29 protein-coding genes and 1 pseudogene (2 of these 30 cut by a window edge) are annotated in these 57,671 nt (G+C 72.3%); 20 read left to right on the top strand and 10 right to left on the bottom strand.

The window, feature by feature from the left end:
- Positions 1–404, bottom strand: the 5' end (the start) of a protein-coding gene (locus K4G22_RS30690; RefSeq protein ID WP_228083741.1) for an APC family permease. 868 nt of this gene lie to the left of the window's left edge; only the first 404 of its 1,272 coding nucleotides appear in the window; it begins with the start codon at positions 402–404; the stop codon falls past the left edge of the window.
- Between the two features lie 333 nt (positions 405–737).
- Here K4G22_RS30690 and K4G22_RS30685 point away from each other — a divergent pair, with 333 nt between their 5' ends.
- The 4 genes from K4G22_RS30685 to rhaS are packed head-to-tail and all read left to right on the top strand — an operon-like array spanning position 738 to position 5,499.
- A complete protein-coding gene (locus K4G22_RS30685) occupies positions 738–2,261 on the top strand; it encodes a sugar ABC transporter ATP-binding protein (protein ID WP_425336824.1) in 1,524 nt (507 codons plus the stop codon).
- 43 nt (positions 2,262–2,304) lie between these two features.
- The gene (locus tag K4G22_RS30680; RefSeq protein ID WP_228083739.1) at positions 2,305–3,336 is read left to right on the top strand and encodes an ABC transporter permease; all 1,032 of its coding nucleotides are present in this window, start codon (positions 2,305–2,307) and stop codon (positions 3,334–3,336) included.
- The gene (locus K4G22_RS30675) at positions 3,326–4,408 is read left to right on the top strand and encodes an ABC transporter permease (protein WP_228083738.1); all 1,083 of its coding nucleotides are present in this window, start codon (positions 3,326–3,328) and stop codon (positions 4,406–4,408) included. The genes K4G22_RS30680 and K4G22_RS30675 overlap by 11 nt, the downstream gene beginning before the upstream one ends.
- Complete coding sequence (gene rhaS, locus K4G22_RS30670; protein WP_425336768.1) at positions 4,405–5,499, top strand: rhamnose ABC transporter substrate-binding protein; 1,095 nt, start codon at positions 4,405–4,407, stop codon at positions 5,497–5,499. Before K4G22_RS30675 ends, rhaS begins: the two co-directional genes overlap by 4 nt.
- Before the next feature lie 72 nt (positions 5,500–5,571).
- Here the strand turns inward: rhaS and K4G22_RS30665 are convergent, their stop codons facing one another.
- Positions 5,572–6,807: an MFS transporter gene (locus K4G22_RS30665; protein ID WP_228083737.1), complete on the bottom strand. Its 1,236-nt coding sequence runs from the start codon at positions 6,805–6,807 to the stop codon at positions 5,572–5,574.
- A gap of 202 nt (positions 6,808–7,009) precedes the next feature.
- On the opposite strand from K4G22_RS30665, the gene K4G22_RS30660 reads away from it, so the two are divergent.
- From K4G22_RS30660 to K4G22_RS30585, 16 genes are all read left to right on the top strand, one after another.
- Positions 7,010–9,766: an ATP-binding protein gene (locus tag K4G22_RS30660; RefSeq protein ID WP_228083736.1), complete on the top strand. Its 2,757-nt coding sequence runs from the start codon at positions 7,010–7,012 to the stop codon at positions 9,764–9,766.
- A 289-nt stretch (positions 9,767–10,055) separates the two neighbouring features.
- Positions 10,056–11,024, top strand: coding sequence for a phytanoyl-CoA dioxygenase family protein (locus K4G22_RS30655; RefSeq protein WP_228083735.1), 969 nt, complete (start codon positions 10,056–10,058; stop codon positions 11,022–11,024).
- Positions 11,021–12,232, top strand: a complete 1,212-nt coding sequence (locus tag K4G22_RS30650; RefSeq protein ID WP_228083734.1) for an NTP transferase domain-containing protein — start codon at positions 11,021–11,023, stop codon at positions 12,230–12,232. Before K4G22_RS30655 ends, K4G22_RS30650 begins: the two co-directional genes overlap by 4 nt.
- A 5-nt stretch (positions 12,233–12,237) precedes the next feature.
- Positions 12,238–14,184 (top strand): asparagine synthase (glutamine-hydrolyzing), encoded by a 1,947-nt coding sequence (asnB, locus tag K4G22_RS30645; RefSeq protein WP_228083733.1) that lies wholly within the window; start codon positions 12,238–12,240, stop codon positions 14,182–14,184.
- On the top strand, positions 14,181–15,359 hold the full coding sequence (locus K4G22_RS30640; protein WP_228083732.1) for a pyridoxal-phosphate-dependent aminotransferase family protein: 1,179 nt from the start codon (positions 14,181–14,183) through the stop codon (positions 15,357–15,359). The genes asnB and K4G22_RS30640 overlap by 4 nt, the downstream gene beginning before the upstream one ends.
- Positions 15,356–16,543, top strand: coding sequence for a pyridoxal phosphate-dependent aminotransferase (locus K4G22_RS30635; RefSeq protein ID WP_228083731.1), 1,188 nt, complete (start codon positions 15,356–15,358; stop codon positions 16,541–16,543). The genes K4G22_RS30640 and K4G22_RS30635 overlap by 4 nt, the downstream gene beginning before the upstream one ends.
- Before the next feature lie 9 nt (positions 16,544–16,552).
- On the top strand, positions 16,553–17,491 hold the full coding sequence (locus tag K4G22_RS30630; RefSeq protein ID WP_228083730.1) for an isocitrate lyase/phosphoenolpyruvate mutase family protein: 939 nt from the start codon (positions 16,553–16,555) through the stop codon (positions 17,489–17,491).
- A 42-nt stretch (positions 17,492–17,533) separates the two neighbouring features.
- Positions 17,534–19,408 (top strand): transketolase-like TK C-terminal-containing protein, encoded by a 1,875-nt coding sequence (locus K4G22_RS30625; RefSeq protein WP_228083729.1) that lies wholly within the window; start codon positions 17,534–17,536, stop codon positions 19,406–19,408.
- Positions 19,401–20,417 carry an aldo/keto reductase gene (locus K4G22_RS30620; protein WP_228083728.1) on the top strand — a complete coding sequence of 339 codons (1,017 nt, stop codon included), beginning with the start codon at positions 19,401–19,403 and terminating at the stop codon, positions 20,415–20,417. The genes K4G22_RS30625 and K4G22_RS30620 overlap by 8 nt, the downstream gene beginning before the upstream one ends.
- A gap of 88 nt (positions 20,418–20,505) precedes the next feature.
- Positions 20,506–22,323, top strand: coding sequence for a non-ribosomal peptide synthetase (locus K4G22_RS30615; RefSeq protein ID WP_228083727.1), 1,818 nt, complete (start codon positions 20,506–20,508; stop codon positions 22,321–22,323).
- Positions 22,320–23,663 carry a condensation domain-containing protein gene (locus tag K4G22_RS30610; protein ID WP_228083726.1) on the top strand — a complete coding sequence of 448 codons (1,344 nt, stop codon included), beginning with the start codon at positions 22,320–22,322 and terminating at the stop codon, positions 23,661–23,663. The genes K4G22_RS30615 and K4G22_RS30610 overlap by 4 nt, the downstream gene beginning before the upstream one ends.
- Before the next feature lie 74 nt (positions 23,664–23,737).
- Entirely contained in the window at positions 23,738–24,943 is a 1,206-nt protein-coding gene (locus K4G22_RS30605; protein WP_228083725.1) for an ATP-grasp domain-containing protein, read from the top strand.
- A 106-nt stretch (positions 24,944–25,049) separates the two neighbouring features.
- Entirely contained in the window at positions 25,050–26,315 is a 1,266-nt protein-coding gene (locus K4G22_RS30600) for an FAD-dependent oxidoreductase (RefSeq protein WP_228083724.1), read from the top strand.
- Between the two features lie 68 nt (positions 26,316–26,383).
- Positions 26,384–27,502: a cupin domain-containing protein gene (locus K4G22_RS30595; protein WP_228083723.1), complete on the top strand. Its 1,119-nt coding sequence runs from the start codon at positions 26,384–26,386 to the stop codon at positions 27,500–27,502.
- Between the two features lie 96 nt (positions 27,503–27,598).
- Positions 27,599–28,483, top strand: coding sequence for a fumarylacetoacetate hydrolase family protein (locus K4G22_RS30590; RefSeq protein WP_228083722.1), 885 nt, complete (start codon positions 27,599–27,601; stop codon positions 28,481–28,483).
- Between the two features lie 81 nt (positions 28,484–28,564).
- Complete coding sequence (locus K4G22_RS30585) at positions 28,565–29,383, top strand: IclR family transcriptional regulator (protein WP_228083721.1); 819 nt, start codon at positions 28,565–28,567, stop codon at positions 29,381–29,383.
- Positions 29,384–29,426: 43 nt separating this feature from the next.
- Here the strand turns inward: K4G22_RS30585 and K4G22_RS30580 are convergent, their stop codons facing one another.
- The 8 genes and pseudogenes from K4G22_RS30580 to K4G22_RS30545 all read right to left on the bottom strand — a co-directional run.
- Complete coding sequence (locus K4G22_RS30580; protein ID WP_228083720.1) at positions 29,427–30,419, bottom strand: ABC transporter substrate-binding protein; 993 nt, start codon at positions 30,417–30,419, stop codon at positions 29,427–29,429.
- Positions 30,416–31,183, bottom strand: coding sequence for an ABC transporter ATP-binding protein (locus tag K4G22_RS30575; protein WP_228083719.1), 768 nt, complete (start codon positions 31,181–31,183; stop codon positions 30,416–30,418). Before K4G22_RS30575 ends, K4G22_RS30580 begins: the two co-directional genes overlap by 4 nt.
- Positions 31,183–32,028, bottom strand: coding sequence for an ABC transporter permease (locus tag K4G22_RS30570; protein ID WP_228083718.1), 846 nt, complete (start codon positions 32,026–32,028; stop codon positions 31,183–31,185). The genes K4G22_RS30575 and K4G22_RS30570 overlap by 1 nt, the downstream gene beginning before the upstream one ends.
- The gene (locus K4G22_RS30565) at positions 32,025–32,846 is read right to left on the bottom strand and encodes an ABC transporter permease (protein WP_228083717.1); all 822 of its coding nucleotides are present in this window, start codon (positions 32,844–32,846) and stop codon (positions 32,025–32,027) included. Before K4G22_RS30565 ends, K4G22_RS30570 begins: the two co-directional genes overlap by 4 nt.
- Before the next feature lie 199 nt (positions 32,847–33,045).
- Entirely contained in the window at positions 33,046–34,131 is a 1,086-nt protein-coding gene (locus K4G22_RS30560) for an arylcarboxylate reductase (RefSeq protein WP_425336823.1), read from the bottom strand.
- Positions 34,128–35,090, bottom strand: coding sequence for an ACP S-malonyltransferase (locus tag K4G22_RS30555; RefSeq protein ID WP_228083715.1), 963 nt, complete (start codon positions 35,088–35,090; stop codon positions 34,128–34,130). Before K4G22_RS30555 ends, K4G22_RS30560 begins: the two co-directional genes overlap by 4 nt.
- Before the next feature lie 157 nt (positions 35,091–35,247).
- Positions 35,248–41,196: pseudogene (locus tag K4G22_RS30550) on the bottom strand (type I polyketide synthase); the annotation flags it as partial.
- A gap of 27 nt (positions 41,197–41,223) precedes the next feature.
- On the bottom strand, positions 41,224–57,671 hold the 3' portion of the coding sequence (locus K4G22_RS30545; protein WP_228083713.1) for a type I polyketide synthase. 4,135 nt of this gene lie beyond the right edge of the window; the window shows 16,448 of its 20,583 coding nt (coding positions 4,136–20,583); the start codon falls outside the window, past its right edge; the stop codon is at positions 41,224–41,226.

The raw sequence follows: 57,671 nt of genomic DNA, 5'->3' as shown, positions 1-57,671 counted from the left end.
GCGACCACGGCGGCCACCGCCACCGCATGGGCCTGGGCGGGCCAGGCGTAGGACCCGACGGTGAGCGCCATCGCGGCGCAGGAGGCGGTCTTGCCGACCACGAAGGCCCAACCGGCGAGGTAGCCCCAGAGATCGCCCAGGCGCAGCCGGCCGTAGACATAGGTGCCGCCCGACCGCGGATAGAGGGCGGCCAGTCGGGCAGAGGATGTCGCGTTGCAGTAGGCCACGACGGCAGCGAGGGCCAGGGCGAGCAGCAGCCCGGAACCGGCGGCCCCGGCAGCGGGCCCGAGCGCGACGAAGATCCCCGCCCCGATCATGGAGCCGAGGCCGATCACCACGGCATCCGGCACACCGAGGCGCCGCCGCAACGCGCCCGACCCCGCCGAGGCTCCCACCATGTCCATCCCTCATTCCCTCGCACCGGTCCCCGTCACCGGCGCACGGTAGCCGAGCAAGGTGTCCGGCCGGGGCCCCGCTGCGGCCGACGCCATGGGGCCCGTGGGCCCCGTCGGCGAGAGGATCCGCCCGCCGGATCCACTCGCGGTGTCGCGCTTCCCCTGCCCGCTGATGCCGGCACCCTGACCTGGGGAGTGAATGGACTTCCGCGGGCGGGGGAAGCATGGGTACCAGCCGCTCCCGTCCCCCACGACCAACGCCACCTCCCCGGGACCTCCCACACCACCGATCACGCCATGTGGCGGCCCCGCCGTCGCGTGAAACGATTCACGAACGGAGGAATCATGGCCCCCGTCCCCACCGTCCCCACCGTCCTCGCCCTCCGTGACGTCTGGAAGAGCTTCGGCGCGGTCCCCGCGCTGCGCGGAGCGCACCTCGACCTGCGCGCCGGGGAGGTGCACGCCCTGGTCGGCGAGAACGGCGCCGGCAAGTCGACGCTCATCAAGGTGCTGGCCGGCGTGCACCGCGCCGACCGGGGGGTGCTCGAACTCGACGGGGAGCCCGTGGAGTTCAGGGGGCCCCAGGACGCCAGGGCGGCCGGCATCGCGGTGATCCACCAGGAGCCGGCGCTCTTCCCCGACCTGAGCGTGGCGGAGAACGTCTTCGTCGGCCGCCAGCCGCTCGGTCGGTTCGGCCGGATCGACGAGCGGACGATGCACGCCGAGACGCGGACCCTGCTGACCCGCCTGGGCGTCCCCCTCGCGCCCGACCGCCCGGCGCGCGGCCTGTCCATCGCGGACCAGCAGATCGTCGAGATCGCCAAGGCCGTCTCGTTGGACACCCGCGCGCTGGTGATGGACGAGCCCACGGCCGCGCTGTCAGGACCGGAGGTGGCACGGCTCTTCTCGGTGGTGAACGCGCTGCGCGCCGAGGGCACCGCCGTGCTCTTCGTCTCCCACCGCTTCGCCGAGATCACCGCCCTGTGCCAGCGGGTCACCGTGCTGCGCGACGGCGCACATGTCTCCACCGAGTTGCTCGCCGACACATCCGTGGACCGACTGGTGGCGCGGATGGTGGGTCGCGAGCCGGACGCGCTCTTCGTGCGCCAGGAGGAACAACACCCGGTCGGTGACGTGGTGTTGGAGGTCGAGGGGCTGCGCCGGGCGGGCGTCTACCGGGACGTCGGCTTCACCGTCCGCGCCGGGGAGATCGTCGCCCTGGCCGGCCTGGTGGGCGCCGGGCGCTCCGAAGTGGCGCGCGGCGTCTTCGGCGTGGACCGACGCGACGGCGGAACGGTCCGGGTCGCCGGCCGCGCCCTGCCGCCCGGCCGGCCACGGGCCGCGATGGCCGCCGGCCTGGCGCTGGTCCCCGAGGACCGCCGTCAGCAGGGGCTGGTGCTGGCGCTCTCCGTCCAGCGCAACGCGACGCTGCCGCGCGCCCGCGAGCTCTCCCGCTTCGGTTTCCTCGTCGGCGGCGCCGAGCGGCGCGCCGCCCGCGCGTGGGCGGCCCGGCTGCGCACCCGGTACGGCGATCTCGACGACCCGGTCGGCACCCTCTCCGGCGGCAACCAGCAGAAGGTGGTCCTCGCCAAGTGGCTGGCCACCGCGCCCCGGGTGCTGATCGTGGACGAGCCGACCCGGGGCATCGACATCGGCACCAAGGCCGAGGTGCACCGGCTGATCGCCCGGCTGGCGGCCGACGGGGTGGCGATCCTGCTGATCTCCTCCGAGCTGCCCGAGGTGCTCGGCATGGCCGACCGGGTGCTGGTGATGCGCGAGGGCCGGCTGGTCGCCGAGCTGCCGCGCGCCGAGGCGGACGAGGAACGGGTGATCCGTGCGGCGACCGGTCAGGAGGCCCCGCTATGACGGGCCGTCCGGCCAGGGGCCCGGCCGGTCGGGGGGCGCGGGCATGACCGCCGCCGAGGGCTCATCCGGGAACAGGCGCGGCGGCGCGGTACTGCTGGACGCCGTGCTCCACTTCCGCGCGCTGGGGCTGGTGGTCGTGCTGGTGGCGCTGGTCGGCTCCACCTGGCTGGCCAACTCCCGTTTCCTGTCGGCCCAGTCGATCCGCGACATCCTGCTGGCGACCGCGCTGACGCTGCTGCTGGCCTGCGGGATGACCATGGTGGTGGTCGGCCGGGGCATCGATCTGTCGGTGGCGTCCGTGCTGGGCCTGTCCGCGTTCGGCACGGCCACCGTGCTGAGGGACCACCCCGGGCTGCCCGTTCCCCTCGCCGCCCTGGTCGGTGTCGCCATCGGCGCGGCGTGCGGCGCGGTCAACGGGGTGGTCATCGCCTACGGCCGGGTTCCCGCGCTGGTGGCGACGCTCGGCACGCTCTATGTCTTCCGTGGCCTGGTCTACTTCCTGGCCGGCGGCTCCCGCGTCAACGCCGGCGAACTGCCGCGTTCGTTCCTGGACTTCGGCACCGCCAGGGTGCTGGGCGTGCCCTGGCTCTTCCTGATCGCGGTGCTGGTGCTGCTGGTCGTCGGCGAGTTCCTGCGCCGCCACCGCGCCGGCCGCGACCTCTACGCGATCGGCTCCCACGAGGAGGCCGCCCGGCTCGCCGGGCTGCCCATCCCGTCCCGGCTGCTGCTGGCCTATGTGGTCTCCGGCACTCTCGCCGGGCTCGGTGGGGTCCTCTACGCGGCCCGCTACGGAACGGTCGACGCGTCCGCCGGCTACGGGATGGAGTTGGACATCGTCGCGGCCGTGGTGGTCGGCGGGGTCGCGATCTTCGGCGGCAGCGGCAGCGTCTACGGCGCGGCGCTGGGCGCGCTGCTGCTGACCGTGATCAACAACGCGCTGCCGGTGCTGGGCGTCGATCCGTTCTGGCAGCGGGCCGTCGTCGGTGCCCTGATCATCGCGGCCATCGCCCTCGACCGGTTGGTCGCGCGGCGCGTCGCCACCTCGCTCCGATGGGGGGACGCCCATGTCCGCTGAAGCCGACCGCCGCCCGCTCCGCCTCCCCCGTCGACTCGCCGGCTGGGACGCGGCCGTGGTCCTGCTCACCGTGCTGACGCTGGCCGTGGCCTCGGGCGCGGTGGACGAGTTCGGCACCACCCGCAACGCGACCTTCCTCATCCTCGATCTGGCTCCCGTGCTGCTGCTGGCGCTGCCGATGACCCTGATCGTGGTCAGCGGCGAGATCGACCTCTCGGTGGCCAGCACGGTCGGCCTGACCAGCGCCCTGATGGGTGAACTGTGGGCGGGGGGCTGGCCGTTGGAGACCATCGTCCCGCTGGCCGTGCTGGCCGGCGCGGTGCTCGGGGCGTTCAACGGGCTGTTGGTCACCTTCCTCGGCCTGCCCTCGCTGGCCGTCACCATCGGCACGCTGGCCCTCTACCGCGGCCTGGCCTATGTGCTCCTCGGGGACACGGCGGTCGCCGACTTCGCGCGGGACTACACCCGTTGGACCATCGGCTCGTTGGGCGGCGGCTGGGTGCCCAACGTCGTCCCGCCCATCCTGCTGCTGGTCGTGCTCTTCGCCCTCGTCCTGCACGCGACGCCGGTGGGCCGCTCGATCTTCGCCATGGGCGCCAACGACACGGCCGCCGCCTTCGCCGGCGTGCCGGTGGAGCGGACCAAGTTCTGGCTCTATGTGGTCTCCGGCGCCGTCGCGGGGCTGGTCGGCGTCTACTGGACCCTGCGCTACTCCACCGCCCGCGCCGACAACGCCGAGGGGCTCGAACTGACGGTGGTGGCCGCCGTGTTGCTCGGCGGCGTCTCCATCTACGGCGGCCGGGGAACGCTGTTGGGCGTGGTCGCCGGCGTGGTGCTGCTGACCTCGCTCCAGAACGCGCTGCGGCTGGCGAAGGTCTCGGCCGACGCCCTCACCGTGGTCACCGGCACCCTGCTGATCCTCTCGGTGCTGCTGCCCAACCTCGCCGCCGCCCTGCGCGCCCGCCCGCGCCGCCGCGCGCTGCCGCCCGCCGCGCCGGGCGGCCCCGCCCCACCACCGGCCGCACCTCCCCCCGCCCCCGAGCCGACACGAAGGGATGGCAGCACGCCATGAGCCCCATGATTCGCAGGAGAACACCCCGCCGCACGGCCGGGGCCACGGCTCTCGCCCTCGGCGTGGCCCTGACCCTGGCCGCTTGCGGCGGCACCACCCGGGACGGCGAGGAGGAACGCGACGACGTCCCCGCCGGCGGCGCGAGCGCCGATCCCGACGCCGAGTTCGCGTCCGACCTGAGCTTCGCGATGCTGCCCAAGTCCGTCAACAACCCCTATTTCGAGGCCTCAAGCGAGGGCGCGGCGCGGATCGTGGAGGAGCTGGACGGCTCCTACGAGTACACCGGCCCGTCCGACGCCTCCGCCTCCTCGCAGCTCTCCTACGTCAACGCGCTCAGCCAACAGGCCACGGACGTCGTGCTGTTGTCCGCCAATGATCCCAACGCGCTGTGTTCCGCGCTGGAACAGGCCCGCGACCTGGAGACGACGGTGGTGACGTTCGACTCCGATGTGGCGCCCGAGTGCCGGGACGTCTTCGTCAGCCAGGTCGACGGCGCCGAGGTGAGCGGCACGCTGCTGGAGCTGACGGCCGAACAGATCGGCGGCGAAGGGGAGATCGCCGTGCTGTCGGCGACCGCCAACGCGACCAACCAGAACGCCTGGATCGACGCCATGGAGGCGGAGTTGGCGGAGAACCCGGACTACGCCGACATCGAACTGGTCGCCGTCGCCTACGGGGACGACGCGGACGAGAAGTCCTTCCGTGAGACGCAGGGCCTGCTCCAGGCCCACCCCGACCTCAAGGCGATCGTCTCCCCCACCACGGTCGGCATCGCCGCCGCCGCGCGCTACCTCCAGGGCTCGGAGTACGGGGGCGAGGTGGCCCTCACGGGCCTGGGAACCCCGAACCAGATGCGGGAGTTCGTCACCGACGGCACCGTCACGGAGTTCGCGCTCTGGGACCCGACCCGGCTCGGCGAACTCGCCGCCTACGCCGGCGCCGCCGTCGCCTCCGGCATCATCACCGGCGCCGAGGGCGAGACGTTCACGGCCGGCGAGTTGGGCGAGTACACGGTGGGCTCGGACGGGGTGATCACCCTGGGGCCGCCGGCCCGCTTCAACGCGGACAACATCGACGCGTTCGACTTCTGATCGACACGTTCGACGTCTGACCGCGCGGCTGGTCCAGCGGCCCCCTCCCCCGCTGGGCCGGCCCACGGCCGGTCAGGTGGTCGACAGCTTCGCCACGGGCTCGACCGGCGTCGGCTGAACGGGCCGGTGGCGTTGGGCCCACCGGACGGCGTGCGGTGCCGCCAGGCCGGTGAGGGCGAACATGGCCCCCACGACGTACCAGCCGGGGCGGCCCCAGGAGAGGCAGAGAGCGATCAGCAGACCGGGTCCGAGGGCCTCGGCCAGTCCGGCGCCCAGTCCGAAGACGCCCAGGTACTGGCCGGTGGCGTGGGGTGGGGCGAGAGCGAAGGACACCTCGAAGCTCGCGGCGGTGTGCCAGAGCTCGCCGACCGTGTGGATCACCACGGCGGTGAGGAGCACCGTCGCGGCCACCCACGCCGGTGTGCCCGCGGCCAGCGAGATCAGCGAGCAGGCGACGAGGAAGGCCGCGCCCGCTCGACGGTAGGCGTGGCCGCCGGCGACGGGCGAGTCGACATTGCGGCTGGCCCGCACCTGGAACAGGACGACGATGACGGTGCTGGTGAGCATCGTGCCCGCGATGAGCCAGTGCGGGGCGGTGGTGGCGTTGACCAGCCAGAGCGGAATGGCCACGGTCAGCACCTTGAACTGGATGGCCATGATGCCGTCGAGGGCGGTCAGCAGCAGGTAGGGGCGGTCGCGAAGAGCGATCGAGCGCGGGCCGTCGGCGACGGCGACGGGCCTGACCGGCGGGAGGAGGGCCAGGAGCGTCGCGGAGACGGCGAAGGCGATCGCGTTGCCGACGACCATGAGGTGGTAGGCGGTGAGGGTGCCGACCTGGACGACCCAGGCCGCTCCCACGGCGCCGAAGGAGATGCCGACGTTGGTCACCGCGCGGAGGTAGGCCCGGAACTCCTGCGGCCGGTCCCCCCCGTAGTGCTTGATGAGCGGGGAGCGGGCCGCCACACCGGCCGCCTTCGCCGCCGTGGCCGCGCTGACGACGAGGACGAACGGCCAGAAGCTGTCCGCCAGGACGAAGCCCGCCGTTGCCAGCCCCTGCACCGCGAGGGTGGCCATGTAGACGCCGCGTGCCCCGAGCCGGTCCGCCAGGTGGCCGACCGTCACGCCCAGAGCCAGCGCGAGCGCCCCGGCGATCCCGAGCCCGAGCCCGACCTGGCTCGCCGGAAGCCGCGCCGCCTCGGTGAAGTACAGCACTCCGCCGGTGAGATAGAGGCCGGAGCCGACGGTGTAGACGAAGTTCGAGCCCGCGAGGACGCGTTGGGGCCTGGTGCGCGGTAACAAAGGGGACATGACAGGACCCTACGTCGTCGGCGGGTGGCAAGGATCGGTAAGACTGTTGTGTGTTACTCGTAAGGGCAGGGCGGCCCGGCGGCGGCGCCCGGCCGGCATGCCGGGCCGATCGCGTCCGGCGCGCCGGGGGTCGCGCGGGGAGGGCCTTGCCAGGGTCAGTTGGGCCCAGGTAATCGATGACATGTGCGTTTAGCGTTGCGACATGAACAGCGGCAACCCGCTGGGTGACTTCCCCCGCGCCCGGCATACGAGTACCCCCACGCTCCCGGCTCATCTGCTCATCGGCAGGCGCGAGTTGCGGCAACGTATCGAAGAGCTGACGAGATCCGCGTTCACGGGCCAGGGCGGCGCGCTGGTGCTGGAGGGCGAGGCGGGCATCGGCAAGAGCGCCCTGCTGGCGTGCGCCCAGGACGCGGCGCCCGGGTTTCGGACGGTCCGCACGTCCGGGTCGGAGTTCGAGCAGGAACTGCCGTACTCCGCGCTGCACCAGATGTGTGTGCCGATGCTGAAGTACTTGGCCGAGCTGCCGGAGCGGCATCGCGACGCCCTGCGGGTCGCCTTCGGGCTGGCCGAGGGCACACCCGACCCGTTCCGTATCGGGCTGGCGGTCCTGGGGCTGGTGACGGCGGCGGCCCGGGAGCGGCCACTGCTGTGCTTGATCGATGACGCGCAGTGGGTCGACAGCGCGTCCGCCAGGGCCATGGTCTTCCTCGCCCGCCGGGTCGCGGCGGACCCGGTGGCGATGATCTTCGCGGTGCGCTCGACGCGTGCGGCCGACGGGCTCGGCGAGCTGCCACGGCTGCCGGTCCGGGGGCTGAGCGACGCGGACGCCAAGGTCCTGCTCGCGACCCGCTGCCCGTTCCCGCTCGATGACCAGGTCCGGGATCGGCTCGTCGCCGAGGCCCACGGGAACCCGTTGGCGCTGCTGGAGCTGCCGCGTGCCGGTGGTTTCGTGCCGCCCGACACCTCGTCGGTGCCGACCAGGATCGAGCACGGTTTCCAGGCCAGGCTGGCCGGCCTGTCCGCCGAGGCCCGGCTGCTGCTGCTCGTGGCGAGCGCCGACCTGACCGGCGACCCCGGCCTGCTCTGGACAGCCGCGCGTCATCTGGGCCTCGACGTGGCGCCGGCCAGCGCGGAGGCGGACGCGACGGGGCTGGTCGAGTTCGGCACCCGTATCCGTTTCAGCCACCCGTTGGCCCGTTCGGCGGTCTACCGCGCCGTCGAAGCCGGCGAACGCCGCGCGGCGCACGCGGCGTTGGCGGCGGTGACCGACCCGGTCACGGCGCCGGACCGCCGGGCCTGGCACCGCGCCCAGGCGAGCCCCGGCCCCGATGACGACATCGCCGACGAGTTGGAGAGGTGCGCGACGCGTGCCCAGGCGCGCGGGGGTGTGGCGGCCGAGGCCGCCTTCCTCGAACGCTCGGTGGCGCTGTCGCTGGCGCCCACCCGCCGGATCGAACGAACGCTGCGTGCCGCCCAGGCCAGCTTCGACGCCGGGGCTACCGGCAAGGCCGCTGACCTGCTCTCGCTCCTCGGCACCGCCACGCTGGGGGAGTTCGAGCATGCTGAGGTCGACGTGTTACGGGGCCGGATCGCCTTCATCCGGCACTGCGACGGCTCCGGACCGATGCTGATGGTGCGGGCCGCCCAACGACTGGCGAGCCTGGCCCCGGACCGGGCCCGTGACTGCTTCCTCGACGCCGTGGAGATGAGCCTGTCCGTCGGCCGGGGCGGCGCCGTCATCAACCAGGTCCTCACCGCGGCCCGGTGCATGGCGCCGTCACCGAGTTCGCCGGACGCCCTGGACGCCTTGATCAGGCTGGGCGCCGACGGGCACGAGGCCGCGGTTCCGCTGCTTCGCCAGGCTCTGTACACCATGGGCGACTCGTTCTGGACCCGGCGTCCCGCGCTGGCCATGATGATCGCCGTCGAGCTGTGGGACCTGGACACCCAGGGCGCCATCGGCGCGTGGCTGGTGAAGGCGGGCCGCGCGTCGGGATCGCCGCTGCTGCTGAGGCTCGGCCTGGCCCAGAAGGCGGTCGAGGCGAGCCTGGCCGGCGACATCGGGCAGGCGATCGCCATCACGGCGGAGGAGGCGGCGATCGCCGACGCGACCAACGCTCCCCCGCTGCTGTACCACCGGCTGCATCTCGCCGCGCTGCGCGGCGACCGCGACGAGGCGCTCAAACTGGGCGAGGCAGCCGCCGCGGCGCCGACCACCGCTGGCCCGGGACACGTCACCAACCTGCACTGGACCACGGCGATCCTCAACAACGGGCTGGCCGACTACCCGGCCGCACTGGCCGCGGCCCGCAGGGCCACCGAGCACGGTGCCCTGTTTCTCACCGGAGCGGCCCTGCCGGAACTGATCGAGGCCGCGGTCCGCTGTGGCGACCACACCGCCGCGGCGGGGGCCCTGGACTCCCTCACCGAACACACCCGGTCCAGCGGATCCGCCGCCGGCCGGGGGATCGCGGCCTACGCACGAGGGCTCGTGACCGGCGTCGAGGACCACTACCGGGAAGCCGTCGACCTGCTCACCGAGAGCCCGCTCCGCACCTATCTGGCCCGGGCGCACCTCTTATACGGCGAGTGGCTGCGGCGCCAACACCGCCGGCGGGAGAGCCGTGAGCACCTGCACACCGCCCATGAGCTGCTGTCCAGGGCCGGCGCTGAGGCGTTCGCCCGACGGGCCGCCGCCGAACTGGGCGCCATCGGCGAGAAGGTCCAGGCCCGGTCCGAGCAGACATACGAGAAGCTGACCATGCAGGAGCTTGCGGTCGCCCGCCTCGTCGCCCCGGGTGCCACCTCCAACGAAGTCGCCGCCCAGCTCTACATCAGCAAACGCACCGTCGACGCCCACCTGCGCAACATCTTCCGCAAACTCGGCATCAGCTCGCGCAGACAGCTCAAGGACCACCCCGACCTCGTCCTCAAGAACGCGCCCGACAACCGGTGAGAGGGCGCGTCACCGGCGCCCCCCGCCGGCCGTGCGGGGATTGACCGGTGGTTGACTGAGCCCCCACGTTCTCCCACGACCCGGCTCGTACCGAAAAACTATCGGGCCGGCTCCGTTCTTTGCCGGTGGGATATGCCTAGGCGCCGGCGCCGCCGAATAGGCAACTCATGCTGATGCGGCGGGATACCTCGCCGGCCCATAGTCGGACCAGGACCTCGAAGGACAAGCCGTCGGCGCCCATCTCACCGTTCTTGTCCGGCTTTCGGGTTCGTGCTTCCCCATGGCGCGCATGCGCGACGACGCACTCATGGCAACTCGTGGTGATCAACGATCGGCGGGAGAGAACATGCAGCAGCAGGCGGGCGGAACGGAAGGCCAGATCCGGAGCGCGTCCGAGCGGGACTGGACGCCCCTGTCCGATGCCGACCTGCGCGCCTACCAGACGGATGGCTACCTGCACTTACGCGGACTGTTCGACCCCGCGGAGGTGGCCCGCGGTCAGCAGCTGGTGAAGGACGCCCGGGAAAGCGGTACACCCACCATCGCCGAGCACGAGAGTTTCACCGATCGCCGGCACACGGTCCGGGTGCGCGACGCGATCGCCCATCACCCGGGCTTGGCGGAGTTTCTCGACCACCCCGGCCTGATCGGGCCCTTGGCATCGGTTCTCGGCCCGAGCGTGCAGGTCCTCGGCACCGAGATCTTCATTCGGGGACTGCATGACTCCCCACTGGAGTCGTGGCACACCGACGGGGGCGAGTACCTCCAGCGCATACGGCTTGAGGAGGCCAGCGTCAGCCTCCAGGTGAAGGCGCAGGTGTTTCTGAGCGACACCTCGGAGGACGACTGCGGCAATTTCCTGCTGATACCGGGAAGTCACCGCCGGATTCCCCGAAAGACCGTACCGAACTGCTACATCGAGGAACTCAACGACCCCTTCGAACGGGGGGAGATGCCGTCCGACGCGGTGACCGTGCACGCGGCACCGGGGGATGTCCTGCTGTTCCCGTACTCCCTCTGGCACGCCGTGGCGAAGAACACCAGGCGCCCCCGGGAGACCTTCATCTTCCGGTTCGGCCACCTGTGGCACCGTCCGCACGACTACCTCCAACAGCCACCGGAGGTACTGGACACGATGTCGGCGCGGCTGCGCCGGATGTTCGGCGACTTCGGTGACGACCCCCATCCCACCGACTTCTACAAGCCGCCTCAGCAGCGACAGGCCATGACCCTCGGAGCGGCGGCAGGCAGCCGGTGAGGCCGATCGCCCAGGCGGCCGGCGGCGTCGTGGCCGGGCCTGACGGCCGCGTTGTGGTCGTCTCCCAGCAGGGCCGTTCCTGGTCCCTGCCCAAGGGGCACCTGGAGGACGGCGAAGGGGGGCGCGAGGCGGCCGAGCGGGAGATCACCGAGGAGAGCGGGCTGGTGGACCTGCGACATGTCACCGAGCTCGGCTCCTATGTGCGGTCCGGCATCAGCGGTGACGGCACGATCCTGCCCGACCGGCTGAAGAACATCGAGATGCACCTCTACACCTCGGCCGGCGGCCCGCTGATCCCCACCGATCCCGACAACCCGTCCGCCGTCTGGGCCGACCCGGCGTCGGCGGCACGGCTGCTGACGCACCCAGCCGACGCGGCGTTCCTCGGCGCGTACGCCGCACGGATCCCGGCGGGCGACGGACCGCGAGCCGGCGCCACCCGGCCGGCGCACACGGCGGTGATTCTCGCCGCCGGTCTCGGCAGCCGGCTCATGCCCAGTACCGGAACCCTGCCGAAGGCATGCGTCCCGGTCGGCGGCGTACCGATCGTGGTGCGGGCGCTGGACGCCCTGAACGCCGCCGGGATCCACCGCGCCGTCATCGTGACCGGCCATCTGGCGCCCACCGTCACCGAGACCGTCCGCGGTCTGCGGCCCCGGTACGACGTGCGGTTCGTCACCAACGACCGGTACGCGACCACCGGCACGGCCGTCTCGCTGGCCACCGGGCTGGCCGCGCTCGACCCCCTGGAGATACCGGTGGTCGTCGAAGGGGACGTGGTCCTCGAAAGCGCGTCCTTCGAGCGGCTGTTGGCGCGGCCGGGCAGCAGCACCGGCGTCGAGGCGTACCGGCCAGGGCTGTCCGGGTCGTTCATGACCCTGGACGGCCGGGGACACGCCACCGGTGTCAGCCGCGCCGACTGGCGAGCGCCGGACACCGACGTGACCGACGGGTACAAGACCGTCAACGTCCATGTGTTCACCCACGCCGACCTGACCGGGACGGTGGCGCCGGCCCTGGCGGAGCTGACCGGTCGGGATCCCCGTGCCCACCTGGAGCATCTGCTGGCACGCTGCCTCGGCGCCGGGCTGTCCCTGGAGGCCGTGGACATGGCCGGGCTGCGCTGGTACGAGGTGGACGACGGCGCCGACCTGGCGGTCGCCGAGCGTCTCTTCGAGCCGGCGACCACCCCGTTCGATCGGCGGTAGCGGCGATGTGCGGAATCTGGGGCGCCGTCGGCACCGAGCGGACCGGACACGGCCTCAGCCGTGCGACGGCGCGGGACTGCGTCCGCCTGCTGCGGCACCGCGGGCCCGACGGCGACGGACTGTGGTGGACACCGGACGCCGTGCTCGGCCACACCCGGCTGGCCGTCTTCGACACCGGATCCCGGGCCGCCCAGCCGATGGCCTCCCAGGACGGCCGGCTGCGCATGGTGTTCAACGGGGAGATCTTCAACCACGCCGAGATCCGGGCCGACCTGGAGCGTCTTGGCCACCGCTTCGCCGGCACGGGCGACACCGAGGTGCTGCTCGCCGCCTACCAGCGATGGGGCCTCGACTGCCTGGACCGGCTCAACGGCATGTTCGCGCTGGCGGTCCTGGACCGCGCGGACGGCAGCCTCACCCTGGTCCGTGACCGGTTCGGCATCAAACCGCTCTACCACCTCCAGCGGGAGGGCCAGTTGGCCTTCTGCTCCGAGCCCAAGGGGCTGCTTCCCCTGCTGCCCGGACCGCCCACCCCGGATCTGACGGCGATGTCGGCCTTCCTGACGTTGCGTCACGTCCCCGCTCCCCGCACGCTCTTCGCGGAACTGCTCCAGCTGCCCGCCGGCTCCTGGCTGCGGTGGCGGGACGGAACCGTCCGCACCGGACAGTGGTGGGACCTGGCCGCACGACGCACCCGGCCGCCGCGTCCCTGGCGTCGAGCGGCCGTGTTGCGGCGCACCGTCGAAGAGGCCGTGGAGACCTGGAGCCGGTCCGACGTCCCGGTCTCCGCCTACCTCTCCGGCGGCCTGGACTCCGGCATCCTGACCGGCGAACTCGGGCGACTCGGCCGCTGCGTGGGCGCCTACACCGCGGAGTACGACGTGCCGGGCTACTCGGAGGCCGAAGGTGCCGCCGAGGTCGCCACCGCGCTGTCACTGCCGCTGACCGTGGTGGGCACCGAGGTGGCCGTCTCGCCCGAACAGCTCGCCGCCATGGTGCGCGTCCGCGACCATCCGCTCGGCATGCACAACGAGGTCGCGCTGATCCACCTGGCCGAGCGGGTGAGCTCGAAGGCCCGCGTGGTGCTCTGCGGTGAGGGCGCTGACGAGCTGTTCGCCGGCTACGGGCGGCTCTACCGGCTGCCCTTCGAGGCAGGCAAACGCCGTCTCCGCGACCTCCCCCACCTCCGCCGCCCTCCGGCCACCGGCTGGCGTCGGCAGGTGCGCTCCCGCGTGTTCGCCCAGCTCGTGGAGAGCTACTCCTACCTGCCGATGGATGTCAAACACGGCCTGCTGCGCGACGATGTCGCCACCCGGCTGGACGGCGACTCGGAGTTGCTGCGCACCCTGGAGCGCGAGTGGGACCGGCCGCGCCGCGTCGGCAGGCACCGCAGGCTCACCCACTTCATGGTCAAGGTGCATCTGCCAGGACTGCTGCACGTCCTGGACGGCACCGCGATGGCGGCCGGGGTCGAGAGCCGGGTGCCCTTCCTGGACCACCGCCTGGTGGAGTGGGCCTACCGGTTGCCGCAGCGCGACAAACTCCGCTGGCACGGACCGCTCGCCGCAGCGCGTGCCCTCACCGAGTCGCCCGGCCACTACAGCGAGCGGCGCGACACCACCAAGTGGCTGCTGCGCCGCGCCTTCGGCGACCGCGTCCCCGCCGCGGTCCTCACCCGCGCCAAGCGTCCCTTTCCCGCCCCGCTGGACGAGTGGCTCGCCAGGCCGGAGGCCGACGAGGTCGCCCGCCTGGTCCTGGACGACGGTGCTCGCCTGCACGACGTTCTCGACGCGGAGCGGCTGCGCCGGTGGTGGGCCGCGCGGGGGGACGGCCATCCGTCCTTCGGACGCCAGGCGTGGCTGCTGATCAACCTGGAGGTCTGGCTGCGGGTCTACTGCCCCCAGCCGGAATCCGTACCCGACGGCACTACCGAAACCGAAGAGGTCGTATGAGCCGGCTGCTGTTCAACCCGGGCCCGACCAACACCCGGGCCACCACCAAACAGGCTCTGGTGGTCGACGACATGTCGCACCGCGCCCCCGGTTTCCGGGCGCTCCTGGCCCAGGTGCGCGAGACCCTGCCGAGACTGCTGGGCGGCGAGGACGGATTCGAGGCGGTGCTCTTCGCCTGTTCCGGAACCGGGGCGAACGAGGCGGCCGTGAACTGCCTGCGCGGCCCGGTGCTCGCCCTGGTCACCGGCTACTACTCCGAGCGTCTGGCCCAGATCGCGGAACGCTCCGGCCTGGAGGTGCGGCGGATGCGCCTGGGCACGTTCGAAGGCGTCGATCCCGAGGCGGTGGCGGCCGAGTTGGACGCCGCGCCCGACATCCGGTCGCTGCTGTTCACGCACCACGAGACGGCCACCGGCGTGCTCACCCCGATGGCGGAGCTGAACCGTCTGGCGGCCCGACGCGGCGTGCTCAGCATGGTGGACGCCATCAGCAGCGTCGGCGCCCACCGGCTGGCGTTGGACGCGGAGGGGCCCGACGTGCTGACCGTCACCGCCAACAAGGGCCTCGAAGGCGTCCCCGGGGTGTCGTTCGTGGTGGGACGGCGCACGGTCCTGGAGAACGCCAGGCCGGGCCACAGCTACTACTTCGACCTCGCACGGCAGTTGCACGCGCAGCGCGGCGCCGAGGTGCCGTTCACCGTGCCCGTCCAGGTCGTCCACGCGCTGGCCGAGGCACTGAACCACTACGAGCTGGAGACTCCCGCCGGTCGAGCCGCCCGCTACGCGCTGACCGCCGGCATCATGCGCGACGGCCTGGTCCGCCGCGGGTACCGGCTGGTCGAGCTCCCCGCCGGCCAGCGCTCCGACGTGGTGATCCCGGTCCGGCTGCCCGCCGGGCTCGACTACGAACGGGTCCGCACCGAACTCGACCGCCTCGGCGTCGAGATCTACACTCCCGCCGAAGCCGTGGCCGGCGGATACTTCTTCCTCGCCACCATGGGGCCCATCGGCCAGTCGGACATCGAGCACTGCCTCGACGCGTTCACCGCCGCCTGCGAGCGGCAGGGCGTCCGGCCCGACGGTCCCCTCGAACCCGCCCGCCACCCGGCGCCGCCGACCGCCACCGCCGGGGAGCGGCGGGCGGCGCCGTCCACGGCCGGGGAGAGCCGCTCATGAGCGGGCCGCCCATCGCCAAGGCGCCCCTGTCGCCGACCTCGGGGCTCAACGCCCGGGTGCGCGAACTGCTCGCCGAGGGGCACGACATCTCCGTCCTCACCGCGGGTGAGCCGCCGGGCCCTCCGCCCGAGCACGTCCGCGCCGCCGCCGCACGCGCCGCGCAGTCCCCCACCGGCCACGGCTACGGGCCGCCCGCCGGCATGCCGGAGCTGCGCGCGTGGGTGGCGGCGGCCACGCCGGCCGCCGGGGACTCCCTCGACCTGGGGAACGTCGTGGTCACCGGGGGCGCGAAGTCCGCGCTGTTCGCCACCTTCCTGGCCCTGCTGGCCCCCGGCGACGGCGTACTGGTGCCGACGCCCTCCTGGCCGACATACGGTCACGCGGTCCGGCTGGCCGGCGGCCGGACGCTCACCGTCCCGACCACCTCGGACTCCGGCTTTCAGCCCACCGTCGAACTGCTCGACCAGCACCACGACGACGCGGTCCGGCTCCTCCTGCTCTGCTCGCCGTCGAACCCGACCGGGGCGGTGCTGGCCGCCGACCGGTTGCGGGAGATCGGGGCCTGGTGCGCCCGGCACCGGGTGACGGTGGTGCTGGACCAGATCTACGGCCGACTCGGCTGGACCGATCCCGGTCGACCGGCGCGCGCCGTGCTGCGCGAGGCGGGCGCGGACGTCGTGGTGGTCGACGGGGTGTCGAAGACCTACGCGATGACGGGTTGGCGGATCGGCTGGCTGGTGGCGCCGACGCCCGTCGCGGGGGCCGTGACGGCGGTCCTGTCGCACACCGCCAACCACCCCAACCGGATCGCCCAGACGGCGGCTCTCGCCGCCCTCGAAGGCGACCAGGAGCAGGTGACACGGCTCCGCGGCCACCTGTTGGACAACCGCGCACGGCTGGGCCGGACTCTCGCGGCGGTGCCCGACGTCCTCGACTACCGGGAGCCGGAGGGCGGCTTCTACGCCTTCCCCTCGCTGGCCCCCCTGCTCGCGCACCGGCCCGAGCTGTCCGACGCGGCGACCGTGGCCCGGATGCTGCTCGACGAGGCGGGCGTGGCGGTCGTCCCCGGTGGCTCCTTCGGCGCCCCCCAGCACCTGCGTGTCTCCTTCGTCGAACCGGCGGCGGAGTTCGAGCGCGCGGTCACCCGCATGACCGGCTATCTGAAGACCCGCTTGCGAGGATAGGACCCCACCGTGTCTCTGCGCTTTCCTTCCGAACCTCACCAGGACAAGGCGCGAATCTTCCGGCAACGGCTGCTCAGCGGGCGGCTCCAGAGAGCCGTCGGCGTGCATGACGGCTTCACCGCGCTGCTCGCCGGCCGGCACTCCTACGACGCCCTCTGGGTGAGCGGCCTCGGCATCTCAGCGGCGCACGGGCTGCCGGACGCGGGCATCCTGTCCATGGCCGACTTCCTGGCCGCCGCCCGGATCGCGGACCGGGCCTCGCGCCTGCCCGTGATCGCCGACTGTGACAGCGGCTTCGGGGACGTCAACAACATCGTCCACCTGGTGCGCGAGTACGAGGCGGCGGGCATCGCCGCCGTCTGCGTCGAGGACAAGAACTTCCCCAAGCGCAACAGCTTCAGCGACGGTCAGGAACTGGCCGACCCGCACGAGTTCGCCACCAAGATCCTGGCGGCCAAGAAGGCCCAGCGGACCGCGGACTTCACCGTCATCGCCCGGGTAGAGTCCCTGGTCGCCGGAGCCAGCCTCGACGACGCCCTGTACCGCGCCGACCTCTACACGGCCGCCGGCGCGGACGCCGTCGTCATCCACTCCAAGTCCAAGACCGCGGACGAGGTGCTCGCCTTCGCCCATCGGTTCCACCCGAAGCACCCGGACGTGCCACTGATCGTCATCCCCACCACCTATCCGCTGGTCTCCGAGGAGGAGCTCGCCGCGGCCGGTGTCTCCGTGACCATCTACGCCAACCAGATGCTGCGGGCCTTCGTCACCGCCGCCGACGACGTCCTCGCCAGGATCGCCACCGACCGCACCGCCGGCGGTGCGGACACCCAGCTGATCGACGTCCGGCAGATCCTCGACCTCATCGGCACCGGGGCCGTGTCCGAGAACAGCACGTGGTTCGACGAGACCGCCGAGCTGTCCCGCGCCGCCACCGCACGTACCTGAACCAGCACCCTTGTCGGCTCCCAGGGAACAGGACGACTCCTCATGGACGAGAACGAACTCGCCTCCACAGCACGCGCCATGCGGCATTTCGTGATGTCGGCCAACCACCACGTGGGCGGCAGCCTCTCACCCGTCGACTTCCTCACCACGCTCTACTTCACGGGGGACTACCGGCTCGACGTCTCCCACCGGCTGGCCCCCGACCGTGACAAGTACGTGCACTCCAAGGGGCACGCCGCGGCGGCGCACTACTTCGCGCTGTGGCTGCACGGCTACCTCGGTGACGTGTCGCTCGACGAGCTGCTGACCTTCGGCGCCGTCGGGCACCGGCTGCCGCGCATCCCGCAGATGCAGCATCCGCGCGGCCTGGAGATGACCACAGGGGCCCTCGGCCAGGGCCTGTCGTTCGCCAACGGCCTGGCCCTCGCGGACCGCCAGGCCGGCCGCGACACCCAGACCCTGGTGCTCCTCGGCGACGCGGAACTGAGCGAGGGACAGGTCTGGGAGTCGGCGCAGACCACCGTGCGCCTGGGCCTGGAACGCGTCACGGTGGCCGTGGACGCCAACGGCTTCGGCAGCCATATGAGCACCCCGCGCGACTCCATCGCCTCGTGGTGGCAGGGCTTCGGCTGGAAGGTCGTCGAGGTCGACGGTCACGACCTGACCGCCGTTCGCCAGGGCCTGGCCCGCACCCGGGAGGAGGCGGACCCGAGCGTCCTGCTGCTGCGCACCACCAAGGGCCACGGGCTGCTCCCGCCGTACCGCGACAGCCCCAACGCGGGTGGCGAGGTGCCCGCCGAGTACCGGCCGCCGTACGACCTCGAAACCGATGTGGCGGAAGCCGTCCGGCTGGTGGGCGCGCGCTTCCCCGGGGCCGCCCCCGCCCGCCGCGAGCCGCTGGCCGAACCCGTCGACCCGGCGCGCACGAGCCCGGCCATCGCCTGGGACACCGCCCGCAACCCGGCCGGCCAGAAGATCGTCAGCAAGAAGTTCGCCGAGGAGCTGGTGGACCATCTCACCCCGGGTGGCGACCTGCTCGTGGTGTCACCCGACGCGATCCGCAACTCCGGGCTGCTGCCGCTGCTCGACGCGCACTCCTCCTGGACCTGGGACAACCCGACAAGCCCGGTGCTGGAACACCAGATCGCCGAGCAGGACGTCGCCTCGCTGGCCGCCGGAGCCACCGCGGCCGGGCTGCGCACGGTGGTCTTCCTGATGGAGGGCTTCGTCTGGCGCATGGTGGACTCGATCCGACAGTCGATCTGCTTCCCCGGCATCCCCGTCGTGGTGGTGGGCACCTCCGCGGGTCTTGGCGACGAACTCGGCCAGATGGTGCAGTCCGACGCGTGCTTCGCCGCCATCCGCAACCTGCCGGGTCTGACGGTCCTGGAGGCCAACGACATCAACGAGGCCAAGGTGCTCTTCGACGAGGCGCTGGAACTGGGCACCCCGGTCTATCTGCGGCTCGCCCACGAGGCGTTGCCCGTCCTGGCGGACCTCACCGAGGTGGCCGCCCGGGACACCTCCAGCGGTGTCTGGACCGTCCGCGAGGAACCGGATCCCCAACTGGTCGTGCTCACGGCGGGATCGATGGTCCCCCAGACGCTGGCGGCGGCCGACCGGCTCGCCGCCGAGTCCGGCAGCCGTATCCGGGTGGTCAACGTCTTCTCGGCCAGTCGGTTCGCCGACCACGACGTGGACTTCCGGCGTGCCGTCGTCCCGTTGGACGTCCCCTCGCTCAGCGTCCACAACGGACCGCCCTCGGTTCTCGGGGAGTTCCTCTCACCCCGCTCCACCGCCCTCGGTCTCACCGACTACGGCATGCACGGCAAGCCCGTCGGTGATCTGTACGACGCCTGCGGGCTCGGTGTCGCCGACATCGTCCTGGCGGCCCAGAAGCTGCTCTCCGATGGCTGACGCCGTCGCGGCTCCGCGCCCGGCCCACCCGGTGCCGCGACGCCGGCTGGGCCGGGAGCTGAGCTCTTCCGCCGTGGCTCTCGGCTGCATGGGGATGAGCGAGTTCTACGGCCCCGCGGACCGGACGGAGTCCATCCGCACCGTCCAGGCCGCCGTGGACGCCGGGGTCACGCTGTTCGACACCGCGGACGTGTACGGCCCGTTCACCAACGAACGGCTCCTCGGCGAGGCGCTGCGCGGCCGGCGCGACCAGGTGCTGATCAGCACCAAGGCCGGTCAGCTGCGCAGCGCCGACGACCCCGGCTACCGGGGCCTGGACGGCAGCCCCGGCCACATCCACCGGGCCTGCGACGCCAGCCTGGAGCGGCTGGGGGTGGACGTCATCGACCTGTACCTGCTGCACCGGGTGGATCGGAAGGTCCCCGTCGAGGAGACGGTCGGCGCGATGGCCGACCTTGTCGCGGCGGGCAAGGTGCGCGCCATCGGCCTGTCCGAGGTACGGGCGGCCACCCTGCGGCGCGCGGCGGCCGTCCACCCGGTGGCCGTCGTCCAGAGCGAGTACTCCCTGTGGTCCCGCGACGTGGAGGACGAGCTCCTGCCCGCGCTCAGGGAGGTGGACGCGGGGCTGATCGGCTACGCCCCGCTGGGCCGGGGATTCCTCACCGGCCGGCTCGACGTGGCCCGGTTGGCGGACGACGACTACCGAAGGGGGCTGCCCCGGCTGCGGCCGGGGAACATCGACCGGAACGAGGAGCTGCTGCTGTCGTTCGTCCGGCTGGCCCGTGCCTGGGACATGGCCCCCGCCCAGCTCGCGCTGGCCTGGGTGCTCGCCCGTGGGCCGAACGTGGTGGCGCTGACCGGCACCACCAGGCGATCCCATCTGACGCAGAACCTGGCCGCCGCCTCGATCCCGCTGACTCCCGAACAGTTGACCGAGCTCGACGTGCTGTTTCCGCCCGGCGCCGCCGCCGGCGACCGGTACGCCAACCGCACGACCATCGACGGCTGATCACCCGGCACGGCCCCGGAAGGACGAGAAGTGAGAAGCAGTCGGCAGCGCCCCTGCCCGCCTGCCATGATGGGAAAGGGAGGTGGGCATGTCGGTCGGCAGACCACCGTTCAGTGAGCCCCTGACCGCGCATCAGGTGCCGGACGTGATGAAGATGTTCCGCACCGCCGCCGCCCGGGACCCGGATGCCGAGGCCGTGGCGAGCGCGCAGGAGGCGATCACCTACCGCGCGCTCGACCGCGAGGCGGACGCCATGGCAGGTCTGCTGGCGGAGCGGGGCGTTGACGAGGGAGCTCTCGTCGCGGTGGAGAACGACGGAACCCCGCGGTCGATCGCCGCACTGCTGGGCGTGTGGCGTGCCTCCTGCGCCGCCATGCCGCTGGATCCAGCCCTCACCTCGGGCCGCCGCCAGAACATGCTGGAGGTCGCGCGCCCTGTCGCGGTGATCACGGCGGGCGAGCCGCGTCAACGGGACACGGTTCGGCTGTTACCGGCCGCCGGGCCGGGTTTCGAGGGGACCAACGAACCCGCCCCCGGCGGTTATGTCTTCTTCACCTCCGGCAGCACCGGCGAACCCAAAGCGGTGATCGGCACGGCGCGAGGGCTCGGTCACTTCGTGGCCTGGCAGCGGGACACGTTCGCGGTGGGCCCGGGTGACCGCTTCGGCCAGTCGACCCGCTGGTCGTTCGACGTCATGCTGCGCGAGGTGTGCACCCCTCTCGTCAGCGGTGCCACGCTCTGCCTGCCGGGTCCTGGCTCCCTCGACGCGCGCCGGGTGTTCGCCTTCGCACGCGGCCAAGCCGTCACCGTCCTGCATGTGGTGCCCTCGTTGGTACGCCGCTGGCTGCGCTCGCCGGAGTCCGACGAAAGCGCCGTCCCCAGCCTTCGCGCCACGTTCTTCGCCGGCGAGCCCCTGGAGGGCGCGTTGGTACGGCAGTGGCGTGAGCGGGTGTCACCGGTGTCGGACGTCGTCAATCTCTACGGCCCCACCGAGACCACCCTGGCCAAGTGCTACCAGCGAGTGCCGCCCGAGGTCCCCGACGGCCCCTTGCCTGTGGGGTCCCCCATGCCCGGGTGCGAGGTGGCCCTGATGGTCCCCGGCTCCTGGGAGCGCCCCGCCGAGAACGAACCCGGTGAGATAGTCCTGCGGACCCCCTACCGATCGGCGGGTTACCTCCGCTCCCCCGCGGCCTTCACGCCCAATCCCTTCCGCGACGACGACTCGACGGACCTGCTCCACCGCACCGGCGACCTCGGCGCGTTCGACGACTCGGGACGGCTGCACGTACTCGGGCGCCTGGACGACCAGGTGAAGGTGAGGGGCGTCCGCATCGCGCTGGGCGAGGTCGCGCGGGCCCTGGAGGCGCTCCCCGAGGTGGTCCAGGCATCCGTGGTCGACCACCGGGTCGACGGCGAGACACGGTTGGCCGCCTATGTGACGCTCAGGACAGCGGGCCTGAGCGCCGGAGAGCTCAGGCGCGCCGTCGGCGACTCGCTGCCCACGGCCGCCGTCCCGCACGCCGTCACCGTCCTCGACGAGCTGCCCCTGCTTCCTCAGGGCAAGGTCGATCGGGACGCGCTGCGCGGACGGGCCGCTTCGTCCCCCGTGGCGGAGGTCGCGGCACCGGACCTCCCGGCGCCGGCCCTGGGGACGACGGCCCCTGACATCCTCTCCACAGTGTCCAAGATCTGCGCGATCGCGCTCGGGACCGAGGGCATCGCGGACGACGCGGACCTCTTCGAGCTGGGCGGGGACTCCATGGCGGCACTGGAGATCGCCACCGCTCTTGAGGAGGTGTTCGCGGTCGATATCGGGCTGGGACTGGTCTTCAGGGCGCCCACGGTCGGGGAGATCGCCGAGTCCGTCGCATCGCTGCTCACGACCGAGGGAAAAGACGAACAGTGACACTCAGCTCCCCCGTGCTCGCCTCGTGGAACCAGCGGCACCGGCTGCGCCAGACGGTCAACGACGCCGCCACCGGGGTGTTCAACCCCCATCACTGCGTCATGGCGTTCCAGGTCGAAGGCCCGTTGGAGCTGGCCGTGCTCGACCGGGCCTGGAGGATGCTCCAGCTCCGTCACCGGGGCCTGCTCAGCACCTTCGACGACGACAACGACACCTGGCGGCCAGGGGCGTTGACCGAGCCGGCGACGCTCGTCGTCCCGTCCCTCGACCAGGCTCCCGCCGACGCCGGCGGGGCGGACGCGACCGTCGCCGCCGCGGCCCGGGCGGCGATCGTCGGCGCGGCCTCGCAACCGTTCGAACCCCACCACGGCCCACTGGCCCGGATGGTCGCCGTCCCGATCACGCCACTCCGTCACGAGGTGTGCCTCGTGGTCGATCACCTGGTCAGCGACGGGTGGTCCTGCGACGTACTGCTCCGGGACCTTCGCACCCTCTACCGGCAGGAAGCCCTCGGCGAACCCGGCGAACCGCCGGGGATCGAGATGTCCTTCCCCGACTTCGTGGCCCGCCAGAACAGTTATCTCGAATCGCCGGCAGGGCTCGCCGCCCGGCGGCGTATCGCCGCCGCGCTGGAGACCGTCGGGGTGCTTCCCCGCGTCGAGATCCAAGGCTTCTCGGGTGCCGCACCCATCCGGCACGATCGCCTCGCGCGTTTCGCCGGCCAGCTCGACGCCGACCTGTACGACGGTCTGCTGCCCGCCAGCAGGAGCACGCGCCTGACCCGGTTGAACCTGGTGCTGGCCGCGTTGCAGGCCGCCCTGGAGGAACTGTCCGGCCAGTCCACCGTCGGGACGAGCATGACCACCGCCAATCGGTCCAGCGCCAGGGTCCGCAACACCGTCGGTTGGTTCGCGAGCAAGGTGATCGTGCCCAGCCGGCCGGGGCGCCTCCGGGATGTCGAGGGCTATCTGGGGAGCTTCTCCGAAAGCCTGATCGCGGCCATCGAGGCGTCCAAGGTCCCCTGGCCGACGCAGATCCACGATCTGGCGTCCGAGGGCTTCGGTCACCAGGGCCAGGTCCCCTATGTGTCCTTCAACGCCAAACCGGCCCGGATGCGTACGACCACTCCCCCGGATCTGTTCACCGGCACGCACAGCCGACGGATCCCGCTGCGGGTCGGCTGGCAGGACGCCGGTATCGCCACGTACTGGGAGGAACACGAAGGCGTCCAGATGGCGGCCGACTACAAGACCGACTGGTACTCCGGCGCCGACGTCGCCGAGCTCTGGGACCGCACCCTCCGACACGTCAAGCTGTTCGGCTCGGCCTTCGCCGCTTGACCGGCGTGGCCCACCACACCCTCCAGGCGTCGGCCTCCGAGAGGGACGCCCCGACCGAGGAGTCTCCGCACGACATGCACGTCCTCATGGTGAACTCGGGCCGCGTCGAAGTCATCGATCACCTGCCGGCGGACGCCGATGTCACCGTCGTCACCGAAGCCTCGTACACCCACCGCTATCCGGCCGGCACGCGGATCCAGACGGTCCCGGACATCGCCGACCTCACCTCGCTCCGCGCGGTGGCTCTTCGCGTCGACCGCGAGCGCCGGATCGACCGCGTGCTGGCCTCGTCCGAGCGGAGCCTCCAGGGAGCCGGATATCTCAGGTCCTTCCTCGCCCTGCCCGGGACGCGCTACGACGTGGTCAACCGCTTCTCCAACAAGCTGGCCATGAAGACAGCCCTCAGGGCGGCCGGTGTGCCGCTCACCGACTTCCGTGGCATCGCCACCCTCGAAGACATCCACACCGTCGCGACCGAGTGGGGCTGGCCGCTGGTCGTCAAGCCCGCCCTCGGCGCCGGCGCCCAGGACACCTTCGTCCTGCGCGGCTCCGCCGATCTCGACGTCCTGGTCACGACGGAGCGGGGTGACGGGCTGCGCGGCGCGGACTACCCGCTCCTGGTCGAGCGCTTTGTCGACATGACGGCCGAGTACCACTGCGACGGGATCGTCCGGTCCGGGCGGACCGACTTCCTCGCGGTGTCGAGCTACCTGAGCCCACTGCTCGAACGTGCGGAGCGGTTCATCGGCTCGTATGTCCTCCCCCCTTCGCATCCGGATATCGAGGCCGTCCGAGACCTGCACCAGGCGACGGTCACCGCGTTGGGCCTCGAAACGGGTGTGACGCACATGGAGCTGTTCAGGACCGCGCACGGTCTGGTCGTCAGCGAGATCTCCTGTCGGCCCGCCGGCATGGGGGTGGTCGACGGGATCGCGCTCCAGACCGGGGTGAACCTCTGGGACGCCTTCGTCGCAGCGGAACTCGGCCGCACCCCCTCGGTGGTTCCGCTGACGCCCGCGCGCGACGGCATCGTCGTCAACTGCACCCTTCCCGTCCGCCCCGGCCGCATCACGCGGCTCTCCTCGGCCGCGTCCCTGTCCGAGGTGGCCGAGGTGACCCGGGTGACGATGAAGGCCGGCGTCGGCGATGTCATCGGCCCACGCCTGATGACGACCTCGACCACGGGGCTCGTCCTGCTCGAAGTGGCCGACGAGCGCCAGCTGCGTCAGGCCGTCCACCGACTCATGGGCCGGTACGTGCTCGAAGTCGAGCCCACCTGACCGAACGGCTGGCCGGCTCAACGGGGAGGGCCACGGGTGTTTTCTGCCTAGAGGAAGTTCCCCAAGTTCTATTTCTCAAGGGCGGAAGCCGTGAGAGATTGAGCCCATGGCAGCACAACAGCGTGGACTCAACGACGGGCCGGTCCTGGTGGTAGGGGGCGGTCCGGTCGGGATGGTGGCCGCCGCCTGGCTGGCCCGGCTCGACGTGCCGGTCGTCCTGATCGAGGCCGAGGACGAGCCGAAGACCGACTGGCGGGCCTCCACCTTTCACGCGGCGACCCTCGAACTCCTCGACGATCTCGGCGTCGCCGAGCAGATGCACGCCGAGGGTCTCCGCGTGCCGATCTACCACTTCCGGGACCGCGTCGAGGGGCTGATAGCCGAGTTCGACTTCCGGCTGCTGGCGGACGAGACGCCGTACCCCTACCGGCTTCAGCTTAACCAACAGCACCTGGTGCGGATGCTCCACCAGCGGTTGCGCGCCACCCCCCAGGTGGAGCTGCGCTTCGGCTCCCGGGTCTCCGGCGTCCGCCAGCGGCCCGGCGGCGGCGTCACGGTGGTGGTCGAAACCGCCGGTGGCAGCGAGGAGTTGACCGGCTCGTACGCGATCGGCGCGGACGGGGCCGGCAGCACGGTGCGCGCCGCGCTGGGCGTCGGATTCACCGGATTCACCTACCCCGAGCGCTTTCTGATCGCCAGCACCTCCGTCGACCTCGCGCAGGTGCTGCCGGGGATCGCCGAGGTCAACTACGTGGCCGACCCCCGCGAGTGGCTCTTCCTGCTGCGCACCCCCGAGTCCTGGCGCGCGGTCTGGCCGGTGCCGGCCGAGCAGAGCGAGGCCGAGGCGCTGGCCGAGGAGACGCTGCGCCGGCAGTTCCAGGGGGTCGCTCCCCGCCCCGAGGGCTATCCGATCATCGACCGGCAGCTCTACCGGGTGCACCAGCGGGTCGCCGAGACCTTCAGGGTCGGCGACGTGCTGCTGGTCGGCGACGCCGCTCATATCAACAGCCCGATGGGGGGCGTCGGCCTCAACAGCGGCATCCATGACGCGGTCGACCTGGCCCGCCGCATCGGCCGGATCGCGACCGGCGACGTCGATGCCGACGCCGAGCTGGACACCTTCGCGGAACGCCGGCACCGGGTCGCGGTCGAGTACGTCCAGGCCGACACCCAGCGCAACACCGAGCGGCTGCGGGAGACCGACGAGACGCGCCGCCGCGCCGCGCACGCCGAGATGCGCGCCATCGCCGCCGATCCCGACCGGGCCCGTGACTACATGCGCCGGGTCTCGCTCCTGGAGAGCGTGCGCCGCTTCGGCATCGGCCTTCCCCCCGGGCGGGCGGCCGAGATCGCCGGCAACCGCGCGCCCTGACCGGTGCCCCACCCGTCCACCGAGCACGGCCCGACATCCGCACATCCGCCAACGAGCTGGAGGTTCCCATGTCCACCGCCGAGGAGACCCCCAAGGCCGGGGAGTCGCAGACGACCGATCCGGAGCTGAGTGCCCTCTACCGGGACATCGAGGCCGCCGGGTTGCGCCCGCTGTGGACCATCACCGAGCAACTGCTCACCCCCACGCCCCGCCCCCGTGCGGTGCCCTGGCTCTGGCGGGCCTCGGCGCTGCGCCCGCTGGCCGAACGCGCCATCCGGCTGGTCCCGGTGGAGCGCGGCGGCGAGCGCCGGGTGCTTTCGCTGACCAACCCGGGTCTCGGCGGCCGGCCCTACGCGGCGGGGACGCTCTGGGGCGCGCTCCAGTGTCTGGGCCCCCGGGAGACCGCCCCCGCCCACCGCCACACCCCGGGCGCCATCCGGTTCGTCACCGAGGGCGAGGGCGTGTGGACCACGGTGGACGGCGACGCCTGCGACATGCGCCCCGGCGACCTGGTGCTGACCCCCGGGGGTGCCTGGCACGACCACGCCAACGGCGGCGACGGGCACATGTACTGGTTCGACGGCCTCGACCTGCCGATGATCGAGGCCCTGGACGCCGTCTTCTTCGAGCAGCACCCCGAGCTGCGGCAGCCGGTGGCCGGCGAGCACAACCGCTCCGAGCGGGAGTTCCTGGCGGACGGCGGCGCGCCGGCGGAGACCATGGTGGCCGGCGCGGTGCGCGGCCCGCTCGACCCGGAGCCCTCACGGCTGCTGGTCTACCGCTGGGCCGAGACCGATCGGCGGCTGACGGAGCTGGCCGCCGCGAGCGAGGAGCCCCTGGTGAGCCTGGAGTTCACCAATCCGTGCTCGGGCGCCAGCGTGCTGCCCACCCTCTCCTGCGGGATGCACCGGCTGGTGCCGGGCGGCGCGTCCCGTCCGGTGCGGCGCAGCGGCAACCGCGTCTACGTGGCCTTCCGGGGCAGCGGCCACAGCGTGCTCGACGGGCGTCGCTTCGACTGGCGGCCAGGAGACATGTTCGTGGTCCCGTCGTGGGCGGCCGAGGAACACCACAGCGCCGAGGGCGCCGACCTCTTCTCCCTCGGCGACGATCCGGTGCTCCGCGCGCTGGGGGTCTACCGCGAGGAACGCCTGTCGGCGGCGCAGGAGATCACCGATGTCTTCCGCTGACCCCACCCCCCGGCCCGCCGTGGCCGGGCACCCCGACCCACCCGACCCACCCGTCCGGCCGGCCCTGGCCGGCGGACCGAAGGAAAGCAGGACGAGATGAAGCTGGTGCTCTTCGACGACCACCGCCTGGGCGTGGTGGACGGAACGGGGGAGCGGGCGCGGGTGGTCGACGTCACCGACGCGCTGGGCTGGCCGCACGATCCGGATCCGCTGACCGCCGGCTGGTGGCGCCGGCTCTGCCGGGACTTCCCCGAGGCCAGGGGGCGCCTGGCCGAGGCCGCCGAGGCCGGCGAGAGCCGGCCGCTGGAGACGGTGCGGCTGCTGGCCCCGGCCGTCAACCCCAGCAAGATCGTGGCCTGCGCCTGCAACTACGCCGACCATGTCGCCGAGATGCACGGCGTGCAGGAACGCACGCTGGGCGGCGTGGAGTCCTGGATGATGGACTTCGACGTCTTCCTGAAGTCGCCTTCGTCCCTCTCCGGGCCCGCCGACGACATCGTCCTGCCCGAGGAGATCGTCGCGGCCGGACAGGAGATCCACCACGAGTCCGAGCTGGTGATCGTGGTGGGCACGGGCGGCCGGGACATCCCCGAGGCGCGGGCGCTGGACCATGTCCTGGGCTACACCCTCGGGTTGGACATCACGGTCCGCTCGGCGGCCGACCGCTCCCGCCGCAAGAGCTACGACACCTTCAGCCCGCTCGGCCCGGTGCTGGTCACCGCGGACGAGATCGGGGATCCGGGTGCGCTGGAGATCCTGCTGGACGTCAACGGCGGCAAACGTCAACACGTCAACACCAGGGACCTGTTGACGCCGGTGCCGGCGATCGTCTCCTACGCGTCCCGGATGATGACGCTGCTCCCCGGCGACCTGATCTTCACCGGGGCGCCGCCCGGCGTGGGCGCGATCGAGCCGGGCGACACCGTGCGCGCCTCGATCACCGGGGTGGGGGCGATGACCCTCGCCGTCCGGCAGGGCTGACGGTGTCCGGAGGGTCCGGCGCAGGCAGTTGTTCCCGTCCGCCGGACCCTCAACAGAAAAGAACTGAGTTAGAATTCTTCCATGTCGAATGATGTGCACGGAGTGCGCCCGGCCACCGCCCCGTCCGACGGGGCCGGTTCGGGCGCCAGCTCGGTGGACAACGCCCTGCGGCTCCTCGAACTGATCGGGGAGCGGCAGGCGTTGCGCGTCTCGGAGGCCGCCACCGAGCTGGGCGTCGCCCCCTCCACCGCGCATCGGCTGCTCAACGCCCTGCGCCGGCGCGGCTTCGTGCTCCAGGAGAAGCCGAACACGGCCTACCGTCCCGGCCCGGTGCTCAACGAGATCGGGCTGGCCGCCATAGGGCGGGTGGACATCCGCCAGGTGGCCAGGCCGGTGCTTGAGGAAGTGCGGAACCGCACCGAGGAGACGGTCAGCCTCACCCTCCTTGAGGGGCGCAACGTCCGCTTCATCGACTGTGTGGAGAGCCCTCGCGCGGTCCGCGTCGGCAACCGCACCGGGGTGGTGCTCCCGGCGCACTGCACGGCCGCCGGCAAGGCGATCCTGGCGGCCATGCCCGAGTCCGAGCTGGGCCGCCGGTTCGCGACGGCGGAGCTGGCCTCCCGAACCACCTTCTCGATCACCGAATGGCGCGCCCTGGCGGCCGAGTTGGCCGAGATCCGGCGGTTGGGCTACGCGGTCAACTTCGAGGAGGGCGAGCTGGGGATCTCCGCCGTCGCCGCCGTCCTGCGGGACCGCGCCGGCACGCCGCTCGCCTCGGTGGCCGCCGTGGTCCCGGCGCATCGGCTCTCCTCCCGGGAGCAGGCCGAGGCGCTGGCGACACGGCTGTTGGTCGCCAGGGACCAGCTCCAGGAGACGCTCCGCGGCCAGTTCACCAACTGACCCGGCTCGGTCCCGCCCCCTTCCAGGGGCGGGACCGAGCCGTTCAGTCCGCCACGGAGCGCTCGTAGTCCAGGTCGGCGTCGGTGAGGCCGATCTCCCGCATCATCGCGTGGACGGTCTCGATCGACTCCCGGTCCGTGCCGCCCCGCCACACCGGCAGGTTCATCCGGCCGGCCAGCTCGGGCGACAGGTCGCTGATCTCGGGGAGGGCCTCCCGGAAGGCGTCCGGGTCCTCCCGCACGGACCGGGCCGTCCGCTCGACTCCCGCGCGAAACGCCGCCACCAGCTCGGGATCGTCCGCCACCCGGTCCGAGGTCATCAGGTAGGTGCCTATCTGGAGCCCGGGGCGGGTGTTGACGTAGGGGCTGGCCAGCACCCGAAGGCCCTGGGAGCGGCCGATCGAGGCGAACGGCTCGATCAGCAGGCCCGCGTCCACGTCCCCGCGTTGGATCGCCGCCGGGATGTCGGGCAGCGGCATCTCCACGAACCGGACGTCGTCGTTGGACAGGCCGGCCTCGGCCAGCACCGAACTGACCACGACGTCGTTGATGTTCTGGAGCGAGTTCACCGCGATCCTGGCCCCGTCCAGGTCCCCCGCCTCGGCGATCGGGCTGTCCTCGGGGACCACGAGCGAGGCGAAGTCGTGCTCCGGGTCGTCGGCGGTCGAGGTGCCGGCCGCCACCATCTGGATGGGCATCCGCCGCCCCATCGCGATCATCGCCGAGACCACGTTGGAGCCGGCCACGTCGATATCGCCGCTGAGCAGCGCCGGGATCACGCTCGCGCCACCGCTGGACGGGCTCACCCGGAGGTCCACCCCCTCGTCGGCGAAGTACCCCTGGGAGACGCCGTAGGCGAGGAACGAGGACGGCACGCCGGCGGTCTCCGAGACCACCAGGGTGTCGCCGTCCCCGCCGCCGGAGACGTTGGCCCCGGACAGATCGCCGCCGTAGTCGCTACAGGCCGCCGTGCTGAGGACCAGCAGCCCGGCGAGCGCGCCGGCCAGCGCGCCCGTCCTGGCCCGCCGCCCGCTCACGCGGCCACCGCCCCGCCGTCGATCGCGGCGAACAGCTCGCCGCGCAGCCGGGCGAACTCCGGGTTCTCCTTGGTGCGCACCTGGTCCCTGGGACGCGGCAGGTTCACCGTCACCTCGTGGCCCACATTGGCCGGCGGGCGCAACACCAGTACCCGGTCGGCGAGGTAGACCGCCTCGTCGATGTCGTGGGTCACGAACAGCACGGTGACCCCGTACTGCTCCCAGACCCGCAGGAGCAGGTCCTCAAGACCGGACCTGGTCTGGGCGTCCACCGAGGCGAACGGCTCGTCCATCAGCAGGATGCGGGGGCGGTAGGCCAACGCCCTGGCGATGGCCACCCGCTGCTGCATGCCGCCGGAGAGCTGCCAGGGGAAGCGGTCGCCCCGACCGCCCAGGCCCACCGCCTCCAGTGCCTCATCGGTCAGCTTCGCCGCCTCCCGGCGCTCGACGCCCTGGTAACGCAGCGGGAACGCGACGTTGCGGCGGACCGACATCCAGGGCAGCAGCGAGCGGCTGTAGTCCTGGAAGACGAAGGCCATGTCCTTGGGCGGCCCGGTGACCGGCTCGCCGCGCAGGGTGATCTCGCCCGAGGTGAACGGGATCAGCCCGGAGAGGCAGCGCAGCATGGTGGTCTTGCCGCAGCCCGAGGACCCCAGGATGCAGACGAACTCCTGGTCCTCCACGGTGAAGTTGAGATCCGCCACGGCCGGAGCCGCCGTCGGGTCGGGGCCGTAGACCTTCCGCAGGTGGGAAACGTTGAGCATCAGACTTCTCCGTCGGTGGAGTGGGTGGCGGAACGGGCCCGCCGCCTGGCGGGCCTCACGGTCTTGGCCTCGGTCGGCGAGGAGAGGCCCTTGAGGCCGAAGTGCCAGGCCAGCGCCCGGCGTTCGACGCGTTGGAAGAGCCAGTTGAGGACATAGCCCAGCAGGCCGAGCAGGATGATCCCGGTCCACATCTCCGGGATGGCGAAGGAACGTTGCTGCTCCAGCACGAAGTAGCCGAGGCCCTCGCTGCTGGCCACCATCTCGGAGACCACCATCAGGATGATCGCGATGGCCAGCGAGGTGCGCATCCCGGCGAAGATCCGCGGAGCCGCGCCCGGCAGGATGATGCGCAGCACCCGGGCACCCAACGGGATGTGGTAGGCGCGGGCCATGTCCAGTTGCTGGGCGTCCACGCCGCGTACCCCGTCGATGGTGTTCAACAGGATCGGCCAGACGGCGCCCAGCACGATCACGAAGATCTTGGAGCTGTCGCCGGAGCCGAAGAGCAGCAGGGAGAAGGGGATCAGCGCGGGCGCCGGCAGCGCCCGCAGGAACTCCACCACCGGCTCGGCCGCCGTGCGCAGCGTCCGGAACATGCCCAGTGCCAGGCCGAGCGTGACGCCGATGACCACCGAGGCCAGATAGCCGGCCGACACCCGCAGCAGCGAGGGCACCAGATCGCTGCCCACCCGCTCGAAGAGCCACAGCTCGCGGAAGTACTGCGCTATCTCGCCCAGGGGCGGGAAGTAGAAGCTCTGGGCCTGCGCGGCCCACAGGCCGTAGCCGACCAACAGGACGGCCGGCAGGGCGAGTTCCAGCAGGAACCCGAGGACACGGCGGCTCACTGGGCGACCTCCTGGCGCTGCGACGGGTGCCACCTCAGCAGGCGCCGCTCGACGGCCTGGAAGGCGATGTTGAGCAGCCAGCCGACCAGCCCGGTGACGATGATCAGGGCGTACATGCGGGGCAGGTTGGCGTTGGACTGCGCGACCACGATCGACTGGCCCAGGCCGGGCGCGCCGACCACCAGCTCGGCGGTCACGGCCAGCACCAGCGCGATGGCGGAGGAGATGCGCAGGCCGGTGGCGATGTAGGGGGCCGCGCTCGGCAGGGTGACCCGGAAGAACCGGGCGGCCGGCGGCAGGCCGTAGGAACGGGCGGTGTCCCGCACCACCGGGTCCACGTCCCGCACCCCGTAGATCACCTGGAGCAGGATCGGCCAGAACGTGACAAAGACGATCAGGAAGACCTTCATCTCCAGGCCGACGCCGTAGACCAGCACCGCCAGCGGGATCAGCGCGACGGAGGGCACCGGGCGGCAGAACTCGATCACCACCCGGGACAGCCGGTAGGCGGTCTGGTTCGAGCCCAGCAGGATGCCGCACGGCACGGCCAGCGCGGTGGCCAGCGCCAGCCCCAGCGCCCAGCCGCTGAGCGTGCGGCCTATCTCGGTCCACAGCGGGTGGCCGGCGGCGAGCTTGAACAGCTCCGCGTAGGTCTCGGTGATCGGCGGAAACCAGTCCCGGGAGAGCATCCCGGTGCGCGAACAGAACTCCAGCACCAGGAGCACCACCAGCACCCCGGAGATCTTCAGCCCCAGGTCCCGCGCCCAGCGCTGACCGAGGAACCGCGCGAGGCGACCGGAGGTATCCGCCAGATGCACCCGAGCTGTCCCCTGCGGAGCGCTTGTGACCGTTGTGGCCCCTTCGAGGCTCATGACATGACAGAGGTAGTTTTGGACCAGCTCATGGCGGCTCCTTCGTGCTTGAACGTGGTGCCCTGCAAGCTACGACCTGATTCCGCCTACAGCAATACATTCGCTGGAACTTCCCTCTATAAGAAAAACCTGCGGTCGGGGCGGATCAGTAGAGCCCCTCGACCGCCGTGCTGGCCGTCTCCAGCGGGTGCACGTTGGCGACGCCGTCGGTGGGGTAGCGACCGCAGGTGTCGTACCGCATCGCCTCGTCCCGCTCCAGCACGTTGGGCAGGAACAGGTCGTCGTGGAGCACCGTCAGCCGGACCCGTCCAACCGAGCCGTACGGCACGACGGTCGCCGGGTCGGTCTTGTCCACCACCGCCATCGTCACCTGGGGGAAGTTCGGCAGGTACGGCATCAGCTCGCCGTCCTTCTCCACCGGCAGGCCGGCCGCGTTGCCGAAGGTGTTGCCGTAGCTCAGGCCGCAGACGCCGCCGTCCAGCGCCGTGACGATCCGCCGGTAGACCGAGGGGATCAGGTGGGTGCCGCTCAGCCGGACACCGCGCAGCGCCGCGACCCGCGCCGGGGCCCGCCTGATGAGCGCCACCATCAGCGCCGGGGTGGTGTTGACGTAGTCCACCTCGCGGCTCTCCAGCACGTCCAGGATCTGGTCGAGCAGATGCTCGGTGTAGTCGCGCGCGACGGGCATCCGCGCGGTGCGCAGCAGCCGCTTCACCCAGCGGGGATCCATGTCGATCGCGTACACGTTCCCCTGGTGCAGGTCCCCGGCCTCCCAGACTCCGTTGCCGATCAGGTGTGGTCCGGTGGGCGTCGCCTGGAGCCAGGTGCGGTACCGCTCGAAGCCCTCCGTCGCGAACGACCAGCGGCGCCACACGCCCCGTTGGACGATCATCTCGGACGTGTAGAAGACCCGGCACGGCGCGCCCGTGGTGCCGCCGGAGTCCCACACCCGCCCGGTGAGCGGGCGGGGAACGGCCAGGGGCACGAGATCCCGCGGGTCGCGGGTGCGCAGTACGTCCAGGTCGAAGGGGCCGAACGCGGACAGCTCCGCGTGGCGGGTGATGTCCCGGGGGTCGAACGGCAGCTCCTTCGCCCGCTCCAGCCAGTAGGGGCTGCCGGTCCCCGGGGTGAAGTGGCGCCTGACCACCCGCCGGGTCCACTGGTCCAGGTCCGTGGCCAGCCAGCCGTCGACGAGCCGGTCGCAGTCGGTCGCCGACAGGCCCGAGCTCAGCACGCGCCGACTCCCGTCTCGGGGTACTCGATGCCCAGCTCGAACACGCTGGAGACGACCTTCTCGATGTGCTCCGGCTGTTCGACGTGGACCACGGGGAAGGGGATGGCCAGCAGTCCGGCGGGGATCGCCGGGCCGACCACCACACCGAGTTGGACGCCCTCCTCGCGCATCCCCTCGTACACGTACGGCAGGCTGATCGGGGTGGTGGGATTGCGCCTGAACAGATCCCGCACCTCGTCGCCCGAGGCCAGCCGCCCGGGGTCCAGGCAGGACAGCACCGGCCGCTGGGGCGCGGCGAAGTCGATGGCGTCGACATAGGGGGCGACGAACGCCCGGAACGGGGCGCGCAGCGGGGTGTGCTGGGCGACGCCCCGGCCGGGCAACAGCGTCACCAGCCCCTCGGGCAGGGAGCCGGCCAGCGCGGCCAGGGGCTCGCGCAGACCGCCCAGCAGGTGGATGCGGAGCGCGCGGTCGGCGGTGTCGCCCATGTCGCCGGCGACATGGACGCCTTCGGTCTCGCCGATGAGCGCGGCGACGCTCTGCCCGGCCGGGACGGCCGCGATGGCGAGGGCGTGGGCCGGCTCCGAGGGGTCGGGGTCGGGGCAGCGGCGGGTGCTGCGGAGCAGGCCGAACAGCTCCTGGCGGGTGAGGGCGCCGGCCAGGCAGCTGCTCGTCATCGCGCCCAGACTCAGGCCGCCGAGCACGGAGGGGTGGACGCCCTGCTCGGCGAGGATGTCGTGCACGGCCAGGGCGAGTGCGGTCTCCCGGATGGAGCCGACGCTCCCCCGCTCCTCCTGGGGTTCCGGCAGGTCGTCCTCCAGGATCTGGCCGACGGTCAGGCCGGTCCACCCGGCGATCCGCTCGTACAGCCGCCGCATCACGGGGTAGGCGCCATGCAGCTCGATGCCGTGTGGCTCGGTGCCGACGCCTCCGCCGAGCAAGTAACCCAACGCCATGGAAACCTCCGAACGTCATGGGCCGGACGCCTCGGGTCCGGCCTTCCAGATACAGGGGAACAGCGCCTCGCCGACGGCGAGGGTGGATCGCGGCGGGGGCCCGTCCGGCCGGCCGGACGGGCCCCGGCGGTCAGAGGGACGCCAGCCAGTCCTTGATGGCCCGCGTGGTGGTCTCCAGGTGGTCCTCCATGACCGTGAAGTGGTCGCCGGGGACGTCCAGCACCTTGGTGGCGGGCCACTGGGCGCGCCACTCGTCGCTCATCGGGTCGTCCGTCATGCCCTCCAGGGGGACGGTGGCCCGCAGCAGCAGCGTCGGTGTCTCCACCGCCCGCGGCTCCCAGAACTCGAACATCCCGCAGTACCAGCCCATGGCGGTGAGCCGGGTGCCGTCCAGGGTGACGAACCGCTCCTCGCGCTCGAACATGCCCTTGAGCAGTTGGTCCTGCACCCGGTTGATGTGCGGGCTGGTCATCGGGTAGCCGTCGATGACCACCACCCCGGCGGGGGCGACGCCACGCCGGCTCATCCGCTCGCCGGTCAGGTGCGCGAGCACGCCTCCGGAGGAGGAGCCCAGCAGGACGAACGGGTCGTCGCCGACCAGTTCGCCGATCATGTCGCCGTACACGTCCGCCAGCGCCTCCTCGTCGGCGGCGAGCGGTTCGCCGTGCTGGAAGCCGGGGACGTCGAGCGCCGCGACGTCGTACTCGTCGCCGAGGAACGAGGCGAACCGCACGAACTGGTGGGCACCGCCGAGGGCCACGAAGGCGGACAGACAGATGATCCTCGGCCGCCGGGCGCCGGTGGTCAGCCGCAGCGGCCCCGGAACCCCCTCGCGGCCCTCCCCCGATGTGAACATGGGGCGCAGTTGGGCGGCCTGGTGCATCATCTTCACGCCGATCTTGAGCTGGCCCCGCTCGGCGGCGTAGCGGAAGAGCTGGCCGGCCGCGTCCAACGGGCTGGTGCGGCGGGCGGAGACGGCCGGTGCGGCGGGCTCGGCGGAGGGCGCGGCGAGCAGTTCGGCGCGCAGGAACCGCGCGAGTTCCCTCGGGGTGGAGCAGTCGAAGGCGACGGTGGGGCGCAGCCGGAGCCCGGTGGCCGCCGTCAGTCGGTTGCGCAGCTCGACGGCGGTGAGCGAGTCGAGGCCGAGCGCGAGGAAGCCGATGGAGTCGTCGACGGCGTCCGCCGAGGCGTGGCCGAGCACCGTCGCGAGGTGGCCGCGCACGATCTCGCCGAGGAGGGCGTCGCCGGCGTCCTCGTCCAGTCCGGCGAGCGCGCGCCGCAGTTCGTCGGCGCTGTGCCGCTCGGCTCCCGGCCCCGGGCGCCGGCCCCGGGCCCGCACGAGGTCTCTGAGGAGGGCCGGCGCTTCCTCGGGCGCGGTGTCCAGCGTGGCGGAAGCGAGCGTCGCGGGGACCAGCGCGGCAGCGTCGGTGCCGCGCGCCAGGTCCAGGACGGCGAGGCCCTGCCCGGTGTCGAACGGCACCACTCCTCCGCGCGAGATCCGCGCCACGTCGGCCTCGTCCAGGTTCCGGGTGAGGCCGCTGCCGTGCTCCCACAGGCCCCAGGCGAGGGACTGGGCGGGCAGGCCCTGGGCGCGTCGATGGTGCGCCAGGGCGTCGAGGAAGGCGTTGGCCGCCGCGTAGTTGCCCTGCCCCGGGGCGCCCAGGACGCCGGCGACCGAGGAGAAGAGGACGAACTCGCGCAGCCCGAGATGGCGCGTCAGCTCGTGCAGGTTGAGCGCCGCGTCGACCTTGGGGCGCAGCGCGGTGTCGATCTGCTCGGGAGTGAGCGAGGCGAGGACGCCGTCGGAGAGCACGGCGGCGGTGTGCACGACCGCCGTCAGCGGCGCCCCCTCGGGGAGGGAGGCCAGCAGCGCGGCCAGGGCGTCCCGGTCGGCCAGGTCGCAGGCGGCGCCGGTGATCTCGACGTCGAGGTCCGCGCCCAGCCGCTGGATCTCCTCGGCGCCCGGGCCGCGCCGGCTGGCCAGGACGATCCGTCGGGCGCCGTGCTCGGCGGCGAGGTGGCGCACCACCAGGCCGGCGAGGCCGTCGGCGCCGCCGGTGACCAGGACCGTGCCGTCCCGGTCGGGTTGCCGCCCGGCGGCCTCGCGGGTGGACCTGTGCAGCCGGGGCACGCGCAGTTCGCCGCCGCGCAGGGCGAGTTGGGGTTCGTCCAGGGAGAGCGCCGCTTCGAGCAGATGCTCGCTCTCCGCGTCGGTGTCGACGAGGACGAAGGCTCCCGGATGCTCGGACTGGGCGGATCTGACCAGGCCCCACACCGGGGAGCCGGCCAGGTCGGTCACGTCCTCGTCGACCGCCGTGGCCACCGCGCCCCGGGTGCTGACGACCAGCCGGGCGCCGTCGGGGTGCTCGGCCGCCAGCCACTCCTGTAGCCGGCCGAGCACCCGGCGGGTGGTCTCGTGGGCCGCCGCCGCGTTCGCGGGACCAGGATCGACGCGGACGACGGTGTCGGCACGCCGCACGGCCCGCGGCAGTGGGCGCGGCACCCAGGACACCTCGTAGAGCGAGTCGTGGCGGGCCAGCCCGGTGAGGCGGCGCAGCGCGAGGGAGTCCACCGTGAGCACGGCCCCGCCGTCGCGGTCGGTCGCGCGGATGGACACCTCGTTCCCGCCCAGCGGCCTGGTCTCGACCCGTAGGTCGCCGCCGGCCTCGCCGTGCACGGTGACACCGCCGAAGGAGAAGGGCAGGACGGGCCCGCCCGCTTCCGCGTCACGGGACAGGCCGACGGTCTGCAACACCGCGTCGAGCAGCGCCGGGTGGACGCCGAACCGCCTCGCCTCCGACCGCTGTCGCTCGGGCAGCGCCACCTCGGCGCAGATCCGGTCGCCCACGCGCCAGGCGGCGGTCATCCCACGGAAAGCGGGGCCGTACGCGATGCCGCCCTCGGCGAACCGGCCGTAGAGATCGTCGATGTCCACCGGTTCGGCGCCGGCCGGCGGCCACGGAGCTCCGTCCCGCTCCAGGTCCGTGACCTCGGGCGTGCCCTCGGCTTCGCGTGGCGCGAGCCATCCGGTGGCGTGCCGGGTCCAGGGCCCTTCGCCGGACGCGGCGTGGACGGCGAACCGGCGACGCCCCGCCTCCGGGCTCTCCACGGCCAGTTGGACGGTGAGCGGCTCGGCGGGGTCGAGCACCAGCGGGGTCTCCACCGTCAGCTCTTCCAGCAGTCCGCAGTCCAGGCCCCGGCCGGCGTGCAGCACCGTCTCCACCAGGGCCGCGCCCGGCAGGACCACGGTGCCCCCGACGGCGTGGTCGGCGAGCCAGGGGTGGGTGCGCAGCGACAGGCGGCCGGTGAACAGCAGGGTGCCGTGCTCGGCGACGGGCTGCGGCCGTCCGATCAGCGGGTGGCCGCCGCCGGCGGCGCCGAGGTGCTCGATGGCCGGGTCCAGCCAGTACCGCGTGCGCTGGAAGGCGTATGTCGGCAGTTCGACCCGCCGGGCGGCGGGGAAGGCCGGGCCCCAGTCGACGGGGACGCCGGTGACATGGAGTTCGGCGAGGGAGAGCAGGAAACGATCCCAACCACCCGAATCACGCCGGAGCGTGCCCACCACCGTCCCCGACACCGTCTCCTCGATCGCCGAGGTCAACACCGGATGCGGACTGACCTCGACAAACACCCCATAACCCGCCTCACCCAACGCACGAACCGCCCGCTCCAACTCCACCGTCCCCCGCACATTCCGATACCAGTACCCCGCGTCCAACACCCCCCCGTCCAACACCCCACCCGTCACCGTCGAACAGAACGGAACACCCCCCGAACGCGGCACCACCCCCGCCAACACCCCCAACAACTCCGCCCGAATCCCCTCCACATGCACCGAATGAGACGCATAGTCCACCGGGACACGGCGAGCGCGGCAGCCCTCCGCCTCGCACCGGGCGAGGAGTTCGTCCAACGCCTCGGAGTCGCCGGAGACCACCACCGCTCCCGGCCCGTTGACGGCGGCCACCGCCAGCCGATCGCCCCAGTCGGCCAGCCGGCGCCGGACCTCCTCCACCGGAAGCGCCACCGACGCCATCCCCCCACGCCCCGCGAGCGCACGCAACGCCCGCGACCGCAACGCCACCACCCGCGCACCATCCGCCAACGAAAGCGCACCCGCCACCACAGCCGCCGCGATCTCCCCCTGCGAATGCCCCACCACCGCATCAGGAACCACCCCCACCGACTCCCACAACGCTGCCAACGACACCATCACCGCCCACAACACCGGCTGCACCACATCCACCCGCTCAAACCCACCCGACCGCACCACCTCCACCAACGACCACTCGACATGCGGAGCCAACGCCCCCTCACACTCCGCGAACCGCGCCGCGAACACCGGCGAGACATCGAGAAGTTCCACCGCCATCCCCACCCACTGCGAACCCTGCCCCGGGAACACGAAGACCTTCTTCCCGGTCGGTGCGGTGGTGCCACGGACGGTGTTGTCGGAGAACTCGCCGTTCGCCAGCAGGTCGAGCTCATGGGCCAGGGCGTCGTGGTCGGCGCCGACGACGACCGCGCGATGCGGCAGCGCGGCCCGGCCGGTCGCGGTCGAGAACCCGATGTCGGCCGGCGCGAGGCCGGGCCGGGCCGCCGCGTGGCGCCTGAGCCGCTCGGCCTGGCCGCGCAGGGCGTCGGCCGACCTGGCGGACAGCAGCCAGGGAACCGCCGTGCCGGGCACGGGCGCCCGCGCGGCCGGTGCGGCGTCGGCCGCGGGGGCCTGTTCCAGGACGAGGTGGGCGTTGGTGCCGCTCACGCCGAAGGACGACACGCCGGCGCGTCGAGGGTGCCCGTGTTCGGGCCAGTCGACCGCCTCGGTGAGCAGCCGGACATCGCCCTCCGACCAGTCGATATGCGTGGACGGCCGCGTGATGTGCAACGTCCTCGGCAGCACGCCGTGCCGCATCGCCAACACCATCTTGATCACACCAGCCACCCCGGCCGCCGCCTGCGTATGACCGATATTCGACTTCAACGACCCCAGCCACAACGGCCGCCCCTCGTCACGGCCCTGACCATAGGTCGCCAACAACGCCTGCGCCTCGATCGGATCCCCCAACGTGGTACCGGTGCCATGCGCCTCCACCACATCCACCTCGGACGACCGCACCCCGGCATCCGCCAACGCCCGCCGAATCACCCGCTGCTGCGAAGGACCATTCGGCGCCGACAACCCATTCGACGCACCATCCTGATTCACCGCCGAACCCCGCACCACCGCAAGCACCGGATGCCCAAGACGCCGCGCATCCGACAACCGCTCCAACACCACCACCCCCACCCCCTCACCAAACCCAGCACCATCAGCCCCCTCGGCGAACGACTTACACCGACCATCGACGGCGACGCCCCCCTGTTGGCTGAGCCCCACGAACAGCCCCGGGCCCGCCATCACGGTCGCGCCGCCGGCCAGCGCCAGCGTGCTCTCCCCCGCGCGCAGGGACTGCGCGGCGAGATGGATCGCCACCAGCGACGACGAACACGCCGTGTCCACCGTGACAGCCGGACCCTCCAGACCGAGGGCATACGCGATCCGGCCGGATCCCACGCTGGACTGGGTGCCCATGCCCAGGAACGCCTCGACGCCGTCCGGGACATGGTGCAGTGGGCCGCCGTAGTCGGTGCCCATCAGCCCGACGAAGACGCCGGTCCTGCTGCCGCGCAGGGTGCCCGGGTCGATGCCGGCGCCTTCGATGGCCTCCCAGGAGGTCTCCAACAGCAGCCGCTGCTGCGGGTCCATGGCGAGGGCCTCACGCGGCGATATCCCGAAGAAGCCCGCGTCGAACAGGCCCGCGCCGGCCAGGAAGCCGCCCTCGCGGGTATGGGACGTCAGCGTGTCGGGCGAGCTCTCGCCGAACAGTCCGCCGGTGTCCCAGCCCCGGTCCTCGGGGAACGGGGAGATGGCGTCCCGCGCCTCGTCGACCAGGGTCCACAGGTCGTCGGGCGAGGTCACCCCACCGGGGTAGCGGCACCCCATGGAGACCACGGCGACCGGCTCGTCGGTCCGCTTCGACAAGCGCTGGTTGGCCTCCCTGAGGCGTTCGTTGTCCAACAGTGCGCTGCGCAGGGCAGCGATCATCTGCTCCTGAGGGGCAGTCATCATGAGCTCCACACATGTCGATCCGGATCAGGATTCGTCACTGCCGAGGGCGCTGGCCCATCGGACGAGGTCATTCGCGTCCATGCTCTGGATGTGCTCGATCCGGTCGGCCGTCGTCTGCTGCCTCCCCTCTTCGGCCAGCCGCAGGATCACGTCGAGCACTCCGGCCGCACGCAGCCGCTCCACCGGGACGGACGCGACGGCCTCGCGGATCCCGGCGTCGTCCGTGTCCCCGACCGGCTCCTCGGAAGCCTCGGCGGGGGCCAGTCCCAACTTGTCGTAGAGGTGACCCGCCAGCCCCGAGGAGGTCGGGTAGTCGAAGACCAGCGTCGGCGTCAGGCGGGTACCGACGGCGGCGGAGAGCCGGTTGCGCAGTTCGACGGCCATCAGCGAGTCGAAGCCGAGGCTGGTGAACGTCATGTCCTGGTCCACGGCGGCGGGTCCTTCGTAGGCCACGACCGCGGCCACGGTCGACCGCACCAGATCGAGCAGGATGCCCCGCCGCTCCTCCTCCGGCAGCCCTTCCAGCCGCTGCCGGAAGGTCGCCATGTCCGCTGGCCTCTCGGCCACGGCCGGGGTCCGCCGCACGGCGGGCCGCACCAGGTGCCGCAGCAACGGCGGGATCCCATCGCCGCGGGGCGACAGGTCCAGGTGGATCGGCACCAGCGCGGCGTCGTCCATGGCGGACGCGGTGTCGAACAGTGCGAGCCCGTCGGCGGAGCCGATGGGCCGCACGCCACCGCTGGCCAGCCTGGCCACCTCGCGGTCGCCGAGCCCGCCGGTCATGGCACTGCGCTGCTCCCAGAAGCCCCAACCGAGCGACTGGGCGGGCAGGCCGGCGCCACGCCGGCGTTGGGCCAGCGCGTCGAGGAAGGCGTTGGCCGCGGCGTAGTTGGCCTGGCCGGCCGCGCCGAAGGTCGCCGACGCCGAGGAGAACAGCACGAACGCGGAGAGCCTCGGCCCACGGGTCAGCTCGTCGAGCAGCAGCGCCGCCTCGGCCTTGGGCCGCAGCACCCGATCGACCTGCTCGGGCGTCAGCGATGTGACGGGGGCGTCGTCGAGCACACCGGCCGCGTGCACGATCCCGGTCAGCGGCCGGTCGGCCGGGATGGCGGCGAGGACACCGGTCATCGCGCTCCGGTCGGCGGCGTCGCAGCGGGCGGCCACCACCCGGGCCCCCGCAGCGGTCAGCTCCTCGACCAGCTCCGGGCCGGGGCCTGAGCGTCCGACCAGCACCAGGTCGCGTACCCCGTGCCGGTCGACCAGATGCCGCGCGATCAGGCCGCCGAGGACGCCGCCCGCGCCGGTGATGAGCACCGTGCCGCTCGGGTCCCACTTCGGCTCCTCGCCGGTCGGCGCGGCCCGCACCAGCCGGGCGGCGAGCACGGCACCGCCCCTGACGACGACCTGCGGTTCGCCACAGGCCAGCGCGGCGGGCACCCACCGGGCGATGTCGTCGCCCGGCCCCAGGTCCACCAGGACGAACCGGTCGGGGTGCTCACTCTGCGCCGCCCTGACCAGGCCCCACAGCGAGGCGTGCACCGCGTCCCGCAGGTCGGGGCCGGCCGCTTCGCGGGTGACCACCACCAGGCGCCGGTCGTCCTCGTGGTCCTCGGCGAGCCAGCCCTGGACACGGGCGAGCGCCCGACGCACGACGGCACGCACGTCGTCGCCGGGGCCGGCGTCGGGTGCGGTGAAGTCCGCCACGTCGTACGGCGGTACGCCGCCGGCGCCGTCGGCGGTCACCGGATGCCAGTCGACCCGGTACAGCGACCGCGCGCGGGCCGCCTCCAGCTGACTCGCCGCCAGCGGGCGCATCACCAGCGACTCGACCACGGCGACCGGGGATCCGGCGGCGTCGGCGACGCTGATCGCGATCTCGTCCGTGCCCGTCGTCGTCAGCCGCACCCGCAGGGTCGACGCACCCGACGCGTGCAGGCTCGTCCCGCCCCAGCTGAACGGCAACCGGACGCCGCCGGCCTCGCCCTCGGACGGGCCGGCCTCGACGGACGCCAGCCACAGCGCGTGCAGTGCCGCGTCCAGCAGCGCCGGGTGCAGGCCGAACTGCCGGGCGTGATCCCGCTGCGCCTCGGGCAGGGCGACCTCGGCGTACACCTCGTCACCACGCCGCCACGCCGCCGTGAGCCCCTGGAAGGCGGGCCCGTACTGGTATCCCCGCTCGGCGAAGCGGGCGTACAGATCGGTGGTGTCCAGGGCCTCGGCCCCGACCGGAGGCCACGGCCCGGTCAGGCTTTCCGCCGTCGCGCCGCCGGTGGCGAGCGCGCCCGTCGCGTGCCGGGTCCACTGCTGGTCGGCGGGCGCGTCGTCCTCCCGCGCATAGAGGGTGAGCGAGCGCCGCCCGTCCGGGTCGGGGGCGCCGATGACGAGTTGGATGGCGAGCCCGCCTCGGTCCGGCAGGACCATCGGGGTCTCCAGGGTGAGCTCCTCGACCACGCCACAGCCGAGCTGCTCCCCCGCGTACTGCGCCAACTCCAGGAACGCCGTGCCCGGCAGCAACACCGACCCGTTGACCGCGTGATCCACCAACCACGGATGCGTCCGCGACGACAACCGCCCCGTGAACAGATACCCCTCCACATCCGCCAACGGCACCCCCGCCCCCAACAACGGATGCTCCACACCCCGCAAACCCACCGCACCCACATCACCACCCACCACCGACGCCTCCAACCAGAACCGCCGACGCTCAAACGGATACGTCGGCAAATCCCCAAAAGGCATGGCACCGCCGAAGAACGGAGTGAAGTCCACCCCCACACCCCGAACGAACAACTCCCCCGCCGACAGGAGGAATCGACGCACACCCCCCTCATTCCGCCGCAACGTGCCCGCCACCACCGCACCATCACCGACGGCCTCACCCACACCCACCGTGAGAACCGGATGCGCGCTCACCTCGACAAACACCCCGAACCCCGCACCCGCCAACCCCCGCACCGCACCCTCGAACTCCACCGTCTCCCGCAAATTCCGATACCAGTAGGCGGCGTCCAGACCGGTCCCGTCGATCCACCTCACCTCAACCGTGGAGAAGAACGGCACCCTCACCTCACGCGGCACGACCTCCCCCAACACCCGCAGGATCTCCGCCTGAATCTCCGCCACCTGCGCCGAATGCGACGCGTAGTCCACCGGAACGCGCTTCGCGCCCTCCACCAACCCCAACACCACATCCAGCCCCGCCGGATCACCCGACACCACAACGGACGAAGGACCATTCACCGCAGCGACAGACACACCGTCAGGCACCAACCCCCGCACCACATCCACCGACAACGGCACCGACACCATCCCCCCACCACCCGCCAACCGCTCACCAATCACCCGCGACCGCAACGCCACCACCCGCGCACCATCCACCAACGACAAACCACCCGCCACCACAGCAGCCGCGATCTCCCCCTGCGAATGCCCCACCACCGCATCAGGAACCACCCCCACCGACTCCCACAACGCCGCAAGAGACACCATCACCGCCCACAACACCGGCTGCACCACATCCACCCGCTCAAACCCACCCGACCGCACCACCTCCACCAACGACCAGTCGACATGCGGAGCGAGTGCCTCGGCGCACTCGTTGAACCGCGCCGCGAACACCGGCGAGGAATCGAGAAGTTCCACCGCCATCCCCACCCACTGCGAACCCTGCCCCGGAAAGACAAACACCGTCTTACCCACCACCGATGCCACACCGGACACCACATCCGACGCCGGCTCACCGTCCACCAACGCCCCGAGCCCTGAACCCAACTCATCCGCCGAACCACCCACCACCACCGCACGATGCTCAAACACCGACCTCCCGGCCAGAGCCGCGCCCACCGACGCCCGCTCCTCCCCCACCAACGACACCAACCCACCCGCCACCCCACGCACCCCACCCACCGAACGCCCCGACACCACCCACGGCACCACCCCCAACTCCCCCGCCACCACAACCGACTCCACCACCGGAACCGACTCCAACACCACATGCGCGTTCGTCCCACTCAACCCGAACGACGACACACCAGCCCGACGCGGACCATCCCCCCCAGGCCACTCCCGAGCCTCCGTCAACAACCGAACATCCCCAGCCGACCAGTCCACATGCGACGACGGCTCATCCACATGCAACGTCCTCGGCAACACGCCATGCCGCATCGCCAACACCATCTTGATCACACCGGCCACCCCGGAGGCGAGCTGTGTGTGGCCGATGTTGGACTTGACGGAGCCCAACCAGAGGGGTGCCTCGCGGTCCTGGCCGTAGGTGGCCAGCAACGCCTGTGCCTCGATCGGGTCTCCCAGCGTGGTGCCGGTGCCGTGCGCCTCCACCGCGTCCACGTCGGACGGCTTCAGACCGGCGTTGGCCAGCGCCTGCCGGATCACCGACTGCTGCGCGAGGCCGCTGGGCGCGGAGAGACCGTTGGACGCGCCGTCCTGGTTGATCGCGCTGCCCCGGATCACCGCGAGCACCTGGCGCCCGTTGCGCCGCGCGTCGGAGAGCCGCTCCAGCACCACCACGCCCACCCCCTCGGACATGCCCATGCCGTCGGCCGCGGCGGCGAACGCCTTGCAGCGGCCGTCGGCGGCGAGGCCGCGCTGCCGGCTGAACCCGATGAAGCCCTCCGGGTTGGACATGACGGTGACGCCGCCGGCCAGCGCCAGCGAGCACTCGCCCGAACGCAGCGACCGCGCGGCGAGATGGATCGCCACCAGCGACGACGAGCACGCCGTGTCCACGCTGACCGCCGGGCCCTCCAGACCGAAGGTGTAGGCGATCCGGCCGGATGTCACGCTGGCTGAGCCGCCCGTGACCATCTGGCCCTGGAGTCCGTCCGGCACCTTGGCGTTGGCGCCATAGCCCTGGTAGCCGGTGCCGACGAAGACGCCGGCCCGTTCGCCCCGCTGGCTCTCCGGGTCGATGCCGGCTCGTTCGAACGCCTCCCAGCTGGTCTCCAGCAGCAGCCGCTGCTGCGGGTCCATGGCGAGGGCCTCACGCGGCGAGATACCGAAGAACAGGGGGTCGAAGTCGCCCGCCGCGTCCAGGAAGCCGCCCTGCCGGGTGTACGAGGTGCCGGGCCGGTCGGGGTCGGGGTGGTAGAGGCCGTCCAGGTCCCAACCTCGGTCGGTCGGGAAGTCCGAGATGACATCGCCCCCCGTGCGCAGCAGTTCCCACAGCTCCTCCGGGCCGCTGACGCCGCCGGGGAACCGGCAGGCCATGCCCACCAGCGCGATCGGCTCGTCCTGGGCCGCGAGCACCACCGTGGCCGCCGGGGCGGCGGCGGTCTCCTGGGTCAGCTCCGCACGCAGGTGGCGGGCGATGGCGTGGACGTTGGGGTGGTCGAAGACGACCGTGGTGGGCAGCCGCAGTCCCGTCGCGGCGTTGAGCCGGTTGCGGAGTTCGACCGCGGTGAGCGAGTCGAACCCGATGTCGCGGAAGGCGCGCTTGGGGTCGACCGCCTCGGCTCCTGAGTGGCCGAGGACGGCGGCGACCTGTTCGCGTACGAGCTCCACCAGTTCGGCCTCGGACAGCGCGGCGGCCACCGGCGCCGCGTCCTGGGTCTCCTCCCTGGCGAGGGCCGCCACCTCGGGGATCTCGTCCAGCAGGGGACGGGGGCGGGCGGAGGTGAAGACCGGCGCGAAACGGGACCAGTCCACTTCCGCGACGGTGAGGCACGTCTCGTCGTCGTCCATGGCCCGTTGGAGCGCCGCGACGGCGAGCCCTGGGTCGATGAACGGCAGGCCCTGGCGGCGTACCCGGTCCATGTCCAGGCCGCCGGGCATGGCGGCGGACTCCGCCAGGTTCGGGGTGTTCCAGATGCCCCACGCGATGGAGGTGGCCGGCACTCCGAGGCCGCGCAGGTGCTCGGCGTAGGCGTCGAGGAAGGCGTTGGCGGCGGCGTAGGCGCCGTGGTCGCCGCTGCCCCAGACGCCGGCGATGGAGGAGAACAGGACGAACGCGTCGAGGTCGGGCAGCGACTCGGCCAGGTGGATCGCGCCCGCGACCTTGGCGTGCACGACCTCCTCGAACTCGGTCAGCGAGGTGTCGGCCAGCGACGCGATCTGGATGAGGGCCGCCGCGTGGACGACCGCGCGGACGGGGGTGCCCTCCGCCGTCAGCCTGGCCGCCAGCTCCACCACCGCCGCACGGTCGGTGACATCGCAGCTCGTGTACCGCAACCGCGTTCCGGACTCGGCGAGTTCGGCGGTGAGCTCGGCAGCGCCCGGCACCTCGGCGCCACGGCGGCTGGCCAGCACCAGGTGCTCGGCTCCCGAGGCGGCCAGCCAGCGGGCGACATAGGGGCCGACGGCGCCGGTTGCGCCCGTGACCAGGACCGTCCCCCGAGGGCGCCAGGCCCGCCGGGGCGGCCTGCCGTCCGGCAGGGCGCGGGTGAGGCGGCGCACCAGGGTGGTGCCGCCGAGGACCGCCCACTGGTCCTCGCCGCCGCCGCCGGCGAGCACGTCGGGGAGCGCGGCGGCGGACAGCTCGTCGTGGTCGGCCGGCAGGTCGATCAGTCCGCCCCAGAACTCCGGGTGCTCCAGGCCGATGACGCGGCCGAGCCCCCACACCGCCGCCTGGGCGGGGTTCTGCGGCTCGCCGTCACCGGCCGCCGAGGTGGCGCCGCTGGTCAGGCACCACAGCGAGGCAGTCCAACGTGTGTCGTGGAGCGCCTGGGTGAGCACGGTGGTGAGGGCGAGGCCGCTGGTCAGGCCCGGGTGCGCCGGGTCAGGACGTTCGGCGAGGGCCAGCAGCGACAGCACGCCATCCGGCTGTGCCCGCTCGCCCAGGGACGCGGCCAGCTCCGCGCGACTGGTGCCGACGGGAACGAGGCACTCCTCCACCCGGGCGCCGCGCTCGGTGAGCGCGCGGAGCGCGCCGGCCGCCCAGGGGTCCTCGCGGTGCCCCTCCGGGACGACCGCCAGCCAACTGCCCGGCGCCTGCCGGGCCTCGGGCGTGGCCGGGCGCCAGGCGACGCGGTAACGCCAGGAGTCGGTGGAGACCTCGGGCGACGGCGGCGCCAGCCAGTACCGCTCGCGCTGGAACGGGTAGGTGGGCAGGGCGACTTGCCGGCCGCCGGGGTAGAGCGCGTCGGCGTCCACCGCCACGCCGTGCGCCCAGGCGGTGCCGAGCGAGGTCATGAAGCGGCGCGGGCCGCCGTCGTCGCGGCGCAGGGTGCCGACCGCCAGGAAGGCGGCGTCGCCGTCGACGTCCTCGGCGGTCTCCTCGATGGACATGGTGAGAACGGGGTGCGCGCTGATCTCGATGAAGGCACCGTGGCCGGCGGTGACCAGGGCGCGGACGGCGGCTTCGAGCTCGACCGTCTGCCGCAGATTGCGGTACCAGTAGGCGGCGTCCAGGCCGGTCCCGTCGCTCCACCCCACCTCCACCGTGGAGAAGAACGGCACCCTCACCTCACCCGGCACGACCTCCCCCAACACCCGCAGGATCTCCGCCTGAATCTCCGCCACCTGCGCCGAATGCGACGCATAGTCCACCGGCACCCGCTTCGCGCCCTCCACCAACCCCAACACCACATCCAGCCCCGCCGGATCACCCGACACCACAACCGACGAAGGACCATTCACCGCAGCGACCGACACCCCCTCAGGCAACAACCCCCGCACCACACCCACCGACAACGGCACCGACACCATCCCCCCACCACCCGCCAACCGCTCACCAATCACCCGCGACCGCAACGCCACCACCCGCGCACCATCCACCAACGACAAACCACCCGCCACCACAGCAGCCGCGATCTCCCCCTGCGAATGCCCCACCACCGCATCCGGCACCACACCCACCGACTCCCACAACGCCGCAAGAGACACCATCACCGCCCACAACACCGGCTGCACCACATCCACCCGCTCAAACCCACCCGACCGCACCACCTCCACCAACGACCACTCGACATGCGGGGCGAGCGCCTCGGCGCACTCGTTGAACCGCGCCGCGAACACCGGCGAGGAATCCAACAACTCCACCGCCATCCCCACCCACTGCCACCCCTGACCCGGAAAGACGAACACCGTCCTCCCCACCCCGGCGGCGACCGGCCGGTCGAGGCTCCTCAGCCCGACCGTCCAGTCCTCGACGTCCCGGCCGACAACGAACGAGCGGTACTCGAACGCGGTGCGGGTCGCCAGGGTGTGGCCGATGTCCACGGGGTTCTCGCCGGTCAGCGGCGACAGCTGCTCGGCCAGGGCCAGCACGGCCTCCGGCGTCCGGCCGGAGAGCAGCCACGGCACCACCGTGGCGGGTGGGGCGGCGGACGGTACGGCCTCCGGCACGGACTCGATGATCGCGTGCGCGTTGGTGCCGCTGATGCCGAACGACGACACACCGGCCCGGCGCGGGCTGTTCCCTTCGGGCCAGGCGCGGGGCTCGGTCAACAGCTCCACCTGACCGGCCGACCAGTCGACGTGCGGCGAAGGCTCCTCGGCGTGCAGCGTCCTGGGCAGCGTGCCGTGCCGCATGGCCAGCACCATCTTCATGACCCCGGCGACACCCGCGGCGGCCTGGGTGTGGCCGATGTTGGACTTGACCGAGCCCAACCACAGCGGCCGGTCGCGGTCCTGACCGTAGGTGGCCAGCAGCGCCTGCGCCTCGATCGGGTCCCCCAGCGACGTGCCCGTACCGTGCGCCTCCACCACGTCCACCTCGGCGGACGACAGGCCAGCGTTGGCCAGCGCCTGCCGGATCACCCGCTGCTGCGAGGGACCGTTGGGCGCGGTCAGCCCGTTCGACGCGCCGTCCTGGTTCACCGCCGTGCCGCGCACCACGGCCAGCACCGGGTGCCCGTTGCGCCGCGCGTCCGACAGCCGCTCCAGCAACAGGACGCCGACGCCCTCCGCCATGCCGAAGCCGTCGGCGCTCGCCGCGAAGGACTTGCACCGGCCGTCGGCGGCGAGGCCGCGCTGCCGGCTGAACTCCACGAACCCGCCGGGGGTGGCCATCACCATGACACCGCCGGCCAGCGCCAGGGTGGCCTCGCCGGCGCGCAGCGCCTGGCTCGCCAGGTGCAGGGCGACCAACGAGGACGAGCAGGCCGTGTCGACGCTGACCGCTGGCCCCTCAAGGCCGAAGGTGTAGGCGATCCGGCCGGAGATGACACTGGCCGAGTTGCCGGTGGCGATATAGCCCTCGCCGACGTCCGGGGCCCCGGCCACCAGCGTGATGTAGTCCTGGCTGTTGGTGCCCATGAAGACGCCGCCCGACGTGCCGTTGAGCGAGGCAGGGTCGATGCCGGCCCGTTCGAACGCCTCCCAGGAGGTCTCCAGCAGCAGCCGCTGCTGCGGGTCCATGGCCAGCGCCTCACGCGGCGAGATGCCGAAGAAGCCCGCGTCGAACTCGCCCACGGCGTCGAGGAAGCCGCCCTCCCGCACATAGGAGGTGCCGGCACGTTCGTGGTCTGCGTCGTAGAGGCGGCTGATGTTCCAGCCTCGGTCGGTGGGCAGCCCGGTGATCGCGTCGCCGCCCTCGGCGAGCAACTCCCAGAGCGCCTCGGGGGTGTTGACGCCGCCGGGGAACCGACAGCCCATGGCGACGATGGCGATCGGCTCGTCGGAGGCCGAGGCCACCGGCGCTGCCGTCGCGGTGTGGGTGCCCACCAGCTCGGCGAGGAGGTGGGCGGCGAGGACGGAGGGTGTCGGGTAGTCGAAGACCAGGGTGGCCGACAGCTTCAGCCCGGTGGCCTTGGTGATCCGGTTGCGCAGTTCCACGGCGGTGAGCGAGTCGAAGCCCAGCTCCCGGAACGCCTTGCCCGGCTCGACCAGGTCGGCGGAGGTGTGGCCGAGGACCACGGCCGCCGCTCCGCGCACCAGGTCGAGGACGTGCCGCTGCCGTTCCGGCTCCGGCATGGCCACCAGCCGGTCGCCGAAGGACGCCCCGGCGCCCGCACCGGTGGCCGCGCGCCGCGCTGGCGCGCGCACCAGCCCGCGCAGCACGGCGGGGAGCGCCTCCTGTCGGCGCAGCGCCTCGTGGTCGACGCGGACCATGACGGGTGCCGCGAGGTCCGTCGCCAGTGCGGCGTCGAAGAGTGCGAGGCCCTGCTCCGAGGAGAGCGGCAGCATGCCCGACCTGGCCATCCTGGCGATGTCGGCGTCGTCGAGCCGCGCGGTCAGGCCGCTGCGCCGCGTCCACAGGCCCCAGGCCATGGACTGGGCGGGCAGTCCCGCCGCTCGCCGGTGCTGGGCGAGCCCGTCAAGGAAGGCGTTGCCGGCCGCGTAGTTGCCCTGCCCCGGGGCGCCGAGGCTGCCCGCCGCCGAGGAGAACAGCACGAAGGCGGCCAGGTCCTGGTCCCGCGTCAGTTCGTGGAGGTGGAGGGCGGCGTCGACCTTGGTGCGGAAGACCCGGTCGAGGTGTGCGGGGGTGAGGTCGGTCAGCACGCCGTCGTCGAGGACGCCCGCGGTGTGCACCACCGCCGTCAGCGGCCGGTCCAGCGCGCCCAGCACCTCGGCCAGCGCGTCGCGGTCGGCGACGTCGCAGGCGAGGGAGCGGACCTCGGCGCCGGGCAGCTCGGGGGCCTGGCCGCTGCGGCTGAGCATGACCAGATGACGCATGCCGTGCGCCGCGACGAGGTGTTCGGCGACGAGCCCGGCGAGCACGCCGCTGCCGCCGGTGATCAGGACGGCGCGGTCGGGGTCGAGCCGGCGCGGCGGGGTGAGGACGAGCTTGCCGACGTGCTTGGCCTGGCTGAGGTGACGCATCGCCTCGGGTGCGCGGCGCAGGTCCAGGACACGGGTCGGCAGCGGCGTCAGCACGCCTCGTTCGAAGAGGGCGAGCACCTCGGTCAGCATCGCGTGGATGCGGTCGGGCCCGGCGTCCATCAGCTCGAAAGCCTGGTAGCGCACGCCTTCGTGGGCGGCCGTCACCTCCTCGGGGTCGCGGAGGTCGGCCCTGCCCATCTCGATGAAGCGTCCGCCACGGGGCAGCAGGCGGAGCGAGGCGTCGACCAGCTCACCGGTGAGGGAGTTGAGGACGACGTCCACGCCCCGGCCGCCGGTCGCCGCGAGGAAGGCGCTTTCGAACTCGGCCGTCCGGGAGGAGGCCAGCTGGTCGGCGGCGAGTCCCGTCGCCTCCCACTTGCCGGTGCTGGCCGTGCCATAGACCTCGGCGCCCAGGTGGCGGGCGAGCTGGACGGCGGCCATGCCGACACCGCCGGCGGCGGCGTGCACCAGGACGGTCTCGCCCGCGCGCAGACCTGCCAGGTCGACCAGTCCTCGGTAGGCGGTGAGGAAGACCACGGGCACGCCGGCGGCCTGTTCGAAGGTCCAGCCGCCGGGCATCCTGGCCAGCAGCCGCCGGTCGGCGACGGCGACGGGCCCGTAGCAGCCGGCGAAGACGCCACAGACCCGGTCTCCGACCGTGAGGCCGGTGACGCCCGTCCCGGTCGCGGTGACGACCCCGGCGCCCTCGATGCCCAACGGACCCGGCTCGCCGGGGAGCAGCCCGAGGGCGTTGAGCGCGTCGCGGAAGTTCATGCCGGCGGCGCGGATCTCGACCCGCACCTCGTTCGCCGCCAGCGGGGCCGTCAGCTCGGGTGCCGGCAGCAGCGCCAGGTTCTCCAGCGTGCCGCGTTCCGTGGTGCCCAACAGCCAGGCGGACGAGCCGTCGGCAGGCGGCGACAGGGTGCCCGAGGCGCCGAAGCCGGCCAGCCGTGGCCGGTGCGCGACGCCGTCGCGCAGCGCGAGCTGCGGTTCGCCGGCCGCGGCGGCGGCGGCCAGGAGGTGGTCGGACGCCTCGTCGGAGTCGATCAGCAGGAAGCGGTCCGGATGCTCCGCCTGGGCGGACCTGACCAGGCCCCACACGGCGGCGTGCGCGGGATCGACGTCCGCGCCCGGCTCGGTGGCCACGGCCGCCCTGGTGCGGACGATCAGCGTGCCGTCCTCGGCGAGGGCGTCCTGCAACCGGGCGAGCACCCGCGCGGTCACCTCGTGCGCGGAGCCGGCGTCGACGGCGAGCACCTCGGGGTCCGGGTGCGTGCCCTCGGCGTCCAGCGCCAGGACCGGCCACTGGAAGTGGTAGGGGAACGCGCGGGAGGCGCGGAAGAGCGCGGGGTTGAGCGGGCGGACCACCAGCGAGCCGACGGTCACGACGGGCTCGCCCGACTCGTCGGCGGCTGCGATGGCGATGGAGTCGGGCCCGTCCGGGCGGACTCGGACGCGGAGCACGTTCGCGCCGGACGCCAGCAGGGACACGCCACGCCAGGCGAAGGGCAGCCGTGCCTCGTCGCCGGAGAAGAACCCGCCCAGGCCGGCGGCCTGGAGCGCCGCGTCCAGCAGCGCCGGGTGCAGGCCGTACGCGTCGGCGTCCTCGGCCTGCTCGTCGGGGAGCGCGACCTCGGCGTACAGGGTGTCGCCCTGCCGCCAGGCGGCCCGCAGCCCGCGGAAGGCCGGCCCATAGACAAAGCCGTTGCCGGCCATCCGGTCGTAGTAGCCGTCGAGCGCCATCGCCTCGGCGTGGGCCGGGGGCCAGGTGTGGGCGGTGAAGTCGGTCGTGGCCGTCGCCTCGGCGAGCGTGCCGGTCGCGTGCCGGGTCCAGTCCTGGTCGGCGGGCGCGTCGTCCTCCTTGCCGTGGACCGTCAACCGCCGGCTGCCGTCCGGGTCGGGGGCGCCGATGACGAGTTGGATGGCGAGCCCGCCTCGGTCCGGCAGGACCATCGGGGTCTCCAGGGTGAGCTCCTCGACCACGCCACAGCCGAGCTGCTCCCCCGCGTACTGCGCCAACTCCAGGAACGCCGTACCCGGCAGCAACACCGACCCGTTCACCGCGTGATCCACCAACCACGGATGCGTCCGCGACGACAACCGCCCCGTGAACAGATACCCCTCCACATCCGCCAACGGCACCCCCGCACCCAACAACGGATGCTCCACACCCCGCAAACCCACCGCACCCACATCACCACCCACCACCGACCCCTCCAACCAGAACCGCCGACGCTCAAACGGATACGTCGGCAAATCCCGACAGGGCGCGGCACCGCCGAAGAACGGAGTGAAGTCCACCCCCACACCCCGAACGAACAACTCCCCCGCCGAGAGGAGGAACCGACGCACACCGCCCTCGTTCCGCCGCAACGTGCCCGCCACCACCGCACCATCACCCACGGCCTCACCCACACCCACCGTGAGAACCGGATGCGCGCTCACCTCGACAAACACTCCGAACCCCGCACCCGCCAAACCCCGCACCGCACCCTCGAACTCCACCGTCTCCCGCAGATTCCGATACCAATACCCGGCATCGAGAAACTCCGTGTCCAACCAACCACCCGTCACCGTCGAAAAGAACGGAACATTCCCCGCACGCGGCACCACGCCCGCCAACGCATCCAACAACTCCGCCCGAATCCCCGCCACCTGAACCGAATGCGACGCATAGTCCACCGGCACCCGCTTCGCACCCTCCACCAACCCCAACACCACATCCAAACCCGCCGGATCACCCGACACCACAACCGACGACGGACCATTCACCGCAGCGACCGACACCCCCTCAGGCACCAACCCCCGCACCACACCCACCGACAACGGCACCGACACCATCCCCCCACCACCCGCCAACCGCTCACCAATCACCCGCGACCGCAACACCACCACCCGCGCACCATCCACCAACGACAAACCACCCGCCACCACAGCCGCCGCGATCTCCCCCTGCGAATGACCCACCACCGCATCAGGAACCACACCCACCGACTCCCACAACGCCGCCAACGACACCATCACCGCCCACAACACCGGCTGCACCACATCCACCCGCTCAAACACACCCGACCGCACCACCTCCACCAACGACCAATCGACATGAGGAGCCAACGCCCCCTCACACTCCGCGAACCGCGCCGCGAACACCGGCGAGACATCGAGAAGTTCCACCGCCATCCCCACCCACTGCGAACCCTGCCCCGGGAAGACAAACACCGTCCTCCCCACCGCCGACGCCACACCCGACACCACACCCGACGCCGGCTCACCGTCCACCAACGCCCCGAGCCCTGAACCCAACTCATCCGCCGAACCACCCACCACCACCGCACGATGCTCAAACACCGACCTCCCAACCAAAGCCGCGCCCACCGACCCCCGCTCCTCCCCCACCAACGACACCAACCCACCCGCCACCCCACGCACCCCACCCACCGAACGCCCCGACACCACCCACGGCACCACCCCCAACTCCCCAGACACCACAACCGACTCCACCACCGGAACCGACTCCAACACCACATGCGCGTTCGTCCCACTCAACCCGAACGACGACACACCAGCCCGACGCGGACCATCCCCCCCAGGCCACCCCCGAGCCTCCGTCAACAACCGAACATCCCCCGCCGACCAGTCCACATGTGACGACGGCTCATCCACATGCAACGTCCTCGGCAGCACGCCGTGCCGCATCGCCAACACCATCTTGATCACACCGGCCACCCCGGCCGCCGCCTGCGTATGACCGATATTCGACTTCAACGACCCCAGCCACAACGGCCGGCCCTCGTCACGGCCCTGACCATAGGTCGCCAACAACGCCTGCGCCTCGATCGGATCACCCAACGTGGTACCGGTGCCATGCGCCTCCACCACATCCACCTCGGACGACCGCACCCCGGCATCCGCCAACGCCCGCCGAATCACCCGCTGCTGCGAAGGACCATTCGGCGCCGACAACCCATTCGACGCACCATCCTGATTCACCGCCGAACCCCGCACCACCGCAAGCACCGGATGCCCAAGACGCCGCGCATCCGACAACCGCTCCAACACCACCACCCCCACCCCCTCACCAAACCCAGCACCATCAGCCCCCTCGGCGAACGACTTACACCGACCATCGACGGCAAGGCCGCGCTGCCGGCTGAACTCGGTGAACAGGGCGGGCGTCGACATGACGGTGACGCCGCCGGCCAGGGCCAGCGAGCACTCGCCCGAACGCAGCGACCGCGCGGCGAGATGGATCGCCACCAGCGACGACGAACACGCCGTGTCCACCGTGACGGCCGGACCCTCCAGACCGAACGTGTAGGCGATCCGGCCGGACAGCACGCTGGGCGAGGTGCCGGTGCCGAGGAAGCCCTCGATCTCCTCGGGCACATCGGTGACACGCGCCGCGTAGTCCTGGTACATCACGCCGGCGAACACACCGGTGGCGCTGCCCCTGAGGTCCTGTGGGCGGATGCCCGCGCGTTCGATGGCCTCCCAGGAGGTCTCCAACAGCAGCCGCTGCTGCGGGTCCATGGCGAGGGCCTCACGCGGCGAGATGCCGAAGAAGCCGGGGTCGAAGTCGGCGGCGCCGGCGAGGAAGCCGCCCTCCCTCGCGTATGAGCTGCCCCGGCGGGTGCCCTCCGGGTCGTAGAGGCCGTCCAGGTCCCAGCCCCGGTCGGCGGGGAAGGCGGCGATGGCGTCGCCGCCGGAGGCGAGCAGCTCCCACAGGTCCTCGGGGGTGTGGACGTCCCCGGGGAAGCGGCAGCCGATGGAGACGATCGCGATCGGCTCGTCCACGCTGACGGCCTGGGCCACGGCTTCGGTCGTGTCCTGCCGCTCGCCCAGTTCGGCGAGGAGGTGCTCGGCGAGGACCAGCGGGGTCGGGTAGTCGAAGACGAGGGTCGCCGGGAGCTTCAGGCCGGTGACCGCGCCCAGCCGGTTGCGCAGTTGGACGGAGGCGAGCGAGTCGAAGCCGAGGTCGCGGAACGCCCTGCCGCCGTCGATGACGTCGGCGGAGGCATGGCCGAGGACCGAGGCGACGCCGGTGCGGACCAGGTCGACGACGGCGCCGATGCGGTCGGCGGCGGGGAGGGTCGCGAGTTGCGCGGCCAGCGAGGTGGCGTCGTCGGTGGTGTTCCGCGCCGCGACGGCCCGGCGGGCCGGGGTGCGCACCAGCCCGCGCAGCAGCGACGGGAGGGGGTCGGAGGAGGCGCGCAGCGTCGGCAGGTCCAGGTGCATCAGGACGAGCAGCGGCTCAGGGGTGGACAGCGCCCGGTCGAACAGCTCAAGGCCCTGTTCGACGGTGAGCGGCGGCATGCCGGAGCGCGCGACGCGGCGCAGGTCGGCCTCGTCGAGGTGGCCGGTCATGGCGCTCGCCGTCTCCCACAGGGACCAGGCGAGGGACTGGGCGGGCAGCCCCGCCGCACGGCGGTGCTGGGCCAGCGCGTCGAGATAGGCGTTGGCCGCCGCGTAGTTGGCCTGCCCCGGGCCGCCGAAGACGCCGGAGGCGGAGGAGAACAGGACGAACGCGGACAGGTCGAGGTCACGCGTCAGCTCGTGCAGATGGGCCGCGGCGTCCACCTTGGGGCGCAGGACGGTGTCCACGCGCTCCGGGGTCTGGGAGGTGACGACGCCGTCGTCGAGCGCTCCGGCGGCGTGGATCACGGCACACAGGGGCTCGCGCAGTCCGTCGATCACCGAGGCCAGGGCGGCGCGGTCCGAGGCGTCGCAGGCGACCACGTCGACGTCGGCGCCGA

The sequence above is a fragment of the Streptomyces profundus genome (assembly GCF_020740535.1).
Taxonomy (GTDB): domain Bacteria; phylum Actinomycetota; class Actinomycetes; order Streptomycetales; family Streptomycetaceae; genus Streptomyces; species Streptomyces profundus.
This window is presented reverse-complemented; position numbering and strand designations above follow the sequence as displayed.

Coding starts and splice junctions, on each gene's coding strand:
- K4G22_RS30680 (WP_228083739.1), top strand. CDS start 2,305: ATGACCGCCGCCGAGGGCTCATCCGGGAACAGGCGCGGCGGCGCGGTA.
- K4G22_RS30675 (WP_228083738.1), top strand. CDS start 3,326: ATGTCCGCTGAAGCCGACCGCCGCCCGCTCCGCCTCCCCCGTCGACTC.
- rhaS (WP_425336768.1), top strand. CDS start 4,405: ATGAGCCCCATGATTCGCAGGAGAACACCCCGCCGCACGGCCGGGGCC.
- K4G22_RS30665 (WP_228083737.1), bottom strand. CDS start 6,807: ATGTCCCCTTTGTTACCGCGCACCAGGCCCCAACGCGTCCTCGCGGGC.
- K4G22_RS30660 (WP_228083736.1), top strand. CDS start 7,010: ATGAACAGCGGCAACCCGCTGGGTGACTTCCCCCGCGCCCGGCATACG.
- K4G22_RS30655 (WP_228083735.1), top strand. CDS start 10,056: ATGCGCGACGACGCACTCATGGCAACTCGTGGTGATCAACGATCGGCG.
- asnB (WP_228083733.1), top strand. CDS start 12,238: ATGTGCGGAATCTGGGGCGCCGTCGGCACCGAGCGGACCGGACACGGC.
- K4G22_RS30640 (WP_228083732.1), top strand. CDS start 14,181: ATGAGCCGGCTGCTGTTCAACCCGGGCCCGACCAACACCCGGGCCACC.
- K4G22_RS30635 (WP_228083731.1), top strand. CDS start 15,356: ATGAGCGGGCCGCCCATCGCCAAGGCGCCCCTGTCGCCGACCTCGGGG.
- K4G22_RS30625 (WP_228083729.1), top strand. CDS start 17,534: ATGGACGAGAACGAACTCGCCTCCACAGCACGCGCCATGCGGCATTTC.
- K4G22_RS30620 (WP_228083728.1), top strand. CDS start 19,401: ATGGCTGACGCCGTCGCGGCTCCGCGCCCGGCCCACCCGGTGCCGCGA.
- K4G22_RS30615 (WP_228083727.1), top strand. CDS start 20,506: ATGTCGGTCGGCAGACCACCGTTCAGTGAGCCCCTGACCGCGCATCAG.
- K4G22_RS30605 (WP_228083725.1), top strand. CDS start 23,738: ATGCACGTCCTCATGGTGAACTCGGGCCGCGTCGAAGTCATCGATCAC.
- K4G22_RS30600 (WP_228083724.1), top strand. CDS start 25,050: ATGGCAGCACAACAGCGTGGACTCAACGACGGGCCGGTCCTGGTGGTA.
- K4G22_RS30595 (WP_228083723.1), top strand. CDS start 26,384: ATGTCCACCGCCGAGGAGACCCCCAAGGCCGGGGAGTCGCAGACGACC.
- K4G22_RS30590 (WP_228083722.1), top strand. CDS start 27,599: ATGAAGCTGGTGCTCTTCGACGACCACCGCCTGGGCGTGGTGGACGGA.
- K4G22_RS30585 (WP_228083721.1), top strand. CDS start 28,565: ATGTCGAATGATGTGCACGGAGTGCGCCCGGCCACCGCCCCGTCCGAC.
- K4G22_RS30575 (WP_228083719.1), bottom strand. CDS start 31,183: ATGCTCAACGTTTCCCACCTGCGGAAGGTCTACGGCCCCGACCCGACG.
- K4G22_RS30555 (WP_228083715.1), bottom strand. CDS start 35,090: ATGGCGTTGGGTTACTTGCTCGGCGGAGGCGTCGGCACCGAGCCACAC.